Source organism: uncultured Maribacter sp., from assembly GCF_947495965.1.
GTDB lineage: Bacteria > Bacteroidota > Bacteroidia > Flavobacteriales > Flavobacteriaceae > Maribacter_B.
The window spans coordinates 1-57,671 of the sequence record NZ_CANMBB010000006.1; the positions used below are offsets into that span (position 1 = coordinate 1).

Genomic DNA, 57,671 nt, shown 5'->3' on the forward strand with positions numbered 1-57,671 from the left:
GTAGCAACATTTTTCCAAAATGGTTCTTATGAAGGTACCTCATGGGAATTTGGTATTGGGGATTATGCAGACATTACCCTAGAAGGAATGTTAGATAATGACGCTTCTTCTTTACAAATAGAACCAGGATATGTAGTGGAACTATATTCAGAAAAAGACTTTGAAGGAGAAGTATTAGCATTAGAAGAGAATATATCTTTTTTAGGCACATCTGATTTTAACGACAAGGTATCTTCTATCAAAATATATGAGTTTATTGAACCTTCTTTACCAACAGTGGTAACATTTTTCCGGGATGGTTCTTATGAAGGTATCTCATGGGAGTTTGGTATTGGGAATTATATAGACATTACTCTGGAAGGAATGTTAGATAATGATGCTTCTTCTTTACAAATAGAACCAGGATATGTAGTGGAACTATATTCAGAAAAAGACTTTGAAGGAGAAATGGTTGAGTTAAAAGAAAACTCTTCCTTTTTAGGTTTTTCTGATTTTAATGACAAGGTATCTTCTGTAAAAATATATGAGATTATTGTTCCAACAGTAGCAACATTTTTCCAAAATGGTTCTTATGAAGGTACCTCATGGGAATTTGGTATTGGGGATTATGCAGACATTACTCTGGAAGGAATGTTAGATAATGACGCTTCTTCTTTACAAATAGAACCAGGATATGTAGTGGAATTATATTCAGAAAAAGACTTTGAAGGAGAAATGGTTGTGTTAAAAGAAAATTCTTCTTTTTTAGGTTTTTCTGATTTTAATGACAAGGTATCTTCCACAAAAGTGTATGAGATTACAGCTGCAACGGTAGTAACATTTTTCCGGAATGGTTCTTATGAAGGTACCTCATGGGAGTTTGGTATTGGGGATTATGCAGACATTACCCTAGAAGGAATGTTAGATAATGACGCTTCTTCTTTACAAATAGAACCAGGATATGTAGTGGAATTATATTCGGAAAAAGACTTTGAAGGAGAAGTATTAGCATTAGAAGAGAATATATCTTTTTTAGGCACATCTGATTTTAACGACAAGGTATCTTCTATCAAAATATATGAGTTTATTGAAACTCCCATACCGACAGTGGCAACACTTTTTCAACATAGTTCTTATAGCGGAATTTCATGGGAACTTGGTATTGGGGATTTTGCAGATATTACCTTAGAAGGGATATCAGATAATGACGCTTCTTCTTTACAAATAGAACCAGGATATGTAGTAGAACTATATTCAGAAAAGAATTTCGAGGGAGAAGTGCTTATTCTAGATTCAGATACTGGGTTCTTAAGTAATAGTAGTTTTAATGACATTACTTCCTCGGTAAAAATATATGAGTTTGTAGAACCAGCTTTAACTACCCTTTTTCAAGATATTTCATACGGAGGTACTTCGTGGAATCTTGGTATTGGAGAATACGGAGATATTTCACTAGAAGGTATTCAATTGAACGATATAGGTTCAGTACAAGTAGCAGATGGTTATGTTGTAGAGTTGTATCCAGATTTAAACTTTGGAGGCATACCGTTAATATTAAAATCTAATACAAACAATCTTGTTACCTTGGGTATGAATGATGAAGCAGAGTCAGTAAAAGTGTTTTTAGATGATTGTAAATGTACCTCAGGAGAATATAGCCTATTGGTTAATGGAAGCTTTGAAGAAACTAGTAATCCTGCATATGCTACAACATTTGATTTAATTGAGGATTTGGGAAGTACCTATAATAGTGTCAAGTTTATAGATGCACATACAGATAGTGATTTTCCAGGTTGGTTTACCACAGGTGGTATAGCTCTACAACAAGGTGGTTTTTCGCAAGGAGGTACTCTTGAGTTAGGTCAAAGCGGATTTTTAGGAATTACAGCTCCGGATGGTAGTGTTTTCATAGAAATGGACGCTAATCATCACCATCAAATTATTACCGTAACACCTGGCCAGTTGCTCGATTGGGAGCTATCACATCGAGGTCGTCCAGGCGATGATGAAATTACTATTTCAGCAGGGCCTATAGGAAACCAAGAAGTTATAGCAGTTGTATCTTCTCCAAATACTCAATGGGTTTCGCACGCTGGACAATACCAAGTACCTGCGGGGGTTTCTGAGATTCAATTTACAATTACCCCTTCTGGTGCGGGTGATGGAGATATAGATTCTTCCAATTTATTGGATTTTGTAAAACTTTGCCCATCTAGTGGAACAACAAATAATACAACTTCCCTGAGAGCAAAAATCAGTAAAAAACTACCTATATCACTATATCCAAATCCAGTAGAAGATATTTTTTACTTGCATACAGAAGAAATGCTTTCACAAAGCAGCTTTGTTTATATATATTCCGCAAGTGGAGTATTAGTTAAAAAACAAAATATAATTTTTGAGAATGGTAGGGATGTTGAAATCTTTGTGGATGAATTGTCTAGCGGTATATATACAATTTTAATTGCTAATGATAAAGGTGAATCTATTGCCTTACAGATATATAAAAATTAATGTAATTAAGGCTTTTATAAAATTTATTACCCTTATTAATTTACCATCCTTGATACTATAGAAAATATGGTAAATATAGTTTCGTAGTATTTAAATAAAATTCAGTAACAATTATTTTAAGATATATTAAAATGTTAGTTTAACTCTTATGCTATTTTTGAAAAAAGATGCTTATTGAAAATAAAGATTTTTAAAAATTTAATCAATAATTAATCTTGCTTAAAGATTATATTTATAATATACTATACCTGAAGTTAATCACAAAGTATATGAACTTAATACTAAATAATAGACATTGGAACAAGCAAAACGTGTAGCAAAAAACACTGGATTCCTATACGCACGTATGGCCATTACGGTCTTTATATCTCTTTACTCTACTCGATTAGTATTGGCAGCTTTAGGCGCTACTGATTTTGGGATTTTTAATGTTGTGGCTGGAGCTATTGCTATGCTAACTTTTTTAAATGCAGCTATGACTTCTGCGACTCAACGCTTTATGTCTTTTGCAGAAGGAAAAGGAGATTTTAAAGCCCAAATAGGAATTTTTAACGTCAGTGTTTTACTACATTGGGTTATAGCATTTATAGTGGTGCTTATACTGGAGATTGCCTCTTATTTTTTATTTAACGGAATTTTGGAGATTCCTGATAATAGATTATATGCCGCAAAGCTCATTTTTCAATGTATGGTAATTAGTACCTTCTTTAAAATTATATCAGTTCCTTATGATGCAGTTATTAATGCGCATGAAAATATGTTTTTTGTAGCTGTTTTAGGTGTATTGGAGTCTTTATTGAAATTAGGAATAGCTATATATATTACAAGCACCAATTTTGATGCATTAGTAGTTTATGGTTTTTTAATGGCATTAATGGAGGTGATTTTGTTACTAATACGAAGAGTATATTGTCATAAATCATATAAAGAGGTGTCTATAAATATTAAAAAACATTATGATCGAGCTCTTTTTAAAGAAATGAGTAGTTTTGCTGGTTGGTCTTTTCTAGGTTCTTCCACAACTATGTTTTCTCAATATGGCCAAGGCGTAGTATTAAATATGTTTTTTGGCCCAAAGATTAATGCTTCTCACGGTATTGCTAATCAAATTAGTGGACAGATGGGAGCATTTGCTACTACAATGCTTAAAGCTTTAAGCCCTGCTATTACTAAAAGTGAAGGGGCAGGAGGAAGGTCTAATATGTTAAAAATGACATTGTTTGGTAGTAAATTTTCTTTCTTTTTACTTATAATATTTACAGTGCCAGTTATCATAGAAATGCCATATATTTTTAAATTTTGGTTAATAAATGTACCCCCGTATGCAATCCTATTTTCTCGCTTAATATTGTTTAATAAGTTAATCGAGCAATTATTTGTGCCAATTGATACGGCAATAAGAGCTGTAGGGCATATTAAAGAATACCAAATAGCTATTTCAATATTAGCAATATTACCTTTACCAATTTGTGCTTTTTTATTTAGTTATAATTTCTCGCCCTATTATCTATATGTAGTTTTGATGGTATATGTAATTTCTCATGCTATAATAATTCTATTTTATGCTCGAAAATATTGTAGCTTATCAATGATTTCTTTTTTTAAACAAACTTTTTTACGTTCCTTCTTTACTTTTTTGGTTGTTATAGGGTTATCATATTTGCCAACACTCCTTTTGTCAGAAGGATTACCTAGATTAATAACAGTAATAATAATTTCCGGTATTACTTATCTTTTTTCTGTTTGGTATATTGGATTTAACAAAGGAGAAAGACAATTAATTATCCCTTTGTTAGATAACACATTAAAAAAAGTTAAAAATATATTTTAATTAAGGACTTGCAGTAAACTTATTGTAAATATCCTTAATAAAAATTTACTTAAGCTACTTGTTTAAATGGTTAACTATATTAACACAAATTTAAAGGTGTAAATACAAAATAATACTAATGAAGATTATACAAGCGCAGGGTCAAACTTGCAATCAATTTTGGATTTATTCTCATTTTATAGCCGAAGCTATAGAGAATAAAAATAAAGTTTGGGCTTTAGCACCAGATATATCTATTAAAGATTATCCTAACTTATTAGATTCAGATGTTATAAAATACAAACTTTATTCAAAGTTTTTAGTACAACTTTTTGGTTATAAAAATTATATTAATGTCATAAATTCTCTTGTTCACAATAGAATTACACGTACTTTCTTAATATTTTTTTTTAAACTTATTCCTTTTGTAGATTTTATTTGGGCTGAAATGGAAGGTTTTACTTTTTTAAACAGAGATAACTACAAAAAAGAAATCTGTCAGATTTTAAAACCTAAAGATGAAATTACTAAGAATGTTGAAACATTTTTTCAAACTAAAAGAGAAAAGTTCGATATTATTATTGGAGTACATTTACGTCGTGGCGATTATGCCACATGGCAAGGAGGTCAATATTTTTACTCAGATAAGGAGTATAATAATGTTATGTTGCATTTAAAAACTTTTTTTCCTTCTTTAAAAGTTGGGTTTCTTTTATGTAGCAATGAAAGTTTAAATCCAAGTAATTTTGAAGAGAATGACGTTTTTAAATTAAATAATAGTTCTGCAGCAATGGACATTTATGGCTTATCTCAATGCGATTACATTATTGGGCCACCATCATCCTTTTCCTCTTGGTCAGCATATTTTGGAAATAAACCACTTTACTTTTTAAAAACTAGCGATTGTAAATTCAATTTATCAGATTTTAAGACTGGAGAAAATTCTTGGACCAAACGAAATGATTAATCGAATTATAAAATATTAAGTGTCATTCATAGATTTTGGATTAATCCAATTTTTTATATAGGCTACTAATTTTTAAAAAAACGTCAGTCCTTCATTAATTAAAAAAAATATGCAGCATATCTTCAGTTTAAGTTATAAACTTTTTCGAAATTTATATTTTAGATTAAAATATTTTTTAGATACCTATTTTTGTTTAATCCTATTTTATTTGAATAAAGTAACACATAAGGGAATAAAAACAAAAGGCATGCCTAAAGTAATGGTTGCAAGAGGCGGATTCTTTTCAATTGGTAAAAATTTTAGGATTAATAATACTATTAACTCAAACCCTATAGGTTGTGTACAACCTTGCATGTTTTTTGTTGATAGTAAAGCCAAATTAGTTTTAGGTGATAATGTAAGTCTTAGTCAAACAGCTATTGTTTGTCATGAAAATATAGTCATAGGTAATAATGTTAAAATGGGTGGTGGTGTTTGTGTTTATGATACTGATTTTCATAGTTTGGATAAAAATAAAAGGACTACAATTGCAGATGATTTCGCGAATAAAAAAATGGCTCCAGTTTATATTAAAGATAACGTGTTTATTGGGGCTAATACTACCATTTTAAAAGGTGTAACAGTAGGCGAAAATTCCATCATTGGAGCATGTTCTTTAGTATCTAAGAATATTCCATCTAATGAAATTTGGGCAGGAAATCCAGCACGAAAAATTAAATCTATAATTTGAATATTTACTATTGTTATCTCTTAATAAGAAAAAAAAGTATGTGTAATGCATAAGAGAATAATTCTACTTTTACTGCTTGGGATAACACTTGAATCTATTAATCAATATAGTAGAGTTCCTTTAGGAGGTACTTATTTATGGTGGCTCGTAAATAGTGCTACTCTGTATTTATTACTAAAAACAATCCCTAAATTTTATGATAAAGTAAATTCAAAGAATTTACTATACGTTAAAATTTATTTGGCTTGGAATATTATTTGCTTGGTTCAAGGTTTCTTCGTTGCGGAAGACTATTGGGAGTGGAAATTTTTGATTCATAGGTTTTGGATATTATTATTGCCAATTTGTTCATTTGTATTTACAAATACTTATTTTGTACAGACAGTTTTGAGACAATGGTTCAAATATTTTCTACCAGCATTTGCTTTGTTTTCTTTTGTTATGTATACGGATGCAGTGGGACGCTATTTAATGCCTATTAGCCTTTTACTTGTTTTTTTTCCTTTATTAACTACCAAGTGGAAAAGCATTCTTTTTCTTATGACTTTGATTGTTTTATTAACCGATTTAAGTGCGAGAAGTAACGTAATTAAGTTTGTTGTGCCCTTGCTAATATCCTTATTATTTTATTTTAAATCTTATATAGCTTATAGGGCTATGATTTTTGTAAGAGTTTTGCTTTTGTTAATTCCTATAGTCTTTTTAGTATTGGGAATTACTAATGTATTCAACATTTTTAAAATGAATGATTATATAAAAGGAGATTATACTGTTGCAGCAAATGAAAATAGTTATGGTGATAAAGAAGATTTAACCGCAGATACACGTACCTTTTTATATGTAGAAGAAATTCTTTCTGCTATTAAATATGATTATGTAATTTTTGGACGAACTCCAGCAAGGGGATATGAGTCCCCGACTTTTGGACGGGAGATTGATAAGGATTTAAAACGTAATAAAATGGAGAGATTTTCCAGTGAAGTATCTATTCTTAATATTTTTAATTGGACAGGCTTAATAGGTGTTGTGTTATATTTTTTGATTTTTGTGAGGGCATCTTATTTGGCTCTTAAAAAATCGAATAATTGGGCTTTAAAATGTCTGGGAATATACGTAGCTTTTCGTTGGATGTATGCTTGGGTTGAAGATTATAGTTCTTTTGATTTATCTTTTTTATTCCTCTTTTTGGCTATAAGTATTTGTTATTCTAAAGCATTTAGAGATATGACGGATAGTGAATTTAAATACTGGCTTTTTGGTGTTTTTGATAAAAGATATCATAAGGCAGTTAAAAAATTACAACTTGTAGAAATAGAAGATATTTAATGGAGACCATAGCTCTTTCATAAATAAATATAATAATGATTTATATAGTAATACCTGTTTTTAATAGATGGCATTTCACAAAAATATGTCTACAACAATTAGAAAAACAATCTTATATTGACTTTAAGACAATAATTATTGATGATGGTTCTTCTGATGAAACTTCTGAAGAATTAACAAAAAACCATCCAGATATTATTGTTCTAAAGGGAGATGGTTCTCTTTGGTGGACAGGAGGTATTAATTTAGGAATTGCTTATGCTTTAAAACAAGGAGCTACATATATTGTCACGCTAAATAATGATACTATCCCAGCTCATGATTACGTGGAACAATTATTAAAGGCATCAAAAATAGAACCTAAGGCGCTAATTGGTTCTACAGGAACGGATGCTAATACAAAAGAAATTAATTTTTGTGGAGAACGTGTAAAATGGATTTCTGATAGTGCAGTAAGTTTAAAAGACAGTTTAACTAAGGATCAGCAATTTGGACTTCATGAAGTGTCTTATTTTCCTGGAAGGGGTTTATTAATTCCCAAAATTGTTTTTGATACAATTGGCCTATTTGATAGAGAAACTTTTCCGCATTATATGGCAGATTATGATTTTACGTTGCGGGCTCGTAAAGCAGGATTTAAAGTATATTGCTCTTTAGATACTAAATTAGCTACTTATCCTGAAGCCTCTGGAGCAAACCAATTAATGGAGCAAAAAAGTTGGAAGAATTATAGGGAACATCTATTTGGAATAAAGGGAGCTGCAAATTTAAAATATTATTACACCTATGTATTTAGACATTGCCCATGGTATTTTTTACCTATTAATATAACTATTGGAACATTAAAACGTCTTATAAATTACTGGAGATAAAGGATAAAAAACTCTTCTAATAAAGATAATTGGGTATTGTTTAAACTATAATTAGAAATTATTCGAAATATAGAAAACACCCATTAAAAATTCTCCTAAAATATATACAATAACCTTTATGCAAAAAATTTTACTTTCAGCTTATGCTTGTGATCCTTCAAAAGGATCTGAACCTGGGAATGGTTATAATTGGGCTAAACAACTTGCATTGTTAGGTTATGAAATACACTGTATAACAACTAGTAAAGGAAAAAGTGCTATTAAACAAAAAGCTGAAGGTAATGAAAAATTAAATTTTACATTTGTTGATTTACCTTTTGGTTTAGATAAAATATATAGTACTTCAAAATTAGGTATGTACCTACATTATTTTTTATGGCAATGGAGAGCGTATCGTGTGGGTAAAAAATTGCATAAGACAAGTTCATTTGATTTAGTACATCATATTACCTGGGGTAGTGTCCAACAGGGATCATTCATGTATAAGCTACCTATACCTATGATATTTGGACCAGCTGGAGGCGGTCAAAAATCGCCAGAAGCCCTAAGACGATTTTTTCTCGGAGCTTGGAAAAGTGAAGAAAAGAGAGAATTTATAACAAATAAATTCATAAAGTACAATCCAGCATGTTTTAAAATGGTTAAAAAAGCATCTGTTATTTTAGCATCTAATATACCAACTAAAGAGTTAGTAGAAAGTTTAGGTTGCAAAAACACAAAGCTTGTTCTTGATGTAGGTTTACCTAAGGCTTTTTATCCTAAAGTTATACCCAAAAGGAAAATAGATAAGGAAAACTTAAAATTGCTATGGGTAGGGAGATTTATGCCAAGAAAAGGATTAATACTACTATTAGAGGTAATGAATGAATTAAAAAGTTATCCGAATATTGAATTAACTATAGTTGGAGACGGTGAAATGAAAGAGATTTTGTTGCAAGGGATAGAAAAGTATGATTTAAAAAATACAAATTGGGTGGGGAAAGTACCGTTCAACGAAGTCCCTAATTATTATGCTTCACATGATTTGTTTGTATTTAGTTCATTGAGAGATTCCGTTGGTGTTCAGTTGATTGAAGCTATGGCTTATGGCTTACCAATTATTACTCTAGATTTAAATGGTGCTAGTTTGCTTGTAGATGATACCAGAGGTATAAAAATACCAGTAAAAGACTCGGAACAGATTGTTTTGGATTTTGCGAAAGCAATTATAGCACTTAGCAAAGACAGTGTCAGATTAGAACAAATGTCGAATAATGCATTTGATTATAGTAAACAGTTTATTTGGGAGGACAAGATAAAGGATATTGCTGATAAGTATTATCCAAAACCATAGATACAAAAATTCTGTAGAGAATTTAAGCTAAAAGTAATACATATTGCATTGCAAATGGAAAATTTGAAATTTAGAAGGCAGTTTTTACTAACAACAAAATCTATCTCTTCTCTGGAATCTTGGGGAAATTTATCTCTTGGGAAGCATGTATTGTATACCCATCCCGATTTGATGAGATTTCATGTGAAAGAGGATACTGTTGAAGTAGTTTTATTAGGTCATATTTTAGACCCTAAAAATCATGAGCTTAGTGAAATTGATATTTTAAATAAAATAGTAGCAAAAGCAACGACAGATGCAATTGCTAATATACTGTATGGCTTGTCTGGACGGTTTGTATTAATTATTAAAAAAGTAGATGGCATGCTATTTTTTAACGATGCTTGTGGTTTGCGTTCTTTTTTTTATACAAAATTTGAAGATGAACTTCAAGTTGCATCACAGCCATTATTGCTAAAATTAGCAGTCGGGGATATAGTTTCTAAAAAAAAGCGATACTACAGTTTTTATGAATCGGACTATGGAAAAAATAGTAAAGAAAATTGGTTTCCGAGTGGTACCTCCCTATATGAAAATGTGTATCATTTGGTCCCTAATCATTATTTAGATTCTAACACGTTACAACAAAACCGTTATTGGCCTATAAAAGAACATACTTTAAATGATTATGACAGTTCGTTAGAAAAATTCAGTTCTTTATTACAAAATATACTTATTGGTGGGAGTAAAAAGTACAAATTAGCCCTAGGGGTTACCGCAGGCTTTGATAGTCGAATTATCTTAAGTGCTAGTAAAACAGTAAAAAAAAATATGCTGTTCTATACCTTGAAGTATAGGAATATGACGAATAAATCTAGAGATATTAAAGTTCCTAGCAAGTTAAATAAAATTATGCATTTTAATCATCAGGTAATGAATTGTCAGATACCTGTAGATCCTGAATTCGCTAAAATTTATGAACAAAATAGCGATATGGCTCATTTAGACGATTGGGGATTTATTGCATATGGGATATCGCAAAATTTACCAGAGGGTAGTATGGCTATAAAAGGAAGTTGTTCCGAAACGGGTCGTTGTTATTTTTATAAATCTGGGAAGCACCCAAAAATAAACTCAGGTGCAGATATGCTCGAGTACAATCCTAGTTGGAAAGGCATTCCTTTTATTGAAAAACGTATGAACAATTGGTTTAATGAAGTGAAAGATTCTAAAGTAAATTTAGGCTATCCAGTATTAGATCTTTTTCATTGGGAAGTGAGTACTGGTAGTTGGCAAACTCAAAACCAATTAGAGTGGGATATTGTTCATGAAACTTTTACTCCTTTTAATAATCGAGAACTCTTGGATACCATGCTTAGAATTGATCCTAAATACCGCTCAAAGCCCAATAAATATCAATTATATCGCGATACCATTAACAAATTTTGGCCTGAGGTGTTATCTCAACCAATAAATCCACCTTCAACTAACGAATGGATTAAGAACACTATAAAAACAGTATTAGCGAAATTAGGTGTAGAAAAATACAATCATTAATTATAGAATAGATTTTTTTAATTAATTAGATTCTTGATTACCAATGTTATTAGCTCCTATAGCACTTTTTACATTTAAAAAATTAGAGCCTCTAAAAGCCACAGTAGCTGCTTTAAAAAAAAATAAACTAGCACAGTACTCAGAGTTGGTGATATATTCTGATGCACCAATACATGTAAATGATATTGAGCGAGTTAATATGGTTCGAGCTTATTTAAAGACCATTACAGGTTTTAAAAAGGTAACAATAAATTTAGCAACTGTAAATAAAGGGTTGGCAAATGCTATAATCGAAGGAGTTTCAGATTTATTGGAACAACATGAAACCGTAATTGTAATGGAAGATGACCTACTATGCAGTACAAATTTTTTAGCATATATGAATGCCGCACTTAACTTTTACAAAAATGACCCAAAAGTATTTTCAATTGCAGGGTATTCTCCTCCAATAAGCGAATCCAAAAACTATGAATATGACATCTATTTTTCCAAAAGAGCCAGTTCATGGGGTTGGGCCACCTATAAATCTCAATGGAAAAAAGTAGATTGGCAAGTAAATGACTATAGCCATTTTAAACATGATGATAATGCGAAAAAAGCGTTCAATCGTATGGGGTCTGATTTGACAGGTATGTTAAAAAAACAAATGAAAGGTAAAATAGATTCTTGGGCTATTCGTTGGTGTTTTCATCAGTTTAAAAATGAATTGTTCACAGTCTTCCCAACAAAATCTAAAATAATAAATATAGGCTTTATAAAAGGAGCTACCCATACAAAAGGAAAAAGCCAAAATCTAAGATTTACGACACCTTTAGATGTAACCAATACCATGAACTTTAGATTTAAACCTGATGTTATTATGGAAAAACAGTTTATTAATGATTTTATAAAGCCATATCGTCTTACTACTCGTTTGAAGTATAAAATTAGAACTCTATTCAATCTATAATAGTTACATTAGTGAACAATATTGTACTATAAATAGATGATTTAATAAAAAATGTTACAAGATAAAATTTCTCATCAGCAATATGAACAAGAAGGTAAACCAAAAATATTGTTCATTTTACATATTCCTCCCCCAATTTATGGTGCAGCACTTGTAGGTAAATTTATTAAAGATAGTTTATTGATAAATACTAAGGTTGACGCTGATTATATTAACTTGACCTCATCGTTTAACCTAAATCAAATTGGAAAGGGAGGCTTAGCAAAATTTAAAGTCATTTATAAAATTTTTAAGGAGGTTTTGATTGCTTTAAGGTCTAAAAAATATGATTGCTATTACATGACATTAACTGCTAAGGGAGCTGGTTTTTATAAAGATTTTTTAATTATTTTATTGTTAAAACTAAACAGATGTAAAATAATCTATCATTTTCATAACAAAGGAGTGGCAGAAAATAGTAAAAAATGGTACAATCATTTTTTATATAAAATTGCTTTTAATAATGTAAAGTGTATTTTGTTGGCTCCCAATCTTTATCAAGATATTAAACGGTATGTGTCAATAAATCATGTGTTTATTTGTAATAATGGAATTCCAAAAATGACCCCTGACACAGTTTTAAACTTGCATAATAAGGAAGTATGTAAATTCTTATTTCTATCAAATATGATGGAAGAGAAAGGAGTTTTTGAATTATTAGAAGCATGTAAAATACTAAAAGACAAAAATTTAAATTTTAATTGTGTTTTTGTTGGAGCTTGGACAGATATTAATGAAACTCTTTTTTTGAAAAAAGTCAAATCATTAGGTCTAATGCAAAATGTATGTGTACACGGTAAGAAGTATAACGCGGAGAGAATCTCTTATTTACAAGATGCTGATGTTATTGTATTACCCACCTATTATCATAATGAATGTTTTCCACTGGTTTTGCTGGAAGCAATGCAATTTGGTCTTCCTGTAATATCAACCCCAGAAGGCGCTATATCAGAAATAGTAGTAGAGGGGAAAACGGGTTTTTTAACACCGCAAAAAGAACCAAAAGCACTTGCAGAAGCTATGGAATATTTATTGACTCATCCTACTGAACGCATCACTATGGGTAAAGAAGGTAAAAAAAGATATGAAAAGCATTATACTATTGATACTTTTGAACAACGCATGCTAGAAATCCTAAAGGCAACAATAAAAAGTAAAAACTCTGGTGCTTGATTAAATGAAAAATAAAATCGAATGACTAATACATATCCAATACTATTATTTACATACAAAAGACTAGAGGTTTTAAAAAAAACAATCACGGCACTTCAAAAAAATGAATTGGCAAAGGATTCTGATTTATTTATTTTTTCAGATGGGCCAAAAAATTCAAAAGACGAAATACAAATTAGCAAGATAAGAACCTATTTAAAAACGATAGATGGATTTAAGAATGTGCATATTTCTGCTTCCATAGACAATAAAGGTTTAGCCAATTCTATTATTGATGGAGTAAGTAGCATATTGAAATTAGCAGATAGTGTAATAGTTTTGGAAGATGATTTACTAACAACTCCAAATTTTTTGGCATACATGAATAATGCATTAAATACATACAAAAACAGTGATCGAGTTTTCTCAATTTCTGGCTATGCATTTGATTTGCGACATGGAGATACTAATCCCAATAGCAGTTATTTTTTAAACAGAGGATGGTCTTGGGGTTGGGCAACCTGGAGAGATCGTTGGGATAAAGTAGATTGGGATGTGACTACTTATCCTGAGTTTGTTAAAGATAAAAAGCAAAGAAAGATATTTGCAAAAGGTGGTTCCGATTTAAATGCGATGTTAGATAAACAAATGAGTGGTAAATTAGACTCGTGGGCCATTCGCTGGTTTTATCACCAATTTAAAATAAATGGTTTAACCTTATACCCATTAGGATCTAAAATTTATAATGATGGATTTGATGAATTTGCAACTCATACAAACGGTTCTGAAAAAAGATATATTCCATTTTTAGATACGGAGCATTCCTTGAAATTTAATTTTCCAGCTAAAGCTGAAATTCACAAAGGATATCAAAAAAAATTTCAAAATAAAATGGGTATCGTGGCACGAATCCGTTCAAAAATTGAAACATTGTTGTTAAAAAATAAGTTATGATAAAAGATTGTCTTAGAAAACTACGCTTTTATTACCTTCGGAAAGTAAAATGGCGTGCTTATACTATTGGTAAAAATATGTACCTAGGATTAAGGGTGAATTTATGGGCCAGACAAACACTGGTAATAGGTGATAACTTTTATATGGGAAGAGATTCTCAAATTGAAACAGACTGTGTAATAGGCGATAATGTAATTTTTGCGAATAAATCTGCAGTTGTTGGCAAATACGACCATCATTATCAGCAATTGGGTGCTCCCATTCGAATGGCTTCCAGAATTAGAGATAAACATTACAAATGGAAAGGGATTAAACAAATAACCATCATCGAAGATGATGTTTGGGTTGGTTATGGAGCTATTATTATGAGTGGTGTGATTATTAAAAAAGGAACTATTATTGCTGCAGGTTCAGTAGTTACAAAAAATACAGAAACATATAGTATTTATGGAGGCAATCCTGCCAAGAAAATTGCAGCGCGTTTTAATTCTGAAGAAGATTTGCAAAAGCATAAGACTCTGGAACTAGATTTTCTTAAAAAACATGCGTCTTATAAAGGGGTTTTAGGCATACCTAATGATAATTAGGTAATAGTAATAGGAGACTATACTGCAATAGTTTTAGCAAAATTTAATTCCATAATAAGAATCCGATTAGACTATTTATTCTCAAAAATGTTATAAAATATGACTAAATTTTCGACGCTTAAATGTATGGGCTATACCATTTTTGCAGACAACTTAAATTCTATTTTCTTAAAAAAGAAGATGGTCATCAATACAATTAATCAATATTCCTATTGTATTGCTGAAAAAGACCTTCAATTTAAAAAGGCTTTACAGGAATCCGATGCACTTTTGCCCGACGGAGTAGGCATTGTAATAGCTGCGAAATGGTTATTAGGAAAAAGTATAAAAAAAATAGCTGGGGAAGATTTACATTCCTTTCTCTTGAAGCAGTTAAATGAGCAAAGCGGATCTTGCTTTTATATGGGAGCATCTAATAATACCTTGCAAAAAATAAAACAGAGAATTAAAAAAGAATATCCAAATATAAGAGTTGGAAGCTATTCTCCACCATTTAAAAAAGAATTTACCCAGAAAGATAATAATGAAATCATTACTACGGTAAATGCATTTGAACCCGATGTTCTCTTTGTAGGCATGACAGCCCCAAAGCAAGAAAAATGGAGTTTAAAACATAAAGATACTCTGAAAGTAAATGGTCCAATATGTGCAATAGGAGCTGTTTTTGATTTTTATGCAGGTACTGTCTCTAGACCTAGTAGGGCTTGGCAAAAATTGGGACTTGAATGGTTTGGTAGACTGCTGAAAGAGCCCAAACGAATGTGGAAACGTTATATATTTTATGGGATAATTTTTGTTAGATACTTAATTAAAGAAAAAGTAAAATAATAGATTGAGCATCTGCAACTAAAGTAAATGTATAGAATTAATTATGTATACCAACGTTTTATTTTAAAAAAACAGGCCTTATAATGTAGCATATTGTGCATTTTTTTTACCTTGGTAAATGAAGCGAAAACACACTAAGAATATATAAAAAAATAGAATAATTGTACATTCTGTACAAAAAAAATAAGGAGAGTCTATTCTCAAAATTATAAAGTACTAATGACTAAAGAAAAATACAAATACCTACCAGTAGTAGAAGATTACAATGAGCTAAATCTGCGTGAAACCTTGGATAAATATAAACAATATTGGCCGTGGTTTCTTGGGGTAACTTTTTTGTTTTTATTATTGTCTTTTGTATATATAAAATATGCACCTAAACACTTTACAAGTGTTGCTAGTATAATTGTAAAAGATGAGGAAAGCGCAGGAAATTCTAAAACCTCTAATGGTTTTGAAGTGAACCTTTTAAGTGGTTTAAGTGCAAATAGTATGGCGAATGAGTTAGGGCTGTTAACCTCTAAACGATTAACGCTAAACACTGTTAAAGCCTTAAATTTAAATGTACAGTATATAGATTACAATAATTTTGTTCCTCAACCACTCTATAATAATAGTCCCATAAAAGTTCAAATATTACGTATAGATGATACTAAATTAAAGCAAGTCATAAAACAAGAAAATAACATCTTTAGAGTAAAAAATTTAGGGGCTAATGGTCTGGAATTGATTAATGAAACTACAGAAAAAATATTTAAGGCCGAATTAAATACGCCCATCGAATTTAATTTTGCCGATTTTGTGATAACAAGTACTTTTAATGATAGAATTGTAGCAGAAGAATGGACAGAAGTTCTTATTAAGTTTGTTACTATAGAAAGTGTTGCAGCTGAGTACAATAGGGCATTAGAAGTAGAGCTTTTAGATGATCAATCTACCTTAATCCAATTAAAAATAAAAGACAGAGTTCCAAAAAAAGCAGAAGATATTTTAAATCAATTGATTTTTGAGTATAACAAAGAGGCTATTGAAGATAAAAACCTTATCGCTAAAAATACGGCCGACTTTATTGATGAACGTTTAAGCATAATTAACAATGAATTAGATTCCGTAGAATCCGGAAAAGAATCTTATAAAGAAGTAAATCGATTAACGGATATGGGGGCAGAATCTCAAATGATGATTGAGAATGTTAGTCAATATAATCAACAGCGGCAAGAGGTAGAAACTCAGTTAGAAGTAACAAGTTCTATGCTAAGTTATATGGATTCAAATAAAGCGAATTTATTGCCAGCAAATTTAGGATTGGAATCTAATACTAGTGAATTTGTAAATGATTATAACGATTTAATATTGGAAAGAAATCGTCTCTTATCTGGATCTACAGAAAAAAACCCTTTGGTAGTTCGTTTAGACGAACAAATTGATAGATTAAAGAGTAATGTAAAACAGAGTCTAATTTCGCAACGTCGAAACTTAAAGATTAATCAAGAAAATTTACGTAAAAGAGCAGGAGTTATTGGTTCACAAATTGCTAGAGTTCCAGGTCAAGAGCGTCAAGTAAGAGGTATAGAACGACAACAAAATATAAAAGAATCTCTTTATCTGTATTTATTGCAAAAAAGAGAGGAGAATACTTTAGAGTTATCGGTTACTGCTCCTAAGGCTAAAATTGTGGATAGTGCTTATAGTTCTGAAGGAGTAATTAACCCAAGTCCTAAGGTTGTACTAGGTATTGCAATAATATTAGGATTTTTACTTCCTTTTTTAGTTATTCGTAGCAAGGAGCTCTTAAATGATAAGATTCAAGGAAAGGATGATTTAGAAAAGATATCCAACTCAATACCAATATTAGGTGAGTTGCCTAATATTGGGAAAAAAGATGCCGAATTAATTAAGGAAAATGATCGTTCAGTACTTGCAGAAGCCTTCAGGATTCTATCTGCTAATTTACAATATTTAACCTTATATAATAAAGAACGCAATGGCGGGCTGTCTATTTTTGTGACCTCTACAATACAAGGAGAGGGTAAGACTTTTGTAGCAACTAATATGGCTATTACCTTGGCATTGACAGGAAAAAAAGTTGTATTAGTGGGCGGCGATTTAAGAAACCCTCAATTACAACGTTACCAAAAAAACTTAAGTAATGTTTTAGGGGTAAGTGATTATCTAGTTAATTATAAACAAAAACTAAGTCACTTGTTTCAGCAAACAGATTTAAATGAAAATTTAACAATTTTACCCTCTGGATCTATCCCGCCAAACCCTGCTGAATTGTTACAATCAAATCGATTAGGTACTATGTTTGCTGAATTGGAAGAAGATTTTGATTATATAGTAGTAGACACAGCTCCGGCTCTGCTTATAGCAGATACTTTTTTAATTAATAAATATGCGGCATTGACACTGTATGTTACACGAGCGGGTTATACCAAACGAAAATTAATGGACTTTGCTATTGAAGCAAAGGAAGCAGGAAAACTAAATCACTTGAGTTTAGTCTTGAATGATGTTCCTCATACCAATTTAGGATATGGAAGTAAGTATGGCTATACTTACCAAGGCGAATAAATTAGGATTAATAGCACATCATTTTTTTAAAATATTAAAGACTAACTTTTTTTATTTAATCAACTTGGCTAAAGAGCTGCAATGATGTTTGTATACAATTTCAATATTAAAATTTCCATCAACTATTAAACTTATTTGTGATTTTCGCAAAATAAAATCAACAAAAATATATGTTTTAAGATTACATAACGTTTAAATCCAGGGATTCAATGTATTTCATCGAATAAATCTATCATTATAGCTTTAAAATTAAAATAATTGATATGTTTATATTCCCAAATGTTAAACCTATGAAATTAAATCAAAAATCATATCTATTGCGTATGTTGTCAATAGGGATAGTTTTATCAAGCCTATTAGTATCTTGTAGTAAGGATAGTGATCTACTATCAGAATATGTAATTAACCATGATACTCAAAATATTACTAAAAGCTCAGTTGTAGATGACAATTTCATAATCAGCCCTGGTAACACGCAATCCCTCGATGTTTTGGAAAATGATAATTTCTCAGATGAGAAGGATATTGTTATAACTAGTGTATCCAATCCTATTAATGGAGATATAACTGTAAAAGAAAACAATACTATTGAATATATTGCACCTAATAGCTCTAATAGAATTGTTGATACTTTTACATATACCACTGAAACTAAAGATAATAATGGAGAGACTACTATAGATACAGGGAATGTTACTATTGTAGTAAACGAAGAAGAAGATAAACTTAATTATTTTTTTACTGATAAAGCTAAAGTAGAATTAAAAAAACGTTTTGAAAATGGGTATATAGCTGGTTCTGGTTTTAATGATGATATTTCAGAAATAATATTGAATACGACTTTGTTTGCTGCCAACCCAAGTGAGTATAGACCTGTTTTTGGTCTCAAGGATATGTCCCAGAGCTATAACGGGACAATAAATAATAGTGGGCATAGTTTACATACAACGGCAGTTTATGCATATGCTGTTGACAATGTAAATTTGGCAAATATTGTTGCAAATGAAATACTAGCTATAGTAAACACAAATGATCTTTATTCTCCTTACTGGAACTCTTCTAATACCATACGATGGGATAATACAGAAGACCAACTTTGGGTACAAGCTTCTACAGCAAAAAAACTAAAAAATAGTTATTTTTTTATCAAACAATTACAAGAAGTACTTACCGATTCGAACAAATCTAATATAGAAGCATGGTTTAAAAGGTTTGCTGAATTAGGATATAATGCTTTAAAATCTCGTATGTCATTTTATTTTGGAAATAATTGGGAATTCAATGGGGTTTCTAAATTTTATGCGGAAGGAGTATATCCGAAAGAATATGGGAGTACAACTCCTATACAAGACGCTTCTGGAAAGGATTTATATACCATAGCATGGGCTCAAGATCATTTTAATAATCGTAATTGGGATATTATAGCATATATTCATTCATGGTCGGTTGGTGCAAATAATTTGGAAATGGAATCATGGTGTCGAGAGTTTTTTAAAATCTCACTTAAGTATGGGTTATTTCCGGATGGTACATGGTGGGAAATGCAAAGAAATATTGATGAGGATCCAGCGAAAGGAGTATATTATGGCTGGGTTAGTTTAGGAGCTATGGTACAAATGGCTCATTTAGATGCTTCTGCTAATCATTTCCCTAATGATAGATTGTATGATTATAAAACTACAGAAGGTATTTTAAAAGGTTCTACGAATTTAACTGTTGAAGGATTTAAAGGAACAAGTACAACTGATGGGATTACAGAAAAAAGTCTATTAACATTTTTAACTGGACAAGGAAAATACCTGAGAAAATCAATAGATGGAGGGTGGAATGATATTAGGTTTTTTAAAAATTCATCTGGTGCTTTAGCTCCTCTTTCTACAGTAGGTACCAGACAACCTAGTGCAGTACCGGCTATGGCAAATTTGTATTACAAATCACAAGACTTAAAAGATTTATATATGTACAATACTGCTGTTGGTTACCCTGCAAAAGTGGTTATTGGAGAAGGTTACATGGCAGGTGTAGCAGATGAAGATTCTGGACCTTGGGGAAATCTAATATTTGGATCTATGTGGTATAATCAGGAGGATAATTTCTTTAATTAAGAAATTATTGCAAGTGCAGGTTAAATTTTAAAATTGTAATCATTACTTTTATATATCAATATCTGTATTTTTTTAATTATAAAATTGATAAATATCTTTATTAAATTAATCTGCTAACACGATAATTTTATTATTATTCATTTCTACAGTTCCAGAACTAATCTTAATAGTTAAAATCTTATTATCATCTATATGAGGAACTATTTCTCCATGAAGATCATCAAGAACTAAATGAGATTGAGAATGTGTATGAATTTTAATAGTCCCAGACTTTAAAATAGATACTATAGATGCGTGATTTTCTAAAATCTGAAACTCACCATTTACTCCTGGTAAAACTACAGAGTCCACATCACTACTAAACAATGTAGCTTCTGGCGATACAATTTCTAAATACATATTTTTTAGTTATGAGTTATAAGTTATAAGTTATGAGTAAAGAGTTACTCATAACTTATAACTCTGAACTTTTAAGCTTCCGCAAGCATTTTTTCTCCTGCTTCAATAGCTTCCTCGATAGTCCCTTTAAGGTTAAAAGCAGATTCAGGAAGGTGATCCAACTCTCCATCCATAATCATATTAAACCCTTTAATAGTCTCTTTAATGTCTACTAAAACACCTGGTATACCAGTAAATTGTTCTGCTACATGGAAAGGCTGAGATAAGAAACGTTGTACACGTCTTGCTCTACCTACTGCAGATTTATCTTCTTCAGATAATTCTTCCATACCTAATATGGCAATAATATCTTGTAATTCTTTATAACGCTGTAAAAGCTCTTTTACACGTTGTGCACAACCGTAGTGGTCTTTTCCTAAAATTTCTGGGGATAAAATTCTTGATGTAGAATCTAATGGATCTACCGCTGGGTAAATACCTAACTCCGCAATTTTACGTGATAATACTGTAGTTGCATCTAAGTGAGCAAATGTTGTTGCTGGTGCTGGATCCGTTAAATCATCTGCTGGTACGTAAACCGCTTGTACAGATGTAATAGAACCTCTTTTTGTTGATGTAATACGCTCTTGCATAGCACCCATTTCTGTTGCTAATGTTGGTTGGTAACCTACTGCAGAAGGCATACGACCTAATAGTGCTGACACCTCTGACCCTGCTTGTGTAAAACGGAAAATATTATCTACAAAGAAAAGTACATCTTTCCCTTGTCCTTCTCCAGCTCCATCACGGAAATATTCTGCAATTGTTAAACCAGATAATGCAACACGTGCACGTGCACCAGGTGGCTCATTCATTTGTCCAAAAACAAAAGTTGCTTTAGAATCTTTCATTGCAGATTTATCTACTTTAGATAAATCCCATCCACCATCTTCCATAGAGTGTAAAAAGTCATCTCCGTATTTAATAATACCAGACTCTAACATCTCACGTAATAAATCGTTTCCTTCACGAGTACGTTCTCCTACTCCTGCAAAAACAGATAAACCACCATGTCCTTTTGCAATATTGTTAATTAATTCTTGAATTAATACGGTTTTACCCACTCCGGCACCACCAAATAAACCAATTTTACCACCTTTTGCATAAGGCTCAATAAGGTCTATTACCTTAATCCCTGTAAATAATACTTCGGTAGAAGTAGATAAATCTTCAAATTTTGGTGCCTCACGGTGAATTGGAAGACCATCTTTACCTGCTTTTGGTAAATCTCCTAAACCATCAATAGCATCTCCAATTACGTTAAATAGACGCCCGTAAACATCATCACCAATTGGCATTTGAATTGCACTTCCTGTTGCATTAACCTCTGTACCTCTACTTAAACCATCTGTAGAATCCATAGAAATTGTACGAACAGTATTTTCTCCTACATGAGATTGTACTTCTAATACAAGTTTAGAACTATCTTTATTAACAATTTCTAATGAATCGTAAATTTTTGGAAGGTCTGCTCCGGATTGAAATTCTACATCCACTACTGGCCCAATAATTTGGGAAACTTTACCTGTAACTTTAGACATTACTTACGTGTTTAAGTATTTAGTATTAATTAAGCCAAATTTGGCTTCTATTTTCAGGCTGCGAAGATACGGTTTAAACACTAAATTAAAAATAGTTTAAACAAAAAAAAGGAGCATTAACAATATTGCTCCTTTTTGTATACTATTTATTTATGTTATTGTAATGCCGGGGAATAATTTGTTGGGTAATCTGCAGGATTATTTACATTTCCTGATAAAATAAAGTTTGACCCAAAAGTAGCATCAATTTGTTCTAAAAATTTATTTGCCATTACTGCATAACCTCTACTTGTTAAGTGTATCCCATCTAAGCTCACTAAACCACCAGTAACTAAATCTGTAGTAAATGTAAATTCTCCAGCTTCCAAACCTGTTGTAGAAGCTACTGATAAAATACTATTTAAATCTACCAAAGCAATATCTGAACTTGCACTTGCCACGGCTGCTATTGTTTGGTTATAAGCATCTGTTGCTTGTTTAATTTCTAACTGCTCACTAGGTAATAATACCCATTTATCTTCTAAAGGAAGTGATACTCCCTCTACAGAAAATTGACCAGCAAGTTGCAAGGTTAATCCTTGGTTCATTAATGACGCTACTGATTTTGTATTAATTTCCCCTATAGTGGAACTACTTGGCAACACAAACAAATCATCTTCAGTGGCTTGTCTTGCCTGGCCATAGGCGTTTCCTAATAAATTTGCTACAAGAGGTGCTGCTTGCACTGGTAGTCCAAATTGTTGTACAAAAATTGGAAAAGTTTCGCTTGCATTTAATGCCCCTATTATTTGCGAAGATAAATCATCTAATGTCTCATCTTTAATTACTACAGCACTTGCTGCTGTTTCCGAAAATTCTATAACACGGTTTGGTTGCTCTAAAGCAATAAATATTTGATTAATTGCTCCATAAACAGTATTTAATGTTGGGATTTGAGGCCCAAAATCTTCATTTGTTGGATCTAAAGGATTGTGTGGCACAGTTGTAAAGTGTGGTAAATCTGTAATATAAGGCACATTGGTAACTACTCCTTTTGCTCCATTAGATGTAAGTGTTGTAACTAAAGTATTAAAAGCAAAATCAAAAGTATTTATATCTGTAATAGTATTTGTGCCATCTCCTCCTGTAGTAGCGTATCCTAAAACATCGTTACCACCAATTTCTGATAAAGTAAAAAATGTAGGGTTTTGTGCCATAGCCAACTCTAATAAAGAAGCATTTGGATTATCTGCTGCTAAACGTATTGCATAAGGATTTGCCGCCGTAGGAAAATTAGCAATACTACCATACCCATTTCCTAATAAATGAAAACTTTTAGCTCCAGGTACTCCTAGGTTCTTAAATGTTCCTGTTGGGTTATTAAGCAAAAAGTCTGTTGTTGGTGTTATATCGCCAATTACATCTTTTAAAGCAGCTGGTCCTTTACCATCAAAAACTAATCTTGGTTTAAATAAAGTATCTGTCTGTGCATTTATTACCAAATTTCCACCTAGCACAAGTCCTCCAATATTATCATTCATTAAGGGCTGTGTAAATTCACCTCCTCCTAGCATTTGGAATTTCTTTGCTAATAAATTTGGGAAAGAATTTTCTTGAGCCGCTTTAAATAGAGCGTTATCTGTAAAACCTGCTGTAAAAGAAGCCCCAAGCGCTACATAATTAGAAAAATCTACAGAGCCTGCAGTTAATTCTGGCAACTCAGCAACTATTTCCTTTTCCACAAGGTCAACGTCTTCAATATCATTACATGCCACAAAAGCACTAATAACAAGTAATGGTAATATGTATTTTATATTTTTCATTGTAATTTTTTTTAAGTTTTCTAGTTATTTATTGTCCATGATAAATAGTACATAGAACCAATAAACCCTGTTCCAAAAGCTGTAAAGTACTCATCTCCTAACAGGTTAGTTGCCCCTACTTTAAAGGAAGATTTTATGCTAGGGACTGTATAATTTATTTGCGCATCAACGGTATGAAACTCTGGCACTACACCATTACCAAAGGTTGCTTCCCAGTAATAATCATCGCTAAACCTATAGGAAACATTGAATCCTAAATTTTCAAACAATTCGGTATTCCCAAATGATGCTTTAAACTTATGCTCTGGTGTATTAAAGTTTGTTGCAAAATCTGGATACGTTTCTCTATCAAAATCTAGCTTAGCATAGGTGTAACTTCCACTTAAATCAAAATTTCCAAAAACTTTAGCAGAAAGACCTATTGAAGCCCCATAAGAAGAAATATCTGCTTCTGAATTTGTATAGGTACTCCATGCTTGGTAATCATCATTAGCTATTGCAACAATAGATAATGGTTCTCCTACATTTCCGTAATAAGGAGAAACTACTACTTCTTGCGAAATAAAGTCTTTATAGTTATTGTAATACACACTAAAATCTACTATTAATTTATCTATTTTACCTCTATACCCTAACTCTATAGACTGTACCTGTTCTGGTTTAACTATATCAGGATTAGAAATTTCTAAAACAGATGGATCCCCTGTATCACTAAGAGCCAAAACAGAACTTGCAGTATAAGAGTTATTATATGCAACTGCTCCTGTTTGCGTAACAGTAGCTGGCTGACCGAAATCATCTTGACCTGTTTGACTTACATTAAACTCTCTAGAATACCTATCTAAATTATTTGGAGCGGAACCAATTAAAATTGCGCGCCCTGCATCTAATCCTATAAATAAATCTTGTGTAGTAGGGTTTCTAAAACCTGTTTGCGCAGAAACTCTAATATTATGATCACGATTAAGTGTTAAACCCGCAGATAATCTTGGAGAAAAGAATCCATCAAAAAATTCTGATTTATCATAACGTACAGAACCTGTAATTTTTACACTTTTCTCTTCATCTATTTCAAATTTCTTTTGAATTTGTGTGTATACCCCAAACTCTGAATAATCTATAGTGCCATCTAAATCGGTATAAATAGTTCCTGAAGAATTTAAACTATATTGTCTATAGGACCCCCCTACTTGTATGTCTGCAAAATCTGTTAAATGACTAAAATTATAATTACCATCTGCATGATAATACTTAGAAGCATCTTGAAATTTAGACCCTTGAGATAAGTCTGGGTTTTGTATAGTCTTATCAAAAGCCGCTTTAAATTCAGGTGAACCTGGTAAATAACGACCAGTATCTGCTGCAGCTCTAGCGGCATCATGCTTTTGTTGGGTTGTTAAACCTGTTGGATTCCCACTTAGCTCAATACCAGCATACGTTGCTATATAATCTCCAAACCAATCTTCGTCACTTTTCCAAGCTCTATTAATATTTATTCCTGTGAAAACCATATCATAAGAGTCTCCTGCTTTATCATTTACTACATATCCTCTTAGATAAAAGTTATCATTTCTAACCTCTAACTTATGTTGCTGCTGAAAAAAACCATTAATATTATATCTATTTGTTCCTTGATAAATAGTAGAACCAGTACCCACTTTACCTACATAGGATATTTCTAAACTATTATCCTCTATTGGTCTATAATATAATCCCCAATCTGCTTTAATACTTTCTGCATTATAATTTGTTAAAGTAGCCTCATTATACCCTGTTCTACTAACTACTACATCAGGTATTACTCCTAATCCCGAGGCAGATCTAATATTTGTAGAAACCTCATCCCCATAAACATTTATACCATCATAATTTGTATCTGCTCTTGTTCCTCCAAGAATTGTTTTGTCTACCTCACTAGTTGCTGCCCAATCTGTACCTTTTAAGTACCCAAAGTTAACTTTAGCTGCAAATTTATCATTGAATTTATGTGCTGCGCGTATTGCAAAATCTGTGTAAGCATTATCTCCTGCAGCTTCTTGTGAAGTTATTCCTCTTTTTATAGATACGCTAATACCATCATAGTCAAAAGGGTTTTTACTAGTCATAAAAAGAATTCCATTAAATGCATTTGCACCATATAGTGCAGAAGATGCTCCTGGAAGTAATTCAACACTTTTAACATCTGGCTCAACTAAGCCAACTAAATTTCCAATAGGAAAATTTAAGGCTGGTGTAGAATTATCCATACCATCTACTAACTGCATAAACCTATTATTTGCAAAAGTTGCAAAACCTCTAGTGTTTACAGACTTAAATGTTAAACTATTGGTATTAACATCCACCCCTTTTAAGTTTTCTAATCCTCCGTAGAAATCTGCTGCTGCAGTAGTTTCTATTTCTTTTAAACCAAAACGTTCTACAGTAACTGGAGATTCAAAAATACGTTCAGGTGTTCTAGAAGCAGATAAAACTACTTCATCTAAAAAGGTTTGCGCTTCATTTAATGTAATAGAAATTGTTTGGTTATTTGCAGTAATATTTGATAATGCTTCTGTGTACCCCAAACTTGTTACATTCAATTGAAACGGAGGGACTTCAGAAGTTTCTAATACAAAATTACCATCAAAATCTGTTACTGTTCCAATTGCTTTTCCCACAATTACAACATTTGCTCCTGGTACAGGATTAGCATCTTGATCAGTCACAGAACCTTTAACAATGGTCTGCGCGTAGGTACCCAATCCGAATAAAAGGAAGGATAAAAAGAGTATTTTTCTCATTCTGTTATTAATTTATTTTGTTAGCAAGTCAATGACAATATACTTATTTTTTTAAATTGACAATGACAAAATACAAAAAATTATGCATGCATAGTAAATTATTCTAAAATAAACATGCATAAAATTTCATTTTTCGCAAAACAAAAAGAGATTACAACAATTGTTGTAATCCCTTTCAATTAATCTATTAAATTAATTTTACTCTACAGTAACCGACTTTGCCAAATTTCTTGGCTGATCCACATTACAATTTCTCATTACTGCTATATGATAGGATAGCAGTTGCAAAGGAATGGTGGTTAGTAAAGGTGTTAAACTCTCTAAAGTTTCTGGAATTTCAATTACATGATCTGCTAGTTCTTTTACTTGAACATCTCCCTCAGTAACTATTGCAATTATTTTACCTTTTCTAGATTTTATTTCTTGAATGTTACTTACTACTTTTTCATAATGTCCCTTTTTTGTAGCAATTACAAAAACTGGCATTTGCTCATCTATTAAAGCAATAGGCCCATGCTTCATTTCTGCAGCAGGATACCCTTCTGCGTGTATGTAACTAATTTCTTTTAGTTTTAATGCTCCTTCTAATGCTACCGGAAAGTTATATCCTCTACCTAAATATAAGCAGTTTGTAGAATCTTTATAAACCTCTGCAACGGTTTCTACTAAATCGTTAGATTTTAAAGCCTTTTCCACTTTTGCAGGTATGGTTTCTAATTCTGTTAAATATTCATGAAATTTAGAACCAGAAAACTCTCCTTTTTCTTTTGCTAATTTTAAAGCAATTAAAGTTAAGACTGTTATTTGCGTTGTAAAGGCTTTAGTTGATGCAACTCCAATTTCTGGACCAGCATGGGTATATGCCCCTGCATCTGATTCTCTAGCTATAGAAGAACCTACTACATTACAAACACCAAAAACAAATGCTCCTTTTTCCTTAGCTAATTTAATTGCAGCTAACGTATCTGCAGTTTCTCCAGACTGGGAAATTGCAATTAAAACATCTTTATCTGTTATTACAGGATTCCTGTATCTAAATTCCGAAGCATATTCTACTTCTACCGGGATTCTTGCTAAATCTTCAAAAATATATTCTGCTACAAGACCTGCATGCCATGAAGTACCGCAAGCAACAATAATAATTCTATTTGCATTTACAAACTTTTCAATATTCTGGTCAATGCCAGCCATACGTATTATACCTTGATCTGCTAATAAGCGACCTCGATAGGTATCCATAATAGCTCTTGGCTGTTCGTAAATTTCTTTTAACATAAAGTGATCATAGCCACCTTTTTCAATCTCTTCTAAATTCATTTGCAGTTCCAATATATTTGGATATGCAACTGCATCGTTCTTTATTTTACGAAGTTTAATTTCTTTCCCTAATCGTACAATTGCCATTTCTTCATCTTCTAAATAAATAGCATTATTTGTAAATTCTATAAAAGGAGATGCGTCTGATGCAATAAAAAATTCATCTTCACCAACACCAATTGCTAAAGGGCTTCCTAATTTAGCAACTACAATTTCGTCCGGTTTTTTCTTATCAAAAACAGCAATAGCATATGCCCCTACCACTTGGTTTAGAGCAATTTGAACTGCTTTACCCAACTTAACCCCTTCAGTCTTTTGAACTTCCTCAATTAAATTAACTAAAACCTCTGTATCTGTGTCAGATTTAAAAGTGTAGTCTCTATTTTGTAAAGCCTTTTTAATAGACTCATAATTTTCAATAATACCATTATGAATTATTACTAAATCACCAGAATTAGAGTAATGTGGATGAGAATTAACATCATTAGGAACACCATGTGTTGCCCAACGTGTATGACCAATACCTAAAGTACCAGCCAAAGATATTTCTTTTGATTTATCTTTAAGGTCTTCTACTTTTCCCTTTGTCTTAGAAAGGTTTATATTATTACCATCAAAAAGAGCAATCCCAGCACTATCGTAACCTCTGTACTCTAATCTTTGTAATCCTTTTATAACAATTGGAAAGGCATCTCTATGGCCTATATACCCTACAATTCCGCACATATTTGTTTATTAGTTAAGGTTGTATTTTATTTGTTTGAAGCAAATCTATATTAAGTATTAATAAAAAAATAGAGAAATTAGATATATAACTTATAATTCCTTTAAGATGTAATAAATACGTAATACAACAACTATAACGTCTTAAAATTAAATGTAATATATCGGATACTTATTTAATTTGTTTTTGTGTAAAAAATTTCTAGTTGTAATTTCTTACCAATATTTTCAGAAGACACATTACTACCATACAACACAGTACCTAATGGAGAAATAGTAGGAGCTATTGGCAACTCTATTTCTTCTCCATTTACTTGCGTATTTAATGCTCTTATTATTCCAATATCCGGAGATATCATTAATCCTAATGTTGGATTAACTTCGTCATTAACAATACTATTAATGTAATCTGTAACACGAACAGTATATTTATCTCCAGATGTTGTTTCTTCTAAAAAACCATCAAAATTTAAATTTTTACCAAAAGGAGAATTAGGGTTTGGAGAATTTTCTGTTAAAGGATTATAAATAGGTGTATTATCCTCTGTATTAAACAAATAAAGTCTTGGAGGTTTTATATCGCTAGAATTGGAAGAGGCATTTTCATCTGTATAAAAAACTAACTTTGCTTCATTAATAATCCAATTATTTTCTTTAATTTCCTTAATTAACTCTGTTGTATTTTCCTCATTAAACAACTTAATTTTAGCATATGCTCCTGCCCCTCCTTTTAGGTATATTTTTTCAGCATCTTGCTCTGGAGCATTTAAAGCATCTAAAACTTCTACAGGATAATTTTCATTTATAAATGTATTTACTGCATTACCAGAAAAATCTGTTCCAACAAATGAAAAAACAAAATCCTTTTCTTTTACCTCAATTTCATCATCAGAAGTATCCGTAGTACTATTTGTATTTACAGAATTATACGTATAAGTCATTGTAATATTTCCCTGTGCTAAATTTAAGAGTGGCATAATATCATTTCCGTTTGACGTTAATGATATGTGTAATCCTCTAATATATTCCTTGAAATTTGCCTGACTTATAAGTTCTGTACTACCTTCTTTATTTAAAATATTATCTTGAAAAAATGCATTATCTAAAGGGATGCGTATCCCTGGAGCTAATTTTGTATTTTGCTTAGATTCATCTACATCTGCAGTACTAGTATCATCATCTTGTGGGATTAATATTTGATAGTCACTAACAGTCTCTTCTTCATTTGCCAGTTCTTCACCTGTAAATGCTGGAGAAAACTCTTGAGTAGAATAATATTCTTCTGCTTCTGTAAAGTTAGTATCTGCATCAAAATCCCTTAAAAAGAATGTAGACCTTTTTACGATTACATTAAAAGAAGCTTCTCTATCCCCATAAATACTATCTAACTCTACCCTAACAGCAAAATTATTTGCTATTATTTCTTCCTTAGGCTCTATATCATTTATACCATCTAAATCGGCATCTACACTACTTGGATCTAGAGGGTCTGTTCCTGCTGTTCTTTCTTCATTATTGGTTCTACCATCATTATCATTATCGTTATCAGCATCTATAACTTTATCATAAGCATCAATAACGCCATCCCCATCGGTATCTTCAGAAGAAGTTTTTGTTAAATAAGGAATATATAAATAAACTTCTTTTATAGTTTCATTTTCCTCAATAACAGTAACTGTAGTGTTTGTATCTGCACTATCTTCATCTTCTTGGGTATTAATCCCAAATGTTGGATTTTCCGTAGATAATTGTATTTGAGAAGTTATCTGAGCTTCCGTTTTACCATAGATAGGATCATTAAACACTCCTAACTGATAAACAGACAATTTATTAGTTTGCACTGCATTAATATTGTTATTATATGCAAATACATCATAAACTTCTTTATCTGTTGTAAAAGGGGTTTCGCCAACAACATCCCCTCCTATAGTTGTTAAATCTTCTTCACAAGAAGATAATACTATTAAAATAAACATAGTCCCTACTAATGCAGGAAACTGTAATCTATTTAGTAATTTCATTTAGATTATTTTAAAACTTCTGTGTTATAAAAATTAGCATATGCTTCTTCAAACTCTTGAAGAGGAACAAAAGGCAACACTGGTTTTTCTAGGTTGGATATGTGACTTTGTAAATCTTCTGGAATTTCTTCCGCTGCTAAAATAACAGCATCTGAATAATCTACTGCAACTTTTAACAAATTATTATAGTCTGGCTCCTTCAATGGAGTAACACTTTCTTCTGAAATACCATCAAAAGCAATTTTAGAAACCATTTCAGAATCTAACTCTCCTTCAAAACCTTTTCCGTAAACAGAGGTAACTATTTTACTATCTGCAAATAAAGGTTCATCTGCGTAATACTTTTTTAAATACAATGGTAATAAAGATGCCATCCAACCATGTACATGAATAATATCTGGTGTCCAATTTAATTTTTTAACCGTTTCTACTACTCCTTTTGCAAAGAAAATTGCACGCTGGTCATTATCTGAAAAAAGATTACCTTCTTTATCTGTAAAGGTGGCTTTTCTTTTAAAATATTCTTCGTTATCTATAAAATAAACTTGAATACGTTCTTTTGGGATAGATGCTACTTTTATAATTAAAGGCATATCCATGTCATTAATCACTAAATTCATCCCAGAAAGACGAATTACTTCATGTAGTTGGTGTCTTCTTTCGTTAATATTTCCATACCTAGGCATAAAAATTCTAATTTGCCCTCCATTACTATTTACCATTTTTGGAGTTTCATAAGACATTAACGAAACTTCATTTTGAGGAAGATAAGGGACTAACTCGGAAGATACAAACAATACCTTTTTACCATTCATATAAGAAAATATTTTTAATTTTTTTTGCGAACGCAAATGCAAAATTACAAAAATTATAGAGATTACAGGTATTTATAGTAAGTTTGCTAGCTTTTAAATAAATTATATGTTGGTAATTACAACTAATTTGCAATTAAATACCTTTCTAAATTCTCTTAATAAAAAAGAGAGTTTAGGATTAGTTCCTACAATGGGTGCTCTACATAAAGGACACTTATCTTTAGTAGATAAAGCTTTAAGAGAAAACCAGTCTGTTATTGTTACTATTTTTGTAAATCCTACACAGTTTAATAATAAAGAAGATTTAGAAAAATACCCCAATACTTTGGAAAAAGATATTGCACTATTAAAATCATTATCTAACCAAATAACAGTTTTTGCACCATCTGTAGAAGAAGTTTACAAGAATAACATTGTTACCAAAAAGTATGATTTTCAAGGTTTAGACAGGGTAATGGAGGGGGAATTTAGAGACGATCATTTTAATGGTGTTGGTACAATTGTAGAGCTGCTTTTAAACTTAATTAAACCCGATAATGCTTATTTTGGAGAAAAAGATTTTCAGCAATTACAAATAATAAAAAAACTAACTCAGATACAAGATATTCCTGTATCTATTATTGGTTGCCCTATTGTAAGAGAACCTCATGGTTTGGCAATGAGCTCTAGAAATGAAAGACTCTCTGAAAAAACAAGAAATGAAGCCTCTTTTATTTATAAAACCTTAAAAACTGCCAAAGAAAAATTTGGCACGAAAAGTGCAATTAATGTTAAAGATTGGGTAACAAAGACTTTTCTTGAAAAGAATACATTTGAACTAGAATATATAGAAATTTCGGATATAGATACTTTAAAACCAATTAAGAGAAAACAAAAAGGCAAAAAATATCGTGCGTTTATTGCTGTTTACGTAGAGAATGTAAGGCTTATAGACAATATTGCACTTAATTAACTAATTTTGTAGTATGCAAATAGAAGTAGTAAAATCCAAAATACACCGAGTTAAAGTTACTGGTGCAGATTTAAATTATATAGGAAGTATAACCATAGATGAAGATTTAATGGATGCTGCCAATATTGTTAGAGGTGAAAAAGTACAAATTGTAAATAACAATAATGGCGAACGTTTAGAAACTTATGCAATTCCCGGACCTCGCAATAGTGGAGAAATTACTCTAAATGGTGCAGCATCTAGAAAAGTTGCTGTGGATGATATTTTAATATTAATAACTTACGCTAGAATGGATATTGAGGAAGCAAAAACCTTTAATCCTTCTCTTGTTTTTCCTAATGAAGAAAACAATTTGTTAAAGTAAATTTTGAATATAAACATTAAAAAAACATTAAAAACCATACTCCCAATTAGCTTGGGAGTTTTTTTAGTTTGGTATTCCTATAACTCAACGTCTATAGAAGACAGAAAACAAATATTATATTACATAAAAGAGGCTAATTTATTTTGGGTAAGCCTATCTATACTTTTTGGAATTCTTAGCCATTTTTCTAGAGCAATACGTTGGAATTATTTAATAGAACCCCTAGGCTATAAACCTAAAATTAGCAACAACCTTCTTATAGTTCTTATGGCGTATTTTGCTAATCTAGGAGTTCCAAGAACTGGGGAATTTTTAAGAGCAACAGCACTTACCACGTATGAAGATGTCCCTTTTGAAAAAGGTTTTGGAACTATTGTAACAGAAAGAGTAATAGATGTTCTAATGTTATTACTTTTTGTTACCACAACCCTCTTTTTGCAAACCGATGTTATTTTAGGGTTTATTCAAGAAAAAGGGTTTAATCTTAATTCTGTTTTTCTTCTAATTGGTCTAGGTACTGTAGGGTTACTATTCTTCATATTTTTTATTAAAAAATCTACAAACGCATTTGCTGTAAAAATAAAAAACTTTATTTCTGGGCTTTTAGATGGTGTCTTAAGCATCTTTAAAATGAAAAATAAATGGACTTTTGTACTACACACCCTATTTATTTGGTTTTGTTACGTAGCTATGCTATGGGTAATAAAATACGCAGTCCCAGGAACAGAAAGCCTAACTATAAGCCAACTAATGGTAGCATTTGTTGCAGGAACATTTGCTATGGCTGCAACCAATGGCGGTATTGGAATCTATCCTATTGCAATTAGTCAAGCCTTAGCTTTATACGGTATTAGTGAAGTTTCTGGAAATGCTTTTGGGTGGATTATGTGGATTTCACAAACTGCTATGATTGTAGTTTTTGGGGCAATATCTTTTCTTGTATTACCGTTATTAAATCGAAAATAAGTACTTCTTTTTAAGTATTAAAACCATACTAATGAAACAAATTTTTGCAATTTACATATTATTCCTATGTTTTGGAACTAATGCTCAAGTAAAACAAGAAATTTTTGAGTCTTTTAAACTTCAAGAAAAGCGAGATATTCAATACTATATTCCTGAAGATTACGATATTGAAAAAAAATACCCTATTATATTAGTTTTAGATGCCGAGTATTTATTTGATCAAGTAGTTGCTAATTCTAAATTTTACAGTAGGTTTCATGGAATGCCCCAAAGTATTATAGTAGGTGTTAACCAAAGCGAAGATAGTATTAGGTTCGATGATTGTTCTTTTGATGAAGAAAATGGTTTACCAACAGAAAGAGGCAAAAAGTTCTTTGAGTTCTTAGGAATGGAACTTATACCTTATTTAGAGACTAGCTACAACACCGCTCCATTTAAAATGATTGTTGGCTATGATATAACTGCAAATTTTGGAAATTTCTATCTTTTTAAAGAAAAATCTTTATTTAATGCATATATCACAATCTCACCAACATTAGCTCCAGAAATGGAGTCTAGAATACCCACAAGGTTAGGTGCTATAAATCAACAAATATTTTATCAAATAATTGTTGAAGATGAAAAAAGCAAAAACACTTCTAAAATTTTAGCATTAGACAAAGGGCTAAAAGCAATAGATAAAGAATCTTTACATTATTATTTTGATTCTTATAAAACTGCCGATCATATTTCTATTGCTACCTATGGATTAGGAAAAGCCTTTGATAATATTTTTGGAATGTTTAAACCTATTAGTCCAAAAGAATATAAAACGCAAATACTAACATCCGAAGAACCTGTTTTTGATTACCTAGAAAACAAATACAAAGGGATTGAAGATTTATTTGGACTACAAAAAAGCGTTAACCTTAATGACATTATGGCCATTTATGCTGCCTCTCGTAAAAAAGAAGAATTTGAATCCTTGAAACCATTATCCGATTTATGTAAAAAAGAATTTCCAAGTACTATGCTAGGTTTTTATTTTGAGGCTGAATATTACGAACAAATGGGAGAGCCAAAAAAAGCACTACGAACTTTTGAAAAAGCTTTTGGTATGGAAGAAATAGATTTCTTAACTAAAGAAATGGCTTTAGAAAAAATTGATGCTTTAAAAGCAGACTTCGGATACTAGAAAACAAAAATAATTTATAAAAAAGCTACTTATTCCTAATGGTTTTAAGTAGTTTTTCTAGTTTTATAATTTTATATCTTTTAAACTTTACCCTACCTTTAGACCAAACACGAATTAAGGTAATGGCTAAAACAAAAACCGCATATTTTTGTCAAAATTGTGGCGCTCAATACGCAAAATGGGTAGGACAATGTACTTCTTGTAAAGAATGGAATACTGTTGTTGAAGAAGTAATACAAAAAGAAGATAAAAAAGATTGGAAAACCCCTAACAACACTTTAAAAAAAGTTGCCATACCATTACGTGTAAATGAAATTAGTACAGAAAAAGAACTAAGACTAAACACTTATGATTTAGAGTTTAATCGTGTTCTTGGTGGTGGCTTAGTCCCTGGAGCTCTAATTTTACTTGGAGGGGAACCTGGCGTTGGTAAAAGTACATTGCTTTTACAAATAGCTCTAAAACTCCCTTATAAAACATTATACGTTTCTGGAGAAGAAAGTCAAAAACAAATAAAAATGCGAGCAGATCGCATTCACCCAAATAGCGAAACTTGCTTTATATTAACAGAAACAAAAACACAAAATATATTTAAGCAAATAGAAGCAACTACGCCAGACATTGTAGTCATAGATTCTATACAAACATTACATTCAGATTATATTGAGTCTGCCGCAGGTAGTATTTCACAAATAAGGGAATGCACAACTGAATTAATAAAGTTTGCTAAAGAAACAAACACTCCTGTAATTCTTATTGGTCATATTACTAAAGATGGTTCTATTGCAGGGCCTAAAATTTTAGAACATATGGTAGATACCGTTTTACAATTTGAGGGAGACCGTAATTATGTATATCGCATTTTAAGATCTTTAAAAAACCGTTTTGGATCTACAGCAGAATTAGGAATTTATGAAATGCAAGGCAGCGGCTTACGAGAAGTAAATAACCCTTCTGAAATACTTATCTCTAAAACCGATGAAGAACTAAGTGGTACTGCAATAGCTTCTACGGTAGAAGGCATGCGCCCTTTAATGATAGAAATACAAGCATTAGTAAGTACAGCTGTTTATGGTACGCCTCAACGCTCTGCAACAGGCTATAATGCTAAAAGGTTAAACATGTTATTAGCTGTTTTAGAAAAAAGAGCCGGATTTAAATTAGCTGCTAAAGATGTTTTTCTTAATGTCACGGGAGGAATTTCGGTAGATGATCCCGCAATAGATTTAGCGGTTATTGCAGCTATATTATCTAGTAATGAAGATATTCCTCTAGAAAAAGGGGTTTGTTTTGCCGCAGAAGTTGGTTTAGCGGGAGAAATAAGACCTGTACAAAGAATAGACCAACGTATTTTAGAAGCAGAAAAATTAGGTTTTAATACTATTTACGTATCCAAAAACAATAAAATAACTATCAAAAAAACTGGCATTACTATTATGTTAGCTACAAAAATTGAAGATGTTGTAAGTGGTCTTTTTGGTTAATTTTTACACAATCATCCAGATAAAATACTACAAATCTCACCACAAATTTTAAAGACATTTTAGTTCTAATGCCTCATAGGCTAACTCCAAGGTTATTTACTCCTAAATATTCTTGATATTGTTAGCAATACAATTATTACCGCTATAATAACTATTACCTGCCAAATACCTACTTTTAATATTATCATCTAATTATATTTATGGTGCAGGGTTAGGAATTTTACTATGTATAGCATTAATTCCTTCTAGAATTTCGTCGCTTAAATCTATATCTATACTATTAATATTTTCTTTAAGCTGTTCTAAGTTGGTTGCTCCAATAATATTACTAGTTAAAAAAGGTCTAGAATTTACAAATGCTAAAGCCATTTGCGCTAAAGACATATTATGCTCTTGTGCTAAATTACTATACATTTCTGTTGCTGCTATTGCTGTTTCGCCAAGGTATCTATTGTAATTTGGGAATAATGTTATTCTAGCTCCTTCGGGTTTTTTATCTCCCAAATACTTGCCACTCAAAACTCCAAAACCTAAGGGAGAATAAGCCAAAAGCCCTATTTTTTCTCGTAAAGATATTTCAGAATTACCAATCTCAAACTGTCTATTTAATAAACTATATGGATTTTGAATTGTTATGGCTCTAGGTAAACTTGCATGCACCTTACTTTCTTCTAAAAAACGCATAGTGCCCCATGGTGTTTCATTAGAAATACCTATTTGTCTTATTTTACCTTCTTGTACTAAATCTCTAAGGGTTTCTAAAACTTGATGAATATTATCTTGCCAATGATCTGTAACATCTGGCACGTATTCTCGTTTCCCAAAATAATTTGTAGTTCTTTCTGGCCAATGTAATTGGTATAAGTCTAAATAATCTGTTTTTAAGCGAGTTAAACTCCCTTCAACAGCTTCAATTATAGCGTCTTTAGAAAAACCTGTAGAACGTATAAATTTTGTGTAATCGCCATTACCAGCAATTTTTGTCCCAAGAATAACTTTGTCTCTATTTCCAGTTTCTTTAAACCAATTTCCAATAATTTTTTCGGTATGCGCATATCTATCTTTATGTGCAGGAACAGGATAAAGCTCTGCTGTATCAAAAAAATTAACCCCTTGTTCTAATGCATAATTCATTTGATCAAAACCTTCTTTTTCTGAGTTTTGATTACCCCAAGTCATGGTTCCTAAACAAATTTTACTTACTTCTATTTCTGTATGTGGAAGTTTGGTGTATTTCATATGCATAAAAATTTTAAAGTGGCAAATTTAAGAATTAAAAACTAGCAGCCGAGCATTAAAAATTAAATCTATCTGCTGGTCTTTGGCAGGACAATGGATAATTGCTCTTATCGACAAATAGCATTACAAATTATGTATACTAAAATCGTTTTTAGAACGTTATTTAATACCTTATTTCACTAAATAGCCCCAAAAACTAGGTGAAATTGCTAACCAAACAGCTAAAAAAGCCTACTTATGAACATCTTTAAGAATGTCTTAGACCGTAAAAAGACATTAACACTACTAATGGTAATTTTAGTAGGGTCTTCTTTATTTGGATATGTTTTACCAGCAGTCTTTAATCCGAAAAATAACAACTTATCCACTAATGAGGATATCGAAAATTATGCAGGAACCCACCCTCTTACTGGAGTTTCAGACAATGTAGTTTTCTGTTCTGATGATAATAGTGAATTACATGAATTTTATCTTTGCGGGGCAGATGCAGAAAAAACTTTGACATTAAACATTCCAAACTTAAGTCAAGTAATATGGTCTAAACTACAAAGTACTAGTTGTGCTATTTCAAAAACAGATTGCCCAAATACGTCTACAAGTTGTACTTGGAATCAAGTATCTACAAACACACAATATAGTGTTTCTGAAAGTGGAGAATATAGAATTTTTGTAAGATATACAGATAATACTTCCGAACGTTTTTATTTTAATGTGTATGCTAATGGATTAAATCCAAATGCGGCAGTTACAAATATAGATTGTTCTACTCCTGGAAACATAACCATTAACAATGTTCCTAGTAGTTATGAGTATAGTATTAACAATGGGGCTTCTTGGCAAGATTCTAATATCTTCCCAATTAACACAGTAAGTAATTATTCCGTTAAAATAAGAAACAAAAACATTACAGATGGTTGTATTTTTAATTTAGATGATATTGTCGTTAACAATAATAGTATTAACGCAACATCAACTATATTACCTATAACATGTAATACAACTAAAGGCGGAATTAAAATAGATTTAACGGATGCTTCATCGAGTTATATATATGAAATTAGTCAAGGAGGTAGCCCTATAGGTTCTTCAGGACCAACATCTAGCAATACCTATACTTTTACCGATTTAAATTCTGGAGACTATGATATAAATGTAACCTTATCTAGTGTATCTAGCTGTTCTTGGACAGCATCTATTACTGTTCCCGTTTTTGAAACAATACAGCCTAATGCTATTGCTACTAAAAATATAGATTGTACAGATGGTATTATAACCGTAGCACCAACAGGTGGTACTGCCCCTTACGAGTATAGCCTAGATGGTGGCACAACATATAACGCATTTACTTCTGGAAACCAAACTACTATCCCTATTTCTACCGCTGGGTCTTATACTGTAAGTGTTAAAGATAATAGTGATTGCGAAGTTGATTCCTCTCCGGTAGATATTATAATAGAACCTGAAATAACGTATACTATAACCCCAAAAGCAATTACTTGTAATGGTACAGATGATGGTAGTATCACTGTCGATATTACAAATAGTCAAGGATACTCAACCTCTTACAGTATAGATGGTAGCACTTTTCAAACTTCTAATGTGTTTAGTAATTTGGCAAGTGGCTCTTATACCGTAACCATAAAAAAAGAAAAAGCAGGTGGTTCTTGTAATGTTACTACAAACCCAGTAACCGTAAATCCAAGCACAGCTTTCACAGCTTCAGCTGCTGTAACACAACAAATAAATTGTTCAAGTGGTTCTGCTACAATAGAAGCCTCAGTTACTGCAGGAGGAACTGCCCCATTTGAATATAGTACAAATGGTGTAGATTTTCAACCCAATTCTACTATAACAGGATTAGGTGCAGGAACTTATACTATTACAGTTAAAGATGCCAATGGATGTACCACCACAGTAAACCAAACAGTAAACGGAGGTTCCAATCCTACAAATATTATTTTTTCTACTAGTAACGTAGATTGCTCTACTGGAGAAACAGATGTACAACTTTCTATTGAAAATGGTACCGGGTCGGGTTATACCTACCAAATTACAGCTCCATCTACTATTAATAGTCCAGGAGATACTTTTACAGCATTGGCTCCAGGAACCTATACTTTTGAGGTAGATGATAATGGTTGTAAAATAGTTAGAAACTATACCGTTCCAGAACCTATTAAATTTACTGCAAATACCACCGTGAAAAAGCATGTTACATGTTTTGCTCCGGGAACAGCAGACGGAGAAATTGAAGTAGATATTACTAATTTTAATACTTCTTTTGATGTACTGGTTGAAAATAGTTCTGGAATAGATACAGGTTTAGGAATAACTGGAGCAACAACATCTCCTATTATAATTTCTGGCTTAGTTGCAGATACTTATACCATAAAAATTAAAGACACTTCTGGTCCGTGCGAATTTGAACAAACGCAAACTGTAGAAGCTCCCACTTCGGCTTTATCACTAGATTCTTTTAATGTATCGCATATGAATTGTGGCTCTCCAGGTTCTGTAACTGTAGAAGCTTCTGGTGGTTGGGGTAATTACAACTATGCCGTTTTACAACCCGATAATACTACAACATCTGCACAAAGCAATAAAACCATAACTGGTTTAACACAAATTGGAACACATACTATTATATTAAAAGATCTTAATGGTTGTGTTATAGATACCCAAACTTTTGACTTACAAGATAACGGTGGTCCAATTTCTGTAGTAGACCAAAGTGCATCTAATTACTGTTACAGTAGCACTACTAAAGGAGAGCTTAAAATAGATGTTTCTGGAGGGGAAGCTCCATATTTTTACACCGTAAACAACGGAACTCCAACACCAATTACTGGAGGTACTTTTACATTAAGCAACATAACGCCTGATGATAATATTATAAAAGTAATTGGCGCTAACGGTTGCGAAACTATAGTAGCAGACACAAAAATTAGTGGACAATTATTTGCTCTTGCGCAAATAACAAAACCCTTAGGTTGTGGTACTACACCAGATGCTATAATAAACGTAACCCCTGAAGAAGGCTATCCGCCTTATACTTATACCGTAAATGGAGACCCAACACCTGTTACTATGCCGTATAATGCTGCAACAGAGGGTTTATATACGTTTACTGTAACAGATAATAAAGGGTGTAGCTTTATAACGGATGCTGTAGATGTAAAGAAAGCACCAGATTTAATTCCTAACCACGATCAATCTCCCACTGCTTGTGGGAAAACTGGAACTGGTTCTGTAGAATTAGGAGCTTCTGGAGGAACACCTCCTTATTTATATAGTTTTAATGGTAGTGCATATTCTACGCAAACAGTATATACTAATTTAGATGCGCAAGCATATAACTATGGTATTAAAGATGCTTTAGGCTGTGAATTAACAGGATTAGAAGTTATTGTAGGTGCGGAAGCTGCTATCACAGCAGATGTTACAAAAACTGATATTACATGCTCAGGAACTAAAACAGAATGGGGAAATACTAATATAACTAATGTTCAAAATGCAACTGGATTAGTAACTATAAGGCTAATACGAGTAAATGACCCTATTAAACATGCAGCAGGCACAGCTAGATATTGGACATACAGAGAGTATAAAAATGTAGATATGTCTGACCCAACAGATGATTATGATATTCGTATGTATTGGCCACATCATTTTTATGTAGAAATAGAAGATGAAAAAGGATGTATATACGAATCTGATTTATACGAAATTGAACAACCTCCTTTACCATGGATTCAAAAACCTGAAGCTGATTTAGAGCAATCTTGTGCTAGTGGAGCTTCTTTTGAGATTGAAGTAGGAGGTGACCCTGCAGATTCTTCAACATTACCTGGAGAGGAATTAGTTGGTCCATTTCAGTACCGTATATGGCCTTATGATGAAAATAACCCCCCTGCTTGGAGAGAATTTAACGATCCTTCTAACCCTGTTTTAGGATTAGATTCTGACCCTGTCGGATTTGAAAGAGATTTAAGAGTTAGTGGACTTTTATTTGGCGTACAATATGCCATTGTATTAAAAGATATGAATACAGGTTGTCAACGTTGGCGAAGTCTAGGCGTTGTGCATACCCCAGAAGCGCCTAATAATAATATAGATGTAATTTCTACTCCACAAAGTTTATCATGTTATTCTGGTTCTGATGGAAAAGTAAAATTTACCATAAAAGGAGCAGGAGACAACGATTTAGATGGAACACAAACAGTAAGTTGGAATATTAGGCATACAAGTGATAGAGGTTCTGTACACGATTCACATCCTTGGATTCCTTCTTTTAGAAGAAGTGGAACAGCTAATGATGGAGGATCTGGTGGAGATATTGAAATTGATTTAACTGGATTAAAATTAGCTTGGTATGTAGTAGAAGTAACTACAGAGGCTGGATGTAAATCTGGTAATAGGTTCTTAATCTATAGACCTAAATCTAAACTAAAATTAGAACTAGATCAATATGTTGCACCCACTTGTAATATAGGTGCTCAGATAGCAGTAACTGCTAAAGGAGGGTGGGATGACCAAAAATATTTTAATATTAGAAACAAGTTAGACCAAACTGGTTGGCACGAGTATGAATACGCGTTTGTTGTAGATGGTAATGTTCCTGTAGATGCAGATTTTGGTCCTGATAATTTCAAAACCATTACACCTACTGCGTATGATGGCGCAAACAATGTATACCAAGTATATGTTCGTGACGGCGGCGGTTGTGTTGAAGGATTAGGAACACCGATTACTATTACCCAAGACCCTGAACCTATTATAGATACTATAGATGTTACCGACAGATGTACCTCCACAAATGAGTTGTATAATGTAGTGGCAACATTAACACAACCTGGTACTAACCCAACAAATACAAATCCAGTTTATATTTGGGATGGCGAAGTTACCACTACAGCCACAAAAACTTTAGGACCTGGAAACCATACCTTAGTGGTTCGTGATGAAAATGGTTGTTCAGATACGCAAAACATTCATATTTATCCGCAACTAGTGGCTAAATCTAAAATTACTAAGACTGTAGATTGTGATGTCTCTTTGGATAATGGAGAAATGTTAGCTTCTGCTTATGGTGGCTCAGGAAATTTTGAATTTACTATTAGTCCTATTCCTGCATCTTATGCCCCTGGTGAAGAAACAAATACTACTGGTGTATTTACAAGATTAGAGCCAAATGTAAATTATGTTTATAAAGTAAATGATTTAGACAATACTTGTGGAACTCAAGATTCTCCTGCATTAGAATTAATAATGCCCGTAGACCCACAATTTGAGCCAGATACAACTGTTCCTGTTACTTGTTTTGGAGATACCGATGGAAAAATTATAATAAAACAAATAGACGGAGTAGATAACCTAGATGTAACTTATGAGTATAGTTTAAATGGAGGTACGTACCAAACCTCTAATCTATTTGATGGATTAGCGGCTGGCACCTATAATGTAGATATTCGTTCCGCAAAAAATTGTGTTCAAAATTTACCAGGAATAGTTGTAGGTGGTCCATCTGCCCCAGTTTCTTTAACTACTCCAACAGTATCTGCTTTTGTATGTACAGCAGACAATAAATTAGGAATGGCAACCGTAGAAACAACAGTGTCTGGTGGTACAGCACCATATAAATTTAGCTATAATGGTAATAGTTTTAGCTCTATTGCAGGTACAGCAATTTCTTTTGAGGTTCCTTACAAAACCACATCTCAAAACATTGTTTTAGATGTTATAGATGCTAATGGATGTCCAATCCAAGAAAATGTAACTGTTGATGCAGCAACTAAAATTTCTGCTACTATGACAACATCAACGGTGATGAATTGTGTTACTGATGGAGTATATGAAATTAACATTCCTTCAAGTTTTACGAATTATAGTATTGTAGAACAGCCAAGTGCTTCGGCTTATGTAACTGTTGTTGGAACAACTGTTACCATTGAAAGAGGGCAACCAAATACATATTCATTCTTAGTTACAGATAATGATACTGGTTGTACTACGAAAGTACAAATTGAAATAGCTCCTTTTAATACTATAGAGGTAAGTGCTTCTAAGGTAAATGACATTACTTGTCATGGAGAATCTAACGGAGAACTTTCTTTTGAAGTTTCTAGTTTTGGTAGTGGCGGATTTAGTTATGAGATTTATAATGTAAATAATACAACCACTCCTATACATTCTGTAGCTAGTAGCACACTTACTACACCTATTTCTTATAGCTTATTACCAGCAGGCACATTTGTGGTTGTAGCTACGGATAACGACACTGGTTGTCATGTAAAATCAGAATTTATATCTATACAAAGCCCTTCGGAGCCTTTAGATTTTACCTATGCCACAACCCATGATCTAACTTGTTCTCCAGGTATGGATGCGCAAATAACAGCAACACCAGTAGGTGGATGGGGTACTTACGAATTTGAATTAGTAAATGCAGATTCTGGTACAACATTACAATCTTTTGATGCTAATAATGTGTTTAGCGGATTAACATCTGTTATAAATTATGAATTGACCATAAGAGATGCAAATGGGTGTACTAAAGTAATACCAGGAATTACTATTCCTGAGATAGATTCTATAACAGTAACCTCAGGTAATATATCAGCTACTAACCCATCTTGTACAGAGGCGAATGATGGAGAAATTACTGTAGTTGCTACTAGAGAGTTTGGTAATGGACACACTAATTTCCAATACATTTTAACGAATATAACAACAGGAATTAGTGGTTTACCACAATCTAGTAATATTTTTTCTAATTTATTTGAAGGAGACTATACCGTTACTGTTCAAGATGGTTCTGGTTGTGATACTACAACGGCTACTATTTCTTTAATTGATCCAACAGAAATAGAAATTGACGGCGTAATAAGCCAAGAACCTAACTGTGATCCTAATTCAGGAGAAATTACAGTATCCGCTAGTGGTGGTGTTTTAGGTACAACGTATGAATATAGAATTATAGAACCCGCTGCAGATGCAACTGCCTGGAGTACACAACAGGTATATAGTTCTTTAGCTCCAGGAACTTATGAGTTTTTAGCTCGCGATAGTGACCCTGCAAAACATTGTGTTTCCCCTATTTCCGTTATACGAACCATAAATGTTGTAGAACCTTTAGATATAACAGTAAATGATGATAATACAATCATTAATTGTAATGGCGAAATGGATGCCGTTTTAATTGCAGAAGCAACTGGAGGTTTAGGTGGCTATCAATACCAACTAGAAGTTAACGGAACTTTACAAGGAGCTCCTCAGGACTCTGGTACTTTTGAAGGATTAGGGCAAGGAAATTATAGGATTTTAGCAACTGGAGGCACTAATTGTGAAAAATACTCGGAAGAAATTATAATAAATGAACCTCCATTACTCTCTGCTAGTTTACAAGGAAGTACAAATGTTATGTGCTTTGGCGAAGATAACGGAACTATAGAAATTTCTGCAAGTGGCGGTAATGGACCATACCAATATATTATTTCCTCTAATCCAAAAAAGGCAGTTAACAATAATACTTTTGACAGGTTATCAGGTGGTACTTACAGTGTACTAGTTCAGGATGCTAATGGTTGCCAAGTTACAGTAGACAATATTAATATTGTAGCCCCAACTGCTGCCTTATTAGCAAATGTAACCAGAATAGAAGATGAAGTTTGCTCTAGTGATGATAATGGACTTATTGAAGTAGAAATAACTGGTGGTACTGCCCCATACCAATACAACCTTACTAGTCCTACAGATAGTTTTACTACAATAAGTGGATCTACATTAACATTAGATAATCTAGATGGAGGATTCTATGAAATATATCTTAAAGATGCTAACAACTGTCCTTTTGTTCTAGTAAAAGAAGTAAAAGTTGGCTCTGACCTTTCTGCAACTGTAGAAATAACAAATGAATGTAGTAATGGGCAACCTATTTATGGTGCATCTGTACTATTTAATGATGAAAATCTAGATGCCGCAGAAATTGTGTTCGATTTAGATGATGCTAACCCAAATAATCCAGATGTTGCAAATGCGCAAGCAGAAGCTATCTTTACAAATATCTCTTCTGGTGATCATACTATAAGTATTGTTCATTTAGGTACAGGATGTGTTGAAGTTAAAAACTTTTCTGTGGAAGCGCAACAACAATTAGTTTTAACTAGCAAACCTGCTGGTATTAACGAAATAATTGTAGAAGCAACTGGCGGAGATGGTATTTACACGTATTATTTTGATGATGAAATTAGTCCTGACGGTAAAAAGTATATTAACCATACCGATGTTTACACTGCTAAAGTAATAGACAGTAAAGGTTGTGAAGCTAGTATAGAAATTCCTTTAGAATATATAGACATTGAAATTCCAAATTTCTTTACTCCTGATGGAGATGGGTTTAACGATACTTGGGTAATTAAAAATGTAGAAGGTTTCCCTAATCTTTGGGGTGCAATTTATGATAGATACGGTAGACAAGTTAAATACTTTGTAAAACAAGGTAATTGGGATGGATCCTACGAAAACGTAGATTTACCTTCAGGAGATTATTGGTATGTAATTAAACTAAATGGTGAAAATGATGATCGAGAGTTTGTGGGTCATGTTACAATTTACAGATAAACAATAAACTAAAAGGGTCGCAATTTGCGACCCTTTTTAATAAGTATTAAAAAATTACCTATTTACTAATTTCGACTAAAATAGGACAGTGATCACTATGCTTAGCTTCTGATAAAATTAAAGCTCTTTTTAATCTTTCTTCTAAAGAGGAACTTACCATAGCATAGTCTAAACGCCATCCTTTATTATTGTTTCTGGCATTTGCGCGGTAGCTCCACCAAGAATAATTATGGGGTTCTTTATTAAAATGCCTAAAGCTATCTATAAAACCACTCTTTATAAAATTTCCTATCCATTCTCTTTCTACAGGTAAAAAACCAGAAACATTTTTGTTCCTAACTGGATCATGAATATCTATAGCTTCATGACAAATATTATAATCTCCTAATACAATTAAATTTGGATGGTCTTTTTTTAATTCATTGGCATACTCTTGAAAATCTGCCATATATTTTAACTTAAACTCTAACCTATCCAAATTAGTGCCAGAAGGCAAATACATACTCATTATAGAAATATCTCCGTAGTCTACACGCAAATTTCTCCCTTCAAAATCCATATAATCTATACCAGTGCCATACTCAATATGGTCTGGTTCTTTTTTTGCTAATATTGCAACGCCACTATATCCTTTTTTCTCTGCACTAAACCAATAATTATAAGAATATCCTGCTTCTGCAAAAATATCTAAATCTAATTGTTCTTTATTCGCTTTTATTTCTTGCAAACATATTACATCGGGGTCTACAGCCTGTAGCCAATCTATAAAACCTTTTTTTAATGCTGCTCTTATGCCGTTTACGTTATAGGATACTATCTTCATTTTTATATATTATGCCTATAAAAGTAACAAAATAGGAAAGACCTAAAGTCTATTTATAAAATTTTAATACCCTATTTTTGCTTTTTATTTTAAACACTACCCAATGAAAAAAATAATTGCAATAGCAATCTTTATTCTATCTTCTAATTTTATAGTAGCGCAAGCTTATTCTAATTCTGACAATATTCATGAAATAAAATTTAACATTGGTCAATTCTTAATTACTTCCAGTGCCGAAATTTCGTATGAATATTATATAAATGAAGACACTAGTATAGGAGCTACTATGCATTTTGATGGTGATAGCGATGATTATAATGGAAACTTTGGTTTAGGGGCAAATGTTAGAGCTTATTTTGGCTATAATCCTAAAAGCGGTGTGTTTGCAGAAGCTTTTGGTTTATACTATACTGGTGAAGATGAAGTAGAAGATGCTGCAAGTGCACTTGGTGTAAGAAACAAAGATTATAGTACCGCAGCACTAGGCCTAGGAGGTGGTTATAAATGGGCTACCAGAAGCGATAAATTTACCGTTGAACTTAGTGGTGGTTTAGGAAGAAATATAAATCCAGAAGACTTTCAGAATACATTTATGTTCCGCGCGGGCTTATCTATTGGTTTTAGATTTTAACAAATGCAATCTTTACCTATTCTAGAATCGCATACGGCTAAAATTTTAGACAAGCCTTTACGATTACAGGAATACGGTGTTGGTATTTTCAAAACTATTGTAACAAAATCTGCCTTAAAAAAAGCTATTAAAAAAAAATGCGTTCTTGTAAACGGAGAAATAGCAACAACTGCAACCTTTATTTATGGCACAGAAAAAATAACTTTATTAGAAGACAAAAACACCAAAAAACATAAAAAAATTGTTCTCTCTTTAGAGGTGGTTTATGAGGACAATTATTTAGCTATAATTAATAAACCTCCTGGCATTCTTGTTAGCGGTAATTCTTTTAAAACTATTGTAAATGCCTTAGAGCAAAACATAACTAAAAGTAATTTACCCGATGCAGTTGCTCCAAAACCTGTACATAGATTAGATTACCCTACTACGGGTTTACTCATAATAGGCAAAACAAGCACTAGTATTATTGCTTTAAATAAGTTATTTGAAAATAATGAAATAATCAAAACCTATATAGCAGTTACTATTGGAAAAATGCAAGATTTTGGTGCAATTTCGGAACTCATTGATGGTAAAAAAGCTATATCAAAATACCAAGTAATTAAAAGGGTTAGCTCTAATAGATTTGCTTCTTTAAACTGGGTAGAATTAACTCCTGAAACTGGAAGAAAACACCAACTTAGAAAACACTTACTTACCATTGGAAATCCTATTTTAGGAGATCAAACTTATTTCTTAAAAGACCTGAAATTAAAAGGAAAAGGACTTTACTTACACGCTTATTCTTTAGTATTTACCCACCCCTTTACTAATGAAAAATTAACTTTTGTAAAAGAACCTTCAAAAAAATTTGCTTCCATCTTTAAAAAAATTAATCTTTAAAATAATTTGATGCTTTGTTTGCTATAGCATCTAAAATTTTTCTTAAACAAAAAACTCCATCAGCCTTAAAAAAGCTAATGGAGTTTTTAATATAATATAGGTTTATACTATTTCATTTTTAAAAGCCAAGTTCGCATATCTACCGCTTTAGATATTATTGCTTTTAAATCTGCAATAGCAACTCTTTCTTGTGCCATAGAATCTCTATGACGAATAGTTACCGTATTATCTTCTTTAGTTTGGTGATCTACTGTAATACAAAATGGTGTTCCATTAGCATCTTGTCTTCTATACCTACGGCCAACAGCATCTTTTTCATCATACGTTACATTAAAATCCCATTTTAAATCTTCTATTATACCATGTGCAATATCTGGCAAACCATCTTTTTTAACCAATGGCAATATTGCTGCCTTAGTTGGTGCTAAAACCGCTGGAAGTTTTAAAACTGTTCTTGTAGTATTATTTTCTAACTCTTCTTCTTGTAAAGAATTAGAAAAAACTGCTAAAAACATACGATCTAAACCTATAGATGTTTCTAGTACATAAGGAACATAGTTCTTATTTAATTCGGGATCAAAATATTGTAATTTTTTTCCTGAAAATTCTTCATGACTTCCTAAATCAAAATCTGTTCTAGAATGTATTCCTTCTAATTCTTTAAAACCAAACGGAAATCTAAATTCTATATCTGCTGCTGCATCTGCATAGTGAGCAAGTTTTTCATGGTCATGAAAACGATAATTATCTTCTCCCATTCCTAAAGATAGGTGCCATTTCATTCTATTTTCTTTCCACTTTTCATACCATTCTTTTTGCGTTCCTGGCTGAATAAAGAATTGCATTTCCATTTGCTCAAACTCACGCATTCTAAAAATAAATTGTCTTGCAACAATTTCATTTCTAAAAGCTTTTCCTGTTTGTGCAATTCCAAAAGGTATTTTCATACGCCCAGTTTTTTGAACGTTTAAGAAGTTTACAAAAATACCTTGCGCAGTTTCTGGTCTTAAATATAAATCCATTGCAGTTTCTGCGTTGGCTCCTAATTTAGTTCCAAACATTAAATTAAACTGCTTAACATCTGTCCAGTTTTTAGAACCAGACATTGGGCAAGCAATGTCTAACTCTTCTATAAGTTTTTTTACATCTGCTAAATCCTCTTTTTCTAAAGATTGCCCTAGTCTTTTTAAAATACTTGTTACTTGTTCTTGATACTCAACAACTCTTGGGTTTGTAGCTAAAAATTGTGTTTTATTAAAATTATCTCCAAAGCGTTTTTGAGCTTTCTTAACCTCTTTTTCAATTTTATTTTCAATTTTGGCAACATAGTCTTCTACCAAAACATCTGCTCTATATCTTTTCTTAGAATCTTTGTTATCTATTAAAGGGTCATTAAAAGCATCTACATGGCCAGAAGCTTTCCAAGTAGTGGGATGCATAAATATTGCAGCATCTAATCCTACAATATTATCATTTAACTGTACCATGGCTTTCCACCAGTACTCTCTAATATTCTTTTTAAGTTCTACACCGTTCTGTCCATAATCATATACAGCGCTTAAACCATCATATATTTCGCTAGATTGAAATACATATCCATACTCCTTTGCATGGGAAATTACTTTTTTAAAAATGTCTTCTTGTTTTGCCATTTGGCAAAAATAGAATATTAGACTAAAAAATATATTATTTTAATTGAAATTCTGATGAGGAAAGTAAACGTTCATCTTCAAATACATTAATTGTATACGTCCCTGGAGTTAAAGAACCTTCTGGAATGGTAATAAAATCACAAACATTTGTTTCTTCACCATTAAAAACAAGCTCTACTCGCTTACTATATACATTACCATTTACATTTATAGTATTGGCATTGTCTTCTATAACTTGTTTATTAGGACTTAAAAATTGTAAATAAAGTATTTTTTCTTGATTGGCATCTTCCGGATTTGCCATAATGGTTACACAACCTCTAAGTTTTTCTATAATAGAAGCTTTGTTTGTCTTAATAGGTTTACCACTACGTAGCCTAAAACCACTACCCTCAGAGTTTTGTAACCTTAAATAACTTTTAGTTTTAAGCTCATCATTTAACTCTAATATTTTTTTGCGTTGTAAAGCTTCTGCTTCTGCTAAAGAACTACTTTTTCCTCTTAAAACCTCAATTTGTCTTCTAGACTCTTCATACTTTTCTCCAAGTAGCATATTATTATACTTAAGAAAATTATTTTTTAATTTAAGGCTATCATTTTTAGCTTCTAAACGTCTAAGTTCTGTTTTAAACTCTCTTAATTTTTCTACTGTAAAATTTAACCTACCAACAGAATCTATAAGCTGTTGTACTTTATATTTAGAATCTTGTAATTCTATGTCATTAACTTCATTAAGAGCAGAAAGCCTATCTACATCTGCTTTCATAATAGTTAAATCTTTTATTAGTAGGTCTTTTTCTTGCTCTAAATAACTAATTTCAGTTTTAGATTGGGCATAACTATAATAAAAGGCAATAAGAATTGCTATTATAACAGCTGCCATAGCGGCAAGTAAAACTTTATAATTAATTTTATTATCTTGACTGTCCATCAGAACAAAGCGGTCTTTAAGTAGGTTAATAAAAAACTAAGATTTGTTATATTCTAAGTTACCAAATATACTAAATGATATAAATACCCTCCTATTGCCCATAGTGTGTTTTGGTTGTAATGCACGATTAAATAGAGGAGAGAAGCATTTATGTACCATTTGTCGGAACCAAATACCACTCACCGAGTTTACTTTTAACGAAGAAAATGCCGTTGACCGTATTTTTTATGGCATAATTAATGTAAAAAAAGCTAGTTCTTTCCTGCTTTTTACCGAAATAGGTATTGTTAAGAACCTAATTCATAATTTAAAATATAAAAACCAAAAACAAATAGGTTCTTTTATTGGTGATTGGTACGGTCAAATTCTAGTAGAAAACAACTACTTAAAAGATATAGATTATATTATTCCTGTTCCTTTACATCCTAAGAAAAAAAGAAAACGAGGTTATAATCAAGTTTCTTTATTTGGCGAAAATTTAGCAAAGCATTTAAACACTACTTTTATTGAAGGTGTTCTTATAAAAACAGCAAATACCAAAACGCAAACAAAAAAAGGAAGAATTAACAGGTGGCAAAGCTCTAAAAAACTATATGAATTAACAGATACATCTATACTAGAAAATAAAAATGTATTATTAATTGATGATGTAATAACAACGGGTGCAACCATGGAAATTTGTGCAAAAGCTTTGCAAGAAACTCGAAATATTACAATTTACGTTTGTAGCATGGCAGTAGTACTCTAATTTCTAAATTCATTAAATATGTTGTTTCTTTGTTACTAACAATTTTAGGAATGTTACAACGAATTTTAACCTGCTTTTTTTTTAGTATTATAATTGCTGCTTTTTATCAATGTGCAAGAAGGGGTAACCCTACAGGAGGGCCTAAAGATTTAGACCCGCCAGTACTTATAAAAGCGGAACCAGAAAATATGTCTGTTAATTTTAAGAATACTAAAATTCGTTTATATTTTGATGAGTATGTAAAGCTTAAAGACGTACAAGAGCAATTAATTGTTTCGCCTCCTTTAAAATATACACCGCTTTTATCTCCACAAGGGAGTGCAAGTAAGTATGTAGAAATTAAGATAAAAGATACTTTAAAAGAAAATACTACCTATACTTTTAATTTTGGTGAAAGTATTGTAGATAATAATGAGGGTAACCCTAATAGATTTTTAACGTATGTTTTTTCTACAGGTTCTTATATAGACTCTTTGGAAATAACAGGTGTTATTAAAGATGCATTTAATAAAGATTCTGAAGAGTTTGTTAGTGTTATGTTATACGAAATAGATAGTACTTATAACGATTCTACTATTTTTAAAAGCCCTCCCAATTATATAACCAATACTTTAGATAGTACTATTATTTTTAATCTTAGAAATCTTAAAAAAGGAAAATATGCTCTATTTGCTTTAAAAGATGAGGCAAAGAACAATATATTTGACCAAAATACAGACAAAATAGGTTTTATTAAAGATACTGTTACTGTACCTACAGATTCTATTTTCTTATTAAACTTATTTAAGGAAGTTCCTAATTTTTCTATGTCTTTGCCATCTTTAACTGCAAAAAATAAAATAACTTTTGGTTATTATGGAGACGGTAATGATATAGAGATTGATGCTATCTCTAAAATACCAGATTCTGTAATTTTTACCTATAAAAAAGAATACAAAAAAGACAGTATTAATTTTTGGTTTACTCCTTTTGCAATGGATTCTCTTCTATTCTTAGCAAAAAACAATACATTTAAAACCATAGACACTTTTAAAATAAAGAATAGAAAACTAGCACTAGATTCTCTTAAACTTAGTGCTAATTATTCTGGCGGTATAGATTTTAATCAAATTTTTGAAATAGCATCTAACACCCCAATAATTAAAACCGATACTTCTAAAATTAAAATAATAAATAAAGATTCTTTAGCTATAAAACATAGTATTACTAGAGATACTTTAAAGAATAGTGTTGTTTTTAGTTTTGATAAAGAACCTAATGAAAGTTACCAAATAGATTTATTACCTGGTGCAATTACAGATTTTTTTAACACCTCTAATGACACCTTATCTTATAACTTACAAACTAAAAGTTATGCAGACTATGGTAATTTAAGGTTAACACTTGTAGGAAACAATATAACTTTCCCCATTATTATTCAATTAACTAATGAGAAAGGTGAAGTACAAAGAGAAATTTATGCTACAGAAAATAAGGTGTTTGAATTTAATAATCTTAATCCAAGTAAATATTTAGCTCGTGTTCTTTTTGATACTAATGCAAATAAAAAATGGGACACTGGTAATTATTTAAAACAAATACAACCAGAAAGGGTTAGTTACTATCCTGTAGCTATTGAGGTTCGTGCTAATTGGGAACTAGAGCAAACCTTTACTATACTAGATTAAACAAATCTTTGTCTTCTAAAAACTTAAGTTTATTCCTTGTAGTATTTATATGTTCTTTTGTAATTGTAGTGTATATAACTTCTTCTTTATTTGTAAAAGATAGTAATTCTCCTAAGCAATCATAAGCAGAAGAATGTCCTGGATACTCAAAACCTAGAGCATCTTTCCCAATACGGTTAACACCAATACAATATGCCATATTTTCTATAGCTCTTGCTCTTAACAAACTATCCCAGGCTAATACTCTTTTTTTAGGCCAATTGGCTACATAAATTAATACATCGTAATTATTTACATTTCTAGACCATACAGGAAATCTAAGATCGTAACAAATTAATGGGCAAATTTTAAATCCCTTATAAGTAACAATTAGTTTTTTATCTCCGGCTGTGTAGACTTTATCTTCTCCTGCCAAAGTAAACGTATGTCTTTTATTATAAAAGCTAATTTTACCACTAGGTTCTACAAAATATAATCTATTGTAATTTTTAGTTGCTTCTTTATAAACTATACTACCAACTATAGCTGCATTTTTTTCTTTAGAAATAGTTTTCATCCACTCTAAGGTTTCTAAAGCGGCATTGTAATCTATATTTTTAGGAGACATTGTAAAACCAGTAGTAAACATTTCTGGTAAAATAATTAAATCTATAGAAGGCTTTATTTCCTTAATCTTTTCTGTTAGGATTTGTCTATTTTCTTTGGGATTTTCCCAGATTAAATGAGTTTGTACAAGCGCTATTTCTAAGAATTCCTTTTTCATTCCCTTTTTTTACTCTAGTAAAGTTAAAAAAGACTTTGGCAATTCTTGCATTTTTGCATGGTCTAATGCCGTGTTGCCTCGAGCATCTTTAACATCTTTTTTAGCACCATATTCTATAAGAAGTTTTGCAATTTCTTCTCTATTAAATGTTGCCGCATATATTAAACTACTAGCGCCCATAGAATTACGCTCATTTACATTTGCTCCTTTTTCTATTAATGTTTTAGCTATTGGCAAAAAACCTTTAAAACACACACCCATTAATGGGGTGTTCCCTGAAGAATCTTTTTGATCTATTTTTGCTCCTTTCTCTAGTAAAAGAGATACTATATTTTCCTGATTGTAGTATGTTGCTAAAATTAAAGGAGTGGAACCTCTCTGGTCTTTTGCATTTATTAAATCGGGATTTTTTGTAAGCGCTTCTTCTACCAACTGGGAGTTTCCATTTCGGATTTCATTAAAAAAATTTTCATTATTCATACTAATAAATATATAAAAAACTGCTATATCTTTCTTAAGAATATAGCAGTTATTAAATTATAATTTTCCTTTTCTTATTTAGAATTTCTCAGTTTATTTTATATCAAAACGGTCTAAATTCATCACTTTAGTCCAAGCGGCAATAAAGTCTGTAACAAATTTTTCTTTTGCATCATCTGCTGCATATACCTCTGCAATAGCTCTTAGCTCTGTATTAGAACCAAAAATTAAATCTGCTCTAGTAGCTTTAAATTTTACTGCCCCTGTCTTACGGTTACTTCCTTCAAAATACCTATCATCTTCAGATGTCGCTTTCCAAGTGTATGTAAAATCTAAAACATTTTTAAAAAAATCATTTGTTAAGCTTCCAATAGTATCTGTAAACACACCATAATCTGAACCATCATAATTTGCACCTAATACTCGTAAGCCTCCAACTAGAACTGTTAATTCTGGAACAGACAAGGTTAATAAATTAGCTTTATCAATTAATAAATCTTCCGCGGCTATATGTAAATCTGATTTTATATAATTTCTAAAACCATCTGCTAACGGCTCTAAGTACCCAAATTGCTCAATGTCTGTTTGCTCTTGCAAGGCATCTCCTCTACCTTGTGTAAATTCTACTATATGATTGTATCCTGCATTCTTCACAGCTTTTTCTAAGCCAACATTTCCTGCAAGTACAATTAAATCTGCTAAAGAAATATCTCCTTTAAAATTACTTTTAATTCCTTCTAAAACTGAAAGCACTTTATTTAATTCTGTTGGGTTATTTACTTTCCAACTACGCTGTGGTTCTAAAGCAATTCGTGCTCCATTTGCACCACCTCTATTATCTGAACCTCTAAATGTTGATGCTGAAGCCCAAGCAGTAGTAATTAATTGCGATATTGTTAATCCAGAATCAATAATCATAACTTTTAAATTAGCAATATCTGCTTCATTTAATGTATAATCTACTGTTGGGATTGGGTCTTGCCATAATAACTCTTCGTTGGGAACTTCTGGACCTAAATAACGTGATATTGGTCCTAAATCTCGGTGTGTTAATTTGTACCAAGCACGAGCAAAAGCATCTTCAAATGCTTTATGATCTGCATGAAAACGCTTAGAGATTTCTAAATATTTAGGATCCATTTTTAAGGCTATATCTGCAGTAGTCATCATTAACCCTTGGGTTGCATTAGCATCACCCGCTTTTGGCGCTCTCTTAGCATTAGATGCAGCTGTAGGAGCCCATTGGTGAGCCCCAGCAGGACTCTTAACTAATTCCCAATCATAATTTAATAATACATCAAAATAATCGGCGTCCCAACGTGTAGGATTTGGTGTCCAAGCACCCTCAATTCCGCTGGTGATAGTATCGTCTAGAACACCTGTACCAAAAGAATTTTTCCAACCCGTACTCATTTCTTCAATTGGTGCCCCGTGAGGTTCTTTTCCAACATATTTATTAGGGTCTGCAGCACCATGAGCCTTCCCAAAAGTATGTCCACCAGCAACAAGAGCAACAGTTTCTTCATCATTCATAGCCATTCTACCAAAAGTTTCTCTAATATCATGGGCAGAACCTAGAGGATCTGGATTACCGTTTGGGCCTTCTGGATTAACATAAATCCAACCCATCATTACAGCGGCTAAAGGATCTTCTAAATCTCCATCTTCATAACGGTCCTCATTTGCTCCCCATTCTGTTTCACTTCCCCAGTAAATATCTTGTTCTGGTTCCCAAGCATCTTCACGTCCTGCAGCAAAACCAAATGTTGGAAATCCCATAGACTCTAATGCACAATTTCCTGCCAAAATCATTAAATCTGCCCAAGAAATTTTATTCCCGTATTTCTGCTTAATAGGCCATAATAATAGCCTTGCCTTATCCAAATTACCATTATCTGGCCAACTATTTATAGGTGCAAATCTTTGATTTCCTGCTCCAGCTCCTCCACGACCATCTCCTACTCTATAAGTACCAGCACTATGCCATGCCATTCTAATCATTAATCCTCCATAATGACCATAATCAGCAGGCCACCAATCTTGAGAATCTGTCATTAAATTTGTAACATCTTTTTTAAGAGCATCAAAATCTATACTTTTAAAAGCCTCTGCGTAATTAAAATCTTCTCCCATTGGATTAGATTTTGCTGCATGTTGGCGTAAAATATTAAGCTTTAATTCATTTGGCCACCAATCACGATTCTTTACTCCACCACCAGCTGTTTGCTTATTAGTTCCACTAAAAAAAGGGCACTTACTTATATCACCATTATTTTGGTCATTCTTAGTATCCATAGCATGTTAAATTTTATAATTATTAATACGTTAATTCTATTATTATCACATCTAAATTTACAAAATAAAATAACTCAACTATAGCTAATTAATATTAATATACTATTAATTAATAATTTTTATCTATAGTGGTAATTCCCTTACATATAATGGTTAAATTGCATAATGGCTGCTTCTATACTATCAAAACTTGCTCTAAATCCTAATTTAATTAGTGAAATTCCTAATAGCGTTGCATTACTAAATTCTAAATTAGAATTTATAAACTGTTCTAAAACTTGGAAATCTAGTCATGAGATAAAAGACGAT

The 57,671-nt window shown here is 31.9% G+C and carries 40 protein-coding genes (1 of these 40 running past the window's edge); 26 read left to right on the plus strand and 14 right to left on the minus strand.

The window, feature by feature from the left end:
* From Q0820_RS12180 to Q0820_RS12250, 15 genes are all read left to right on the plus strand, one after another.
* Positions 1–2,493 (plus strand): T9SS type A sorting domain-containing protein (locus tag Q0820_RS12180; RefSeq protein ID WP_298487919.1); only part of this gene is annotated, 2,493 nt, incomplete at its 5' end.
* 295 nt (positions 2,494–2,788) lie between these two features.
* On the plus strand, positions 2,789–4,324 hold the full coding sequence (locus tag Q0820_RS12185) for a hypothetical protein (RefSeq protein WP_298487920.1): 1,536 nt from the start codon (positions 2,789–2,791) through the stop codon (positions 4,322–4,324).
* 118 nt (positions 4,325–4,442) lie between these two features.
* Positions 4,443–5,270: an alpha-1,2-fucosyltransferase gene (locus Q0820_RS12190; RefSeq protein WP_298487921.1), complete on the plus strand. Its 828-nt coding sequence runs from the start codon at positions 4,443–4,445 to the stop codon at positions 5,268–5,270.
* A 208-nt stretch (positions 5,271–5,478) separates the two neighbouring features.
* The gene (locus Q0820_RS12195) at positions 5,479–6,000 is read left to right on the plus strand and encodes an acyltransferase (RefSeq protein ID WP_298487922.1); all 522 of its coding nucleotides are present in this window, start codon (positions 5,479–5,481) and stop codon (positions 5,998–6,000) included.
* 741 nt (positions 6,001–6,741) lie between these two features.
* Positions 6,742–7,326 carry a hypothetical protein gene (locus Q0820_RS12200; protein WP_298487923.1) on the plus strand — a complete coding sequence of 195 codons (585 nt, stop codon included), beginning with the start codon at positions 6,742–6,744 and terminating at the stop codon, positions 7,324–7,326.
* Between the two features lie 35 nt (positions 7,327–7,361).
* On the plus strand, positions 7,362–8,198 hold the full coding sequence (locus Q0820_RS12205; RefSeq protein WP_298487924.1) for a glycosyltransferase family 2 protein: 837 nt from the start codon (positions 7,362–7,364) through the stop codon (positions 8,196–8,198).
* Between the two features lie 118 nt (positions 8,199–8,316).
* On the plus strand, positions 8,317–9,531 hold the full coding sequence (locus Q0820_RS12210) for a glycosyltransferase family 4 protein (protein ID WP_298487925.1): 1,215 nt from the start codon (positions 8,317–8,319) through the stop codon (positions 9,529–9,531).
* Between the two features lie 54 nt (positions 9,532–9,585).
* The gene (locus tag Q0820_RS12215; RefSeq protein WP_298487926.1) at positions 9,586–11,067 is read left to right on the plus strand and encodes a hypothetical protein; all 1,482 of its coding nucleotides are present in this window, start codon (positions 9,586–9,588) and stop codon (positions 11,065–11,067) included.
* Positions 11,068–11,110: 43 nt separating this feature from the next.
* Positions 11,111–12,016 carry a sugar phosphate nucleotidyltransferase gene (locus Q0820_RS12220; protein ID WP_298487927.1) on the plus strand — a complete coding sequence of 302 codons (906 nt, stop codon included), beginning with the start codon at positions 11,111–11,113 and terminating at the stop codon, positions 12,014–12,016.
* A gap of 51 nt (positions 12,017–12,067) precedes the next feature.
* Positions 12,068–13,228: a glycosyltransferase family 4 protein gene (locus Q0820_RS12225; protein ID WP_298487928.1), complete on the plus strand. Its 1,161-nt coding sequence runs from the start codon at positions 12,068–12,070 to the stop codon at positions 13,226–13,228.
* 21 nt (positions 13,229–13,249) lie between these two features.
* Positions 13,250–14,161 carry a sugar transferase gene (locus Q0820_RS12230; protein WP_298487929.1) on the plus strand — a complete coding sequence of 304 codons (912 nt, stop codon included), beginning with the start codon at positions 13,250–13,252 and terminating at the stop codon, positions 14,159–14,161.
* Between the two features lie 77 nt (positions 14,162–14,238).
* Complete coding sequence (locus Q0820_RS12235) at positions 14,239–14,748, plus strand: acyltransferase (RefSeq protein ID WP_298487930.1); 510 nt, start codon at positions 14,239–14,241, stop codon at positions 14,746–14,748.
* A gap of 99 nt (positions 14,749–14,847) precedes the next feature.
* Positions 14,848–15,576, plus strand: coding sequence for a WecB/TagA/CpsF family glycosyltransferase (locus Q0820_RS12240; protein ID WP_298487931.1), 729 nt, complete (start codon positions 14,848–14,850; stop codon positions 15,574–15,576).
* Positions 15,577–15,795: 219 nt separating this feature from the next.
* Complete coding sequence (locus tag Q0820_RS12245) at positions 15,796–18,150, plus strand: tyrosine-protein kinase family protein (protein WP_298487932.1); 2,355 nt, start codon at positions 15,796–15,798, stop codon at positions 18,148–18,150.
* 290 nt (positions 18,151–18,440) lie between these two features.
* Positions 18,441–20,255 (plus strand): Ig-like domain-containing protein, encoded by a 1,815-nt coding sequence (locus Q0820_RS12250; protein WP_298487933.1) that lies wholly within the window; start codon positions 18,441–18,443, stop codon positions 20,253–20,255.
* A 105-nt stretch (positions 20,256–20,360) separates the two neighbouring features.
* On the opposite strand, the gene Q0820_RS12255 is transcribed toward Q0820_RS12250, so the two are convergent.
* The 7 genes from Q0820_RS12255 to Q0820_RS12285 form a co-directional block, all read right to left on the minus strand.
* Positions 20,361–20,654: a F0F1 ATP synthase subunit epsilon gene (locus Q0820_RS12255; RefSeq protein WP_298487934.1), complete on the minus strand. Its 294-nt coding sequence runs from the start codon at positions 20,652–20,654 to the stop codon at positions 20,361–20,363.
* A 71-nt stretch (positions 20,655–20,725) separates the two neighbouring features.
* Positions 20,726–22,234 carry a F0F1 ATP synthase subunit beta gene (atpD, locus tag Q0820_RS12260; RefSeq protein ID WP_298487935.1) on the minus strand — a complete coding sequence of 503 codons (1,509 nt, stop codon included), beginning with the start codon at positions 22,232–22,234 and terminating at the stop codon, positions 20,726–20,728.
* A 155-nt stretch (positions 22,235–22,389) separates the two neighbouring features.
* Positions 22,390–24,036: a G-D-S-L family lipolytic protein gene (locus tag Q0820_RS12265; protein ID WP_298487936.1), complete on the minus strand. Its 1,647-nt coding sequence runs from the start codon at positions 24,034–24,036 to the stop codon at positions 22,390–22,392.
* A 20-nt stretch (positions 24,037–24,056) separates the two neighbouring features.
* Positions 24,057–26,816: a TonB-dependent receptor gene (locus tag Q0820_RS12270; protein ID WP_298487937.1), complete on the minus strand. Its 2,760-nt coding sequence runs from the start codon at positions 26,814–26,816 to the stop codon at positions 24,057–24,059.
* Positions 26,817–27,014: 198 nt separating this feature from the next.
* The gene (gene glmS / locus Q0820_RS12275) at positions 27,015–28,859 is read right to left on the minus strand and encodes a glutamine--fructose-6-phosphate transaminase (isomerizing) (protein ID WP_298487938.1); all 1,845 of its coding nucleotides are present in this window, start codon (positions 28,857–28,859) and stop codon (positions 27,015–27,017) included.
* Between the two features lie 173 nt (positions 28,860–29,032).
* Entirely contained in the window at positions 29,033–30,877 is a 1,845-nt protein-coding gene (locus Q0820_RS12280; RefSeq protein WP_298487939.1) for a DUF4270 domain-containing protein, read from the minus strand.
* A 5-nt stretch (positions 30,878–30,882) separates the two neighbouring features.
* Complete coding sequence (locus tag Q0820_RS12285; protein WP_298487940.1) at positions 30,883–31,692, minus strand: glycogen/starch synthase; 810 nt, start codon at positions 31,690–31,692, stop codon at positions 30,883–30,885.
* A 106-nt stretch (positions 31,693–31,798) separates the two neighbouring features.
* Between Q0820_RS12285 and panC the strand changes: the two genes are divergently transcribed.
* From panC to radA, 5 genes are all read left to right on the plus strand, one after another.
* Entirely contained in the window at positions 31,799–32,644 is an 846-nt protein-coding gene (gene panC / locus Q0820_RS12290; protein WP_298487941.1) for a pantoate--beta-alanine ligase, read from the plus strand.
* A 13-nt stretch (positions 32,645–32,657) separates the two neighbouring features.
* Positions 32,658–33,008: an aspartate 1-decarboxylase gene (gene panD / locus Q0820_RS12295; RefSeq protein ID WP_121064764.1), complete on the plus strand. Its 351-nt coding sequence runs from the start codon at positions 32,658–32,660 to the stop codon at positions 33,006–33,008.
* A gap of 3 nt (positions 33,009–33,011) precedes the next feature.
* Positions 33,012–33,974 (plus strand): lysylphosphatidylglycerol synthase transmembrane domain-containing protein, encoded by a 963-nt coding sequence (locus tag Q0820_RS12300; RefSeq protein ID WP_298487942.1) that lies wholly within the window; start codon positions 33,012–33,014, stop codon positions 33,972–33,974.
* A 31-nt stretch (positions 33,975–34,005) separates the two neighbouring features.
* The gene (locus Q0820_RS12305) at positions 34,006–35,148 is read left to right on the plus strand and encodes an alpha/beta hydrolase-fold protein (protein WP_298487943.1); all 1,143 of its coding nucleotides are present in this window, start codon (positions 34,006–34,008) and stop codon (positions 35,146–35,148) included.
* A 122-nt stretch (positions 35,149–35,270) separates the two neighbouring features.
* On the plus strand, positions 35,271–36,632 hold the full coding sequence (radA, locus tag Q0820_RS12310; protein WP_298487944.1) for a DNA repair protein RadA: 1,362 nt from the start codon (positions 35,271–35,273) through the stop codon (positions 36,630–36,632).
* A gap of 198 nt (positions 36,633–36,830) precedes the next feature.
* Here the strand turns inward: radA and Q0820_RS12315 are convergent, their stop codons facing one another.
* Positions 36,831–37,871: an aldo/keto reductase gene (locus Q0820_RS12315; RefSeq protein WP_298487945.1), complete on the minus strand. Its 1,041-nt coding sequence runs from the start codon at positions 37,869–37,871 to the stop codon at positions 36,831–36,833.
* 237 nt (positions 37,872–38,108) lie between these two features.
* On the opposite strand from Q0820_RS12315, the gene Q0820_RS12320 reads away from it, so the two are divergent.
* A complete protein-coding gene (locus Q0820_RS12320) occupies positions 38,109–46,490 on the plus strand; it encodes a T9SS type B sorting domain-containing protein (RefSeq protein WP_298487946.1) in 8,382 nt (2,793 codons plus the stop codon).
* A gap of 58 nt (positions 46,491–46,548) precedes the next feature.
* On the opposite strand, the gene Q0820_RS12325 is transcribed toward Q0820_RS12320, so the two are convergent.
* Positions 46,549–47,313, minus strand: coding sequence for an exodeoxyribonuclease III (locus Q0820_RS12325; protein WP_298487947.1), 765 nt, complete (start codon positions 47,311–47,313; stop codon positions 46,549–46,551).
* A gap of 103 nt (positions 47,314–47,416) precedes the next feature.
* Here Q0820_RS12325 and Q0820_RS12330 point away from each other — a divergent pair, with 103 nt between their 5' ends.
* Together Q0820_RS12330 and Q0820_RS12335 are read left to right on the plus strand one after the other, a co-directional pair.
* Positions 47,417–47,944, plus strand: coding sequence for a hypothetical protein (locus Q0820_RS12330; RefSeq protein WP_298487948.1), 528 nt, complete (start codon positions 47,417–47,419; stop codon positions 47,942–47,944).
* Positions 47,945–47,947: 3 nt separating this feature from the next.
* Positions 47,948–48,826, plus strand: coding sequence for an RluA family pseudouridine synthase (locus Q0820_RS12335; protein ID WP_298487949.1), 879 nt, complete (start codon positions 47,948–47,950; stop codon positions 48,824–48,826).
* A gap of 107 nt (positions 48,827–48,933) precedes the next feature.
* On the opposite strand, the gene Q0820_RS12340 is transcribed toward Q0820_RS12335, so the two are convergent.
* Both Q0820_RS12340 and Q0820_RS12345 read right to left on the minus strand, forming a co-directional pair.
* Positions 48,934–50,478: a glycine--tRNA ligase gene (locus Q0820_RS12340; RefSeq protein WP_298487950.1), complete on the minus strand. Its 1,545-nt coding sequence runs from the start codon at positions 50,476–50,478 to the stop codon at positions 48,934–48,936.
* A 34-nt stretch (positions 50,479–50,512) separates the two neighbouring features.
* Positions 50,513–51,409, minus strand: a complete 897-nt coding sequence (locus tag Q0820_RS12345) for a hypothetical protein (RefSeq protein WP_298487951.1) — start codon at positions 51,407–51,409, stop codon at positions 50,513–50,515.
* 43 nt (positions 51,410–51,452) lie between these two features.
* Between Q0820_RS12345 and Q0820_RS12350 the strand changes: the two genes are divergently transcribed.
* Positions 51,453–52,157, plus strand: a complete 705-nt coding sequence (locus Q0820_RS12350; RefSeq protein ID WP_298487952.1) for a ComF family protein — start codon at positions 51,453–51,455, stop codon at positions 52,155–52,157.
* A gap of 50 nt (positions 52,158–52,207) precedes the next feature.
* Complete coding sequence (locus Q0820_RS12355; protein ID WP_298487953.1) at positions 52,208–53,824, plus strand: Ig-like domain-containing protein; 1,617 nt, start codon at positions 52,208–52,210, stop codon at positions 53,822–53,824.
* Here the strand turns inward: Q0820_RS12355 and Q0820_RS12360 are convergent.
* The 3 genes from Q0820_RS12360 to katG form a co-directional block, all read right to left on the minus strand.
* A complete protein-coding gene (locus tag Q0820_RS12360; RefSeq protein ID WP_298487954.1) occupies positions 53,811–54,587 on the minus strand; it encodes a nitrilase family protein in 777 nt (258 codons plus the stop codon). The genes Q0820_RS12355 and Q0820_RS12360 overlap by 14 nt on opposite strands.
* A 9-nt stretch (positions 54,588–54,596) precedes the next feature.
* Positions 54,597–55,067, minus strand: coding sequence for an ankyrin repeat domain-containing protein (locus Q0820_RS12365; RefSeq protein WP_298487955.1), 471 nt, complete (start codon positions 55,065–55,067; stop codon positions 54,597–54,599).
* 93 nt (positions 55,068–55,160) lie between these two features.
* The gene (katG, locus tag Q0820_RS12370; protein ID WP_298487956.1) at positions 55,161–57,362 is read right to left on the minus strand and encodes a catalase/peroxidase HPI; all 2,202 of its coding nucleotides are present in this window, start codon (positions 57,360–57,362) and stop codon (positions 55,161–55,163) included.
* Between the two features lie 165 nt (positions 57,363–57,527).
* On the opposite strand from katG, the gene Q0820_RS12375 reads away from it, so the two are divergent.
* On the plus strand, positions 57,528–57,671 hold the 5' end (the start) of the coding sequence (locus Q0820_RS12375; protein ID WP_298487957.1) for a PAS domain-containing sensor histidine kinase. It continues 1,689 nt past the right edge of the window; 144 of the gene's 1,833 nt are visible here — the first part of the coding sequence; its start codon is at positions 57,528–57,530; its stop codon lies off the right edge, out of view.

Excerpts from the sequence above, each read along its gene's own strand:
- Q0820_RS12190 (WP_298487921.1), top strand. The coding sequence starts at position 4,443 with ATGAAGATTATACAAGCGCAGGGTCAAACTTGCAATCAATTTTGGATT.
- Q0820_RS12200 (WP_298487923.1), top strand. The coding sequence starts at position 6,742 with ATGAATGATTATATAAAAGGAGATTATACTGTTGCAGCAAATGAAAAT.
- Q0820_RS12205 (WP_298487924.1), top strand. The coding sequence starts at position 7,362 with ATGATTTATATAGTAATACCTGTTTTTAATAGATGGCATTTCACAAAA.
- Q0820_RS12210 (WP_298487925.1), top strand. The coding sequence starts at position 8,317 with ATGCAAAAAATTTTACTTTCAGCTTATGCTTGTGATCCTTCAAAAGGA.
- Q0820_RS12215 (WP_298487926.1), top strand. The coding sequence starts at position 9,586 with ATGGAAAATTTGAAATTTAGAAGGCAGTTTTTACTAACAACAAAATCT.
- Q0820_RS12220 (WP_298487927.1), top strand. The coding sequence starts at position 11,111 with ATGTTATTAGCTCCTATAGCACTTTTTACATTTAAAAAATTAGAGCCT.
- Q0820_RS12225 (WP_298487928.1), top strand. The coding sequence starts at position 12,068 with ATGTTACAAGATAAAATTTCTCATCAGCAATATGAACAAGAAGGTAAA.
- Q0820_RS12230 (WP_298487929.1), top strand. The coding sequence starts at position 13,250 with ATGACTAATACATATCCAATACTATTATTTACATACAAAAGACTAGAG.
- Q0820_RS12235 (WP_298487930.1), top strand. The coding sequence starts at position 14,239 with ATGTACCTAGGATTAAGGGTGAATTTATGGGCCAGACAAACACTGGTA.
- Q0820_RS12240 (WP_298487931.1), top strand. The coding sequence starts at position 14,848 with ATGACTAAATTTTCGACGCTTAAATGTATGGGCTATACCATTTTTGCA.
- Q0820_RS12245 (WP_298487932.1), top strand. The coding sequence starts at position 15,796 with ATGACTAAAGAAAAATACAAATACCTACCAGTAGTAGAAGATTACAAT.
- Q0820_RS12250 (WP_298487933.1), top strand. The coding sequence starts at position 18,441 with ATGAAATTAAATCAAAAATCATATCTATTGCGTATGTTGTCAATAGGG.
- Q0820_RS12255 (WP_298487934.1), bottom strand. The coding sequence starts at position 20,654 with ATGTATTTAGAAATTGTATCGCCAGAAGCTACATTGTTTAGTAGTGAT.
- atpD (WP_298487935.1), bottom strand. The coding sequence starts at position 22,234 with ATGTCTAAAGTTACAGGTAAAGTTTCCCAAATTATTGGGCCAGTAGTG.
- Q0820_RS12265 (WP_298487936.1), bottom strand. The coding sequence starts at position 24,036 with ATGAAAAATATAAAATACATATTACCATTACTTGTTATTAGTGCTTTT.
- Q0820_RS12270 (WP_298487937.1), bottom strand. The coding sequence starts at position 26,816 with ATGAGAAAAATACTCTTTTTATCCTTCCTTTTATTCGGATTGGGTACC.
- glmS (WP_298487938.1), bottom strand. The coding sequence starts at position 28,859 with ATGTGCGGAATTGTAGGGTATATAGGCCATAGAGATGCCTTTCCAATT.
- Q0820_RS12280 (WP_298487939.1), bottom strand. The coding sequence starts at position 30,877 with ATGAAATTACTAAATAGATTACAGTTTCCTGCATTAGTAGGGACTATG.
- Q0820_RS12285 (WP_298487940.1), bottom strand. The coding sequence starts at position 31,692 with ATGAATGGTAAAAAGGTATTGTTTGTATCTTCCGAGTTAGTCCCTTAT.
- panC (WP_298487941.1), top strand. The coding sequence starts at position 31,799 with ATGTTGGTAATTACAACTAATTTGCAATTAAATACCTTTCTAAATTCT.
- panD (WP_121064764.1), top strand. The coding sequence starts at position 32,658 with ATGCAAATAGAAGTAGTAAAATCCAAAATACACCGAGTTAAAGTTACT.
- Q0820_RS12305 (WP_298487943.1), top strand. The coding sequence starts at position 34,006 with ATGAAACAAATTTTTGCAATTTACATATTATTCCTATGTTTTGGAACT.
- radA (WP_298487944.1), top strand. The coding sequence starts at position 35,271 with ATGGCTAAAACAAAAACCGCATATTTTTGTCAAAATTGTGGCGCTCAA.
- Q0820_RS12315 (WP_298487945.1), bottom strand. The coding sequence starts at position 37,871 with ATGAAATACACCAAACTTCCACATACAGAAATAGAAGTAAGTAAAATT.
- Q0820_RS12320 (WP_298487946.1), top strand. The coding sequence starts at position 38,109 with ATGAACATCTTTAAGAATGTCTTAGACCGTAAAAAGACATTAACACTA.
- Q0820_RS12325 (WP_298487947.1), bottom strand. The coding sequence starts at position 47,313 with ATGAAGATAGTATCCTATAACGTAAACGGCATAAGAGCAGCATTAAAA.
- Q0820_RS12330 (WP_298487948.1), top strand. The coding sequence starts at position 47,417 with ATGAAAAAAATAATTGCAATAGCAATCTTTATTCTATCTTCTAATTTT.
- Q0820_RS12335 (WP_298487949.1), top strand. The coding sequence starts at position 47,948 with ATGCAATCTTTACCTATTCTAGAATCGCATACGGCTAAAATTTTAGAC.
- Q0820_RS12340 (WP_298487950.1), bottom strand. The coding sequence starts at position 50,478 with ATGGCAAAACAAGAAGACATTTTTAAAAAAGTAATTTCCCATGCAAAG.
- Q0820_RS12345 (WP_298487951.1), bottom strand. The coding sequence starts at position 51,409 with ATGGACAGTCAAGATAATAAAATTAATTATAAAGTTTTACTTGCCGCT.
- Q0820_RS12355 (WP_298487953.1), top strand. The coding sequence starts at position 52,208 with ATGTTACAACGAATTTTAACCTGCTTTTTTTTTAGTATTATAATTGCT.
- Q0820_RS12360 (WP_298487954.1), bottom strand. The coding sequence starts at position 54,587 with ATGAAAAAGGAATTCTTAGAAATAGCGCTTGTACAAACTCATTTAATC.
- Q0820_RS12365 (WP_298487955.1), bottom strand. The coding sequence starts at position 55,067 with ATGAATAATGAAAATTTTTTTAATGAAATCCGAAATGGAAACTCCCAG.
- katG (WP_298487956.1), bottom strand. The coding sequence starts at position 57,362 with ATGGATACTAAGAATGACCAAAATAATGGTGATATAAGTAAGTGCCCT.